A 56239-nucleotide genomic window follows, 5' to 3' on the forward strand; every position below is an offset into this window, starting at 1 on the left:
CTCGGCCATGAGCACGGCCGAGTTGTGACCGAGGCTGGCGTTGGGTCCGTTCAGCACGAAGAGGTTCGGGAACCCCGCGACCACCGTGGAGCCGAACGACGTCATGCCTCCCGACCAGTGCGCGGCGAGGGTCCCCGTCTCACCGCGGACCAGGTCGGCGTACGGCTGCTGTGTCGAGGCGAAGCCGGTCGCCAGCGCGAGCACGTCGGCGTGATGGCTCCGCCCGCTCGCGGCCGTCAGCGTCGACCCGTCGACAGCGGCGAGCGCCGTGGGTTCGAGGGTCACGGCATCCGAGGCCACGGCGGGGTAGAACGTGTCCGACAGCAGCACGCGCTTGCATCCGAAGGCGTAGTCGGGGGTGAGGGCGGCGCGCAGCGCCGGGTCGGCGACCTGGGCGTGCAGGTGGTCGAGGGCTGCGGAGCGGGCGGCGGCGGATGCCGCGGCGTCGCCCGAGCGCGAGGCGTAGCGCTGCTCGCCTTCGGCGTAGAGGTCGGCCCGCAGACGCGCGAGGTCGCCGGGGTGCGCCGCGAGGTGCGCGCGGTCGGCCTCGGCGATGTCGTCGCCGCCGCGGGGGACGATCCACGCGGGCGTTCGCTGGAACAGCGTCACCTGGCCGGCACGCCGCGCGAGCTCGGGGACGAGTTGCACGGCGCTCGCACCGGTTCCGACGACGGCGACGCGCTTACCGGTCAGGTCGATGCCGTGGTCCCACCGCGCGGTGTGGAAGATCGGGCCGCCGAACGATTCGAGCCCCGGGATGGCGGGGACGTACGGCTCGGTCAGGCGTCCGCAGGCGAGCACGAGCGAACGGGCGAGCAGGGGTTCGTCGGCTGCCGTGTCGAGGCTCCACAGGGAGCCGTCGGCATCCCACCGCGCCCCGAGGAGCGGCGTGCGAAGCCGCAGCCGGTCGCCGAGACCTTCGCGCGCGGCGACGTCGCGGAGATACGCCTGGATCTCTCCGCCGGGGGCGAATGTGCGCGACCACCGGGCGTTCGGATGGGCGGCGAGGCTGTAGAGGTGCGCCGGCACGTCGCAGGCGACGCCGGGGTAGGTGTTCTCGCGCCACGTGCCGCCCACGTCGTCGGCGCGTTCGAGCACGACGATGTCGTCGCGTCCGGCGCGTCGCAGGGCGCCCGCCATCGCGAGACCGGCGAAGCCGGCCCCGACGATCGCGACGTCGATGACCCTCACCCGCGCGGTCCGTCGGCCGGGAGCGAGTGGCGGGTGCCGGCGCTCGTCTCGAGGTACGGGGCATGGGGGTCGGGCAGGGGCGACGCGACTTGATAGTCGGTGGTGCGCAGGCGGAACGGTCGCATGAGGCTGCGCGCGAGGCGCTCGGCGGCGGCGACGGGGAGCTGCAGCCCCTGCTCGATACCGGTGTCGGGCAGGACGCGCCCGTCGTAGAGGGTGCCGCCGAGGTCGTCGCCACCGGAGCGCAGCAGCACGGCCGCGGTCTCGCGTCCGACGCGGGTCCACGGGATCTGCACGTGCGGAATGCTGCCTGACAGCAACAGCCGCGATACCGCGACCATCGCGCGGTGCTCGTCGAGCGGGGCACGGCCGGGCACCAGCGGCACGTCGCCGCCGGGCAGCGGGATCGGCACGAACTCGGCGAAGCCGCGCGTCTCGGTCTGGATCTCGCGCAGGCGCCGCAGGTGCGCGATGCGCTCGCCGGCGGTCTCGACGTGGCCGTAGAACAGCACCGAGGTCGAACGGAAACCGGCGTGGTGGGCGGCCGTGATGCCCTCGATCCAGCGGTCGATCTCGAGATCGCCCGGCGCGACGAGCGCGCGCACCCGCTCGCTGAGGACCTTTACGCCCGTCCCCGGGACCGTGTCGACGCCCGCCGCCCGCATCGCGGCGAGAGCTCCGTCGAGCCCGAGACCGCCGCGATCGGCGAGGTCGCGCACGTCGAGCGGGCGATACGCGTGCACATGGATGCCGGGCGCCCCACGTTTCACGGCCCGCACGAGATCGAGGTAGCCGGCGGGATCTTCGTCGGCGCGGAGGGCGCCCTGGATGCAGATCTCGGTGGCGCCGAGGTCGGCGGCATCCGTGGCGATGGCGGCCGCATCGTCGAGGTCGAATTCACCCGGAGCGGTGCGGCCGGAGCGGCGCAGGCCGGTCGAGGTGAGGTTGCGGTTCTGCACGAGCGTGATCGGCTCGCCGACGGTATAGCGACGCGCGTCGTCGGCGACGACGGTGAGGTCGTCGAGCTCGCGGCCGGTGGCGCGCAGCAGGCGCGTCCAGTCGGCGTCATCGAGGGAGAGGGGGGTGGATGCCGCCCGCTCGGCGAGTCGACGCACGCCGGGGTCGGTGCGTGCTGCCTGGCGGGGGGTGTCCGTCGGCACGGGGCGGCGCGGGGCGTCCGTGTGCGTGGGACGAGCGGAGGGTGTGGGACCGGCGGAGGGCGGGATCTCTCGGGTCGGTCCTCCCTCCGTCCCCGGTCCTCCGCTCGTCACGCCCGGCGACTCCACGCCCGGCGACTCCACGCCCGGCGACGTCACGCCCGGCGACTCCACGCCCGGCGACTCCGCGCCCGGCGACTCCACGTCAGACGACTCCACGCCCGGCGTCATCGCGAACGCATCCGCCGGGCCGAGCGTGGCATCCACGCCCACCGCCCCGGCCGCCAGCCCCGCGGCATCCGCCAACGCCTGCACGGGCGCGTGCAGGCTCGGGTCGATCCAGCGCTCGGCGTCGCGCACGTACTCGGGGTGGGCCGTGAGGCGCTCGCGCAGCAGGAAGCCTCGCGCGGCGGTGTGCCCGGCGAGATCGTCGATCTGCGGCCACGGGCGCTCGGGGTTGATGTGGTCGGCGGTGAGGGGCGACACCCCTCCCCAGTCGTCGGCCCCCGCTTCGATCAGCAGGCCGAGCTCGCGCGGGTCTGTCAGGTTCGGCGGCACCTGGACGCGCATGTCGGGGCCGAACACCAGGCGCGCGACGGCGACGGCGGCCAGATACTCGTGCATGTCGGCATCGGGTGCGCCCTGCATGGCGGTGCGGGGTTTCGCGCGGAAGTTCTGCACGATGACCTCTTGCACGTGCCCGTGGCGGTCGTCGAGCTCGCGCAGGGCGACGAGCGACTCGGCACGATCGCGCACGGTCTCGCCGATACCGACGAGGATGCCGGTGGTGAACGGGATGCCGGCGGCTCCGGCGTCGTCGATCACTCGCAGCCGGAGCGCCGGGTCTTTGTCGGGGGAGCCGAAATGCACCCGACCGGGCTCTTCGTAGAGCCTCCGCGAGGTGGTCTCGAGCATCATGCCCATCGACGGAGAGACCGGGCGCAGCGTCGCGAGCTCGTCGGGATGCATGACGCCGGGGTTGGCGTGCACGAGCATGCCCGTCTCGGCGGTGATGAGCCGGGCGATGTGGGCGACGTAATCGATGGTGGAGGCGAAGCCGTGCGCGTCGAGCCATTCGCGGGCCTCGGGCCACCGCTCCTCGGGGCGGTCGCCGAGGGTGAGCAGCGCCTCTTTGCAGCCGAGCGCCTGGCCCTGGCGCACCACCGAGAGAACCTGCTCGGGGCTCATGTAGGCGGACTTGCGCAGCAGGGCGAGCTGGCCGGGGGTGTCGACGAACACGCAGTAATGGCAGCGGTCGCGGCACAGCGTCGTGAGCGGCACGAAGACCTTGCGCGAGTAGGTGAGAACGTGGGGGCGGCCGGCGCGGGCGAGCCCGTCGTCACGCAGGGCGGATGCCACGCGGAACAGCGCGGGCAAGGGGGCGCCGAGCAAGGCCTCGGTCTCGTCGACATCGGGACGGTGGCCTGCCGCGATACGCGCCAAGAGGTCGTCGATCGAGGTGCCTCGGGCCGGTGCGACTCGCGGCGCAGCGCTGCCCGTACTCATCGCTCCAGGCTAACCCCCGACTCCGACATCGGGGCCGAGGGGTACGCGTGCGTGCACGGGATGATTGTTGCGCTCTCGTGAGGTGCCACGCCGATGCGCGCTCTCGGGCGCTGGCAGGATGGATGCCATGGTGACCCTGCTGCTCGATTCGACGCAGCTCGAGGTGGTTCTCTCGCCGACCGAGCGTGCGATGTCGTTCCGGAGATCGAACATCGTCGTGCCCCGCGAGCACATCGAACGCGTGCAGCTCACCGACGACGCGTGGACGTGGCTGCGCGGCGTGCCCAACCCCGGCATCAACCTGCCCGTCGCCGTCGGCGCGGGCACCTGGAAGTCCGCGGGCGGCAACGACTTCGTCATCATCCGAGGGCGCAAGCCCAGCGTGGTGGTGGACCTCGCCGGTCACGACGAGTTCGAGCGGCTCGTGCTCACCACCAAGCACGGCGTGGCCTTGCTCAAGGCGCTGCGGCTCGACGTGGCATCCGAGCCCGAGAACGTCGCCGACATCGTCGCCTGACCCGCGTCCCTCCCCTCCGCCGGGCGGTGACTTGCGGCATGTGTTCGCGAGATCGCGCTCCGGGCGTGCATACGGCGCAAGTCAGCGAGGAAGGGAGGGGAGGGGGCGGCAGGCGCGCGCGGTTCAGGCCGTGAACTGCACCACCGTGTCCCACGCGAGCTTCACGATGAGGATCGACAGCGTCACGAGGAACACGACCCGCACGAATCCGCTGCCGCGGCGCGTGGCCATGTGCGCGCCGATGAAGCCGCCGGTGATGTTCATCACGGCCATGGCGACGCCGAGCGCGAGGATGATCTCGCCGTGCACGCCGTACACCGCCAGCGCCGCGAGGTTCGTGGTGAGGTTGGCGATCTTGGCGTTCGCGCTGGCCTGCAGGAAGCCGTAGCCCAGCACGCTCACGATCAGGATGACGAAGAACGACCCGGTCCCCGGGCCCAGGATGCCGTCGTAGAACCCGACCAGCAGCCCGATTGCCGCAGCCCGCCAGACGATCGCCGCCCGGCCGTCGTGGCGCGGAGCGTGCTCGAGCCCCATTTTCGGCTTGAACAGGGTGTACATCGCGACGGCGATCACGGCGACGAGCACGATGGGGGTGAGCACCTCGCGCGGCACGTAGCGCGACAGGGCGGCGCCGACCGTCGACCCGGCGTACGCCCCGGCGACGAGGGGGATCAGCAGCACCAGCTGCACCCGGATCTTGCGCAGGTACACCCAGCTCGCCGAGAGCGTGCCGAAGAACGACGACAGCTTGTTCGTGCCGAGGATGAACGGCGTCGCCACGTCTTTCGGCACCGCGATGACGAGGGCCGGCAACTGGATGAGCCCACCGCCGCCGACGACCGCGTCGACCCAGCCGGCCACTCCCGCCGCCACCAGCAACAGGATCAGGGATGCCACCGACACCGGCAGCCATTCCGCGATCACCGGTCCATCGAGCACGGTTGATTCTCGCCGCTGGCTCGGCCCCCGCCAAATGCACGGCGGACGGTGGCCCGGTCTGTGCGCATCCCGGCGCGAGGGCGGTGCGGCGGGTCAGGCGCCGCCTTCCGGCGGGTCGGGATGCCGCGGCGGCGGGCCCTGCTCGAGGACGACCGACGGCTCGACGCCGAAATGCCGATGGTAGGCGCGCGCGAAACCTTCGGGTGTGAAGCCCCAGCGCAGGGCGACCGCGCGAACGGTGTTCCGCGGGCCGGCAGCCACGAGGTCGCGATGAGCGGCGGCCAGACGCACCTCGCGCACCACGTCGCTCGTCGCCCCACCCGACGGCGAGTGCCATCGGAAAGCGGCGTCGAGGTGCGCGGAGGGCAGCCCCGCGGCCTCGGCGATGTCTTCCACGGTGATGGGCAGCGAGGCGTAGTCGTCGATGTATCGCATGGCTCGGCGGTATCCGGTGAGCAGCGCCCGCGCGGTGACCGGGCGGTCGACGGGATCGTGGCGTAACGGGAACAGCTCGACGATGCGTGCCGCGACGTGGCGAGCCATCGACGCGGCGACGAGGTCGCTCTCCCACGCCGCCTCGCGTTCCGCGACGACGAACTGCACCATCTCGCGCAGCGATCGACCGGTGTCGGGGGACCGTGGGTGACTGCTTGCGAATCGCAGCGTGAGACGGTCGTCGGCGTACATCCGGCGAACGGTGCGCTGCAGCGCTTCGGGGGCGAAACTGACGCCGGCTCCGACGCTGTCGGTGATCCGCACGGTGGTCCTGACCCCGGGGAGCACGAGGTAGGCCGACACCGCGGCATCCCCCTGTTCGTCCGGCGTCGACCACCGGCAGATCCCGGTCGCCCCTCCGAGCGAGACGAACGATCCGGAGCCGAGGGTCATCTCCACCGTGCCGCCGAATGTCGCCCGATTGAGCAGGAAGCCGGGCCGGCGGACGATGTCATCGCTCATCGTCGCCGCCGGGTCGAGCACGCGGTAGTCGCCGTACTGCTCGCGCAGTCGCGCCTCGACCTCCTCGCCGGTGCGCGCGAACGCGGTGGAACGCTCGGCCGTCATGGACGCCGCCCCATGGGTGCGGGCGGCGCCCCTCGAGGCCCCACCTGAGAAGGTTTCGAAAATCGCAACCCCCCTTGGCGGGAGGATGGGGCAGGGTGACACTGTGCGCACCGGAGGAGGCATCGTTCATGCGTCGGATCTTGGTCAGCGGGGGCTCGGTGCTCACCACCAACGCCATCGCCCGTCAGCTTTTCCTCTACGCGTCGCTCCTCGCCGACCAGCAGCGCACCGACGTCGTGGACTTCCCGGTGAGCTTCGAAGGGGAGGCGACGAACTGCACGCTTCTCGTGGGGGCCCACCTGACGCTCACGGCGGTGACCGTGCCCCGATCCGAAGCCGGCACGCTCCCGGGTGAAGACAGCGCGCTGTTCGAGTTGCAGCGTCGATGCGACGACGCGCGCACGCTGACGCTCCCGGCATCGTCGCCTCGTTCGATGGAGCGCTGAGGGGCTCGCACGCCCCCGCAGGTCTCGTCGATCACCCATCGCACTCCCCGGTTCCCCTCGACGTTCCCCGACCGGGCGTCGCCGCGCATCCCGCTTGCCCGTGCCGCGCGTCGATGGGATAGTTCGCCGTCTGCTGCGCGTGCCGCCGCCATCAGCGTCGTCCGGGAGGCGACGCCGCTGACGAACCTCGCTCGCTTGTGGGAGGCCGATCACGAAAGAACGGCGAGTGCAAGGGCATTGGCGCGCACGAACCGACGCTCTGACGCTGACGGTAGGCGCTCGCCGGGCGACACTCGCCCCCTCGCAACGTCGGGTGCCGAGGAGGAATCATGGGCAAGTTCGTCTACGACTCGAACGTGAAGGTGGAGTTCGAGGATCGACTTCTCGCGCATCTGCAGGCGGTGATCATGGCCAAGGTGCGGCGCGGTGAGACCTTCACCTTCACCTGGAAGGACGACATCAGCACGGGAGGCGGGCGCACCTGCGTCTACATCCACTCCGGGGTGTCGCTCGTCTTCAAGTTCCACGGCGGACGCATGCCGCAGCTGAACCCGGCCTGGCTGCACGCGCTGACCTTCAATGCCAACACCAGTCGCGGCCTGTACATCGTCCCCGAACCGGAGGGCACGTTTCGTCCGCCGGAGCCGATGAAGGAGATGGTCTTCGTGGAGGTCCCCCGGTACGCGCCACCCGGGTCGTGACGGGTGCCGCTCAGTCGATGTCGCGGCGCCAGGTCGTCAGCAGCCCGATGACGACCAGAACCACCGCGTAACCGAGCAGCACGAGGCCTCCGGCCCACCACTCGAGGGAGTCGTCGGCGGCGGTGCCCATGGCGCCGAAGATCGTCTGCCCGACGAGCGCGTCGCTCGCGGCGCTGGGGAACCACTTGACGACCCCTGCGAAGCCCTCGACGAGTCCCCCGGCGGTGCGGACGATCGGCTCGACGAAGAGCGTGATGGCCAGCACGATGACGATCGCGGCGACCTGATTGCGCACGACCGTGCCGACGCCGATGCCGACGAGGGCCCACAGGGCGAAGGCGAGCAGCATCCGGCCCACGAGCTCCCAGGTGTCGCCGGCGCCCAGCGCGGTGTCGATGCCGAAGACGCTCAGCACGCCCGCTCCCGCGCCGACCGCGGCGAGCGAGCCCAGGATGCCGTAGAGCAGTCCCACCACGATGCCGACGACGAACTTGCCCACGAGCACGACGCCGCGGCGCGGGGTGGCGAGGAACGTCGGCGTGAGCGTCTTGTGACGGAACTCGGTCGTGACCATCAGGGTGCCCACCAGCAGAGGGAAGACGTACCCGACCGCCGTGGCGGAGCTGTACACGAGCGCGGGGATGCCGTCAGCCGACAGCGCGGGGCCGGTCGCCCCCGTCAGCCGACCGGATGCCACCCCGCCGAACACGAGGGCGAGCACGCCGGCCGTGAAGGCGACGTAGGCGACGAGCACGATGCCCAGCACCCACCACCCGGCGGTGCTGAACTGCTTGGTGTACTCGGAGCGGGTTGCGGCGACCAGGCTCATCGCGGTGCCTCCGTCTCGTCGGGTCCGGCGGTGGGGACGATGTCGATGACCCCGGTCGAGGCGACGGAGTAGGAGGGGCGCGGGCCGACCTGCGTCGGAGAGGGCGCGGCGCGCGCCGCGCGAGGCGGTGGCATCACCGCCACCAGGGCGGTCGAGGGGCGCGGGTCGTCGGCGTCGGGATCGACGGATGCCACGGTGTCGGGCGTCGCGGCAGGGGTGGGCGTGGCGGCCGGTGGGGCGGCACCCGGGACTTGCCCGGCGTCTGCAATCTGCCCGGCACTCGGAGCCCTCCCCGTATCCGGGGCGGCGTCCGCGACGGGGACGGGCGTCGCGCCCGCGCTGGCGTGCACCCGCACGCCGCTGACGAGTTCGAGGAAGATGTCCTCCAGGCTCGCGCCCTTGCTCTGCAGGTTCGACAGGGCGATGCCGGCGCCCGCGGCGAGGGCGCCGATCTCGACCGGTTCGTGGTGGCGGATCGTGAAGCCGTTGCGCAGCAGCTGGTGCGCGATGCCGCGGTCATCGAGCAACCGCCCCAGGGCGGCGCGGTCGGGGGAGTCCACGACGGTGGCGAACTCGTCGGGGTCGGCGAGGTCTTCGATGCCGCCCTGGAACACCAGACGCCCGCGCGAGATGATCAGCAGCGCGTCGACGGTCTGCTGCACCTCGGCGAGCAGGTGCGACGAGATGAGCACCGTGCGTCCTTCCGCGGCGAGGTGTCGCAGCAGCGAGCGCATCCAGCGGATGCCCTCGGGGTCGAGGCCGTTCGACGGCTCGTCGAGCACGAGCACGCCGGGGTCTCCCAGCAGGGCGGTCGCCAGGCCCAGGCGCTGACGCATGCCGAGCGAGAACCCGCCGACGCGACGACCGGCGACGTCGGCGAGCCCGACGAGGCCGAGCACCTCGTCGATGCGGGTGGTGGGCAGGCTCGCCGCCCGCGCGTAGACCTTGAGGTGGTTCGCGGCCGAGCGACCGGGGTGGAAGCTGGATGCCTCGAGGGCGGCGCCGACGGTCTGCAGCGGTGCGGTCAGGTCGGTGTAGCGCTTGCCGCCGATCGTGGCCGTGCCGGAGGTGGGCCGCACCAAGCCCAGCAACATGCGCAAAGAGGTGGTCTTGCCGGCCCCGTTCGGGCCGAGGAAGCCGGTCACCTGTCCGGGTTCGACACGGGCGGTCAGGCCGTCGACGGCCGAGATCGCCCCGAACCGCTTTGTGAGGCCGACCAGCTCGAGCACCTGTCCGTCGGGCATGCGACCCCTCTCCTTCGGCAGACGTTCTGCCCATCTTCCCCGATCCGGGGCCGAAAACGCATCCTCCGCAGGGGGGAGGCGCGCCGGGCGGCGTGTGTAACGTGGCACCGTGCACGCAGAGCGATCCGAGAACGACAGCGTCCTGGTCGGGGGGCCGCGGGGGCCTCGGCCACCTCACGCTCAACCGGCCGAAGGCGATCAACGCGCTCGACCTCGACATGATCCGCGCGCTGCACCTGACCCTCGATCGGTGGGAGAGCGACACCGACGTCGATGTCGTGCTGCTCGACGGTGCCGGCGAGCGCGGCTTCTGCGCCGGCGGCGACGTGCGGGCCCTGCACGAGATGGTGACCGGCGGCCGGGCCGACGAGGTGCACGCGTTCTTCCGCGAGGAGTACGCCCTCGACCACCGCATCGCGACGTCGAGGAAGCCGGTCGTCGCGATCGCCGACGGCGTGTGCATGGGCGGGGGGATCGGTCTGGCCGGTCACGCCGCGATCCGCATCGTCACCGAGCGCTCGCGCCTGGCGATGCCCGAGACGCGCATCGGCTTCACCCCCGACGTCGGCGGCTCGTGGTTGCTCGGCCGCGCCCCCGGTCGCATCGGCGAGTACCTCGCACTCACCGGCGGGACGATGGATGCCAGTGACGCGCTGTACGCCGGCTTCGCCGACCACATGGTGCCGGTGGCCCACCTCGAGGCGCTGTACGAAGCGCTCGAGAACCGCGCGGATCCGTCGAGCCCGACCGAGCTCGTGCTGCTGTTCGACGAGACGCCCGAGCCGTCGCGGCTCGAGACGGCGCGGGAGTGGATCGACGACGCGTTCTCGGCCGCCGATGTGCCCGGCATCCTGGACCGCCTGCGCGCGCGTCCCGAGGCGGAGGCGCGCGAGACGGCCGAGCTGTTGGCGGCATCCGCCCCGACGGCGCTCGCCGTGACGCTCGAGGCCGTGCGGCGGGCGCGCGAGCTGCCGTCGCTACGGGCGGCGCTCGCGCAGGAGTACGGCCTCGTGCTGTGGTTCGCCTTCACGCAACCCGACCTCGTCGAGGGCATTCGCGCGCAGGTCGTGGACAAGGACCGGACCCCGTCGTGGTCGCCGGCGCGGCTCGACGACCTCCCCGTCGACCGGGTCGCCGAGGCGTTCGCCTATCAACCCGAACCCGCGCTGTGGTGACGAGCCCATGACCTCGCCGCGGCGTCGCTGGTCGATCGGTCGAGCCCTCGACGGGTTCTTCTTCGTCTTCGGCGGCGTCGCCGCGATCTGGCTCGCCTACCTCAGCTTCACCGAGTCGTTCTCGCTCGGCTGGGGCGGGGTTCTGATGGCCATCGCCTTCTGGGTGCTGCTCGCGTATCTCGCGTTGCCGCGCCTGCATCGCATCCTCACGGCGATCTATGTGCCCGACTACTTCATGGGACGCACGCGCACCTCCGACGGCCTGCTCGGCGACCCGGTGAACCTCGCGCTGCTCGGCTCACGCGAGAACATCGAAGCAGTGATGACGGAGGCGGGCTGGATCGCCGCCGACCCGGTGAGCCTGCGCTCGTCGTGGGGCATCGTCGCGTCGACGCTGCGGCGGCGGAGCTACCCGCGGGCGCCGGTGAGTCCGCTCTATCTCTTCGGACGGATGCAAGACCTGGCGTATCAGCAAGAAGTGGCGGGCTCGCCCGCGAAGAGGCACCACGTGCGGCTGTGGCGGTGCCCCGACGGGTGGCTGCTGCCCGGCGGGCGCCGGGTCGACTGGCTCGCCGCCGGCACCTTCGATCGCGCGGTGGGTCTGTCGCTGTTCACGCTGCAGGTGACCCACCGCATCGACGCCGACACCGACATCGAGCGCGACCACATCGTCGCGACGGTGCGGAACCTGCCGGGGGTCGAGGTCGACGTCATCCGCGACTTCGCCACGGGGTACCACTCGCGCAACGGCGGCGGAGACACCATCACCACCGACGGCGACCTGCCGATCATCGACGTGCGCGCGGTCAGAGCCGGGGTGTCGTCGTGAGGGAGGAGCGGCATCCCGAGAAGCGCCCGGCGTTCGAGCCGCCGCTCGATCCCCCCACGGCCGACCCCGCGATGCGCCGGCCGGTCTCCACGGTCGCGGGCAGCGTGCTCGTGCTGCTGCGCGCGGTCGCGGGGGCGTTGTGGGCGGTGAGTGTGGCGTTCTCGCTGCCGCCGTGGCTGCGGGCCGTCGCGGGCGCGGCGAGCGGGAACGCCGACGAGCCGCTCGACCTCACCGTCAGCGACATGGGCGTGGGGACGACGGTGTTCCTCGCCGTGCTCGGTGGTGTCTTCGTGGTGCAGGTGGTGTTCGGCATCCTGATCCTGTTCGGTGGCAACCTCGCGCGCGTGTTGGTGATGCTGCTGTCGGTCGCGTCGATCAGCGCGAGCTTCGTGGGGTGGTGGGCGTACGGGCAGCAGATCACGGTCGGCACGACCCTGCTGACGTTGAGCCTCGACATCCTGGTGCTGCTGGCGCTGTCGAGTCGGGATGCCGCGGCCTACGCCCGGCGCAATGAGGGGCGCGGGCGGCGGGGCGTCATACGAGCGCGTGACGGTGCGACCAGAACAGGCGATGCGACGAGAACAGGGTGATCCGGCGCGGAACGGCCTGTCCTGGTGGCACCCCCCTGTTCTCGTGTCGTCATGTCGTGGCGGGTCGGGTCGCTTCCCTTCGCCTCGGGTCGCGCACAGCCACGGCGGGTTAGCCTGAGAGGCGCCGCGCGCCCGGGCGGCAGAACGGATGACGCACGTGTTCGACAGCCCCATGTCGTCTTCGGCATACGAGGTGCTCCGTGTCGCGGCCGACATCGACGACGAGGGCCTGCGCCGCGCCTACCGCGTGCGTCTGCGCGAGACGCACCCCGACACCGGCGGCGACGCCGCGCTGTTCGTGCAGGTGCAGCGCGCGTGGGAGCTCGTCGGAACGCCGGAGGCGCGCAGCGCCTACGACCGCGGTCGCGGCACGGCGCCGGGCGAGTGGGGCGGTGGGGCCCCGGCATCCGCTCCCTCACGTCCCACCGACACGCGTCCGCGCGCCCGATCGTACGGTCAGCCCGGCGGATGGCGCAGGGAGCGCTACCTCGGGCTCATCCGCGAGTGGGTGGGGCGCGGTGTCGACATCGCCGATCCGTACGACCCGGCGCTCGTGCGGTCGGCGCCGCCCGAGATCCGGCACATCCTCGCCGACGCGCTCGCCGAGGAGGAGACCGCCCGGCTCGTGTCCGAACTGGGGATGGGCTACACCGTGTGGCACGACGTCTTCGCCGACCGCGACGGGCGCGACCCCGAGCAGAAGCTCGACCACCTGGTGCTCGGGCCCAGCGGGTTGTATGCGCTGCTGAGCGAGGACTTCGGCGGGCCCGTGGGGGTGCGCCGCGGTGAGATCACCGGGCCGAACATCATCGGCGCGCCGGTGACCGAGCTGGTGTCGCGCGCTCGTGTGATCGCCCGGGCGGCCGGGGTGCGCTTCAGCGGAGCCATGGTGGTGCTGCCCGACGACGCGATCCTGGATGCCGTCACCGAGCTCGGCAAAGTGCGTGGCACCCCCGTCGCCCTCGTCACTCGCAGCGCCCTGACGACCCTGTTGCGACGCGGCATCACGGGTGCGCGTGAGGTCGGCGGAACCGAGCTGTTCGACATCCGCACGCGGCTGCAGCAGCGGGTGCGCCACGTCTAGATCGATCCGCTCGGGCGTGTCTAGGGTGGGGGCATGAGTACCGACGAGACCGCGGGTGCCTCGGCATCCGACGAGATGAAGCGCAAGTTCAAGGAAGCGCTCGCGAAGAAGAACGGCCAGCAGCGTTCCGGTGAGGCGCACCTCGACGGCCACTCCGCCGTGCAGGGCACCCACGGAGCGGTCACCAAGCGCGAGTTCCGCCGCAAGAGCGGCTGAGCAGCCGCGACCCGCACGCGTCGCCACGACCGGGCGACGCGCGCGGCTGTCAGATCCGGCGTAGAGGCGCCTCGAAGAACGCCAGCTCCAGAACCATCGAGCGGTCGTAGGCGGCGGCCATCGCGGCGCGGGTGGATGCGGATGCCGTGCGGGCGGCGGCATCCACGATCGTCGTCGCCTCGGCCGATGACGCCGCGAACGCCTCGTCGCCGTAGGCGGTGAGCCAGTCGGCGTACGGATGATCGGGGGCGAAGGTGCCGCGCCAGCGGGCGCCGATGTCGGTGTAGAGCACGAAGCAGGGCAGGATCGCGGCGACCAGCACGGCGTACGACCCCGCGGTCGATGCCGCGTGCAGGTGGTCGGTGTAGTCCAGGGTCGATGACGCGGGTTCGAGCTGCGCCGGGTCGACGTGCGACTGGTGCAGGGCGGCCTCCTCGACCAGGCACGACACCGACGCCGCCGCCCAGAACCGTTGCTCGTCGACGTTCGGAGCCAGTGCCGCGGCGCGGGCCAGCACGCGGGCGTACTCGCGCAGGTACAGCAGGTCCTGACCGAGATACCAGTGGAAGGCGTCGCGGTCGAGGTCTCCGGATGCGAGTCCCCGCACGAACGCGCACGCGTCGACCTCGGCGCGGGTCGAGGTCGTGGCATCCCACCGTCCGGCGCTCCAGGAGCGACCCAGGTCGATGTGGGGGCGGAGTTCGTGCAGATGGTCGATCGGGCCGTTGCCGCGGCCGACGTGCAGGGCTTCGGCGTTCTCGAGGGCGCCGGTGAGCCAGCGCTTCGCGCGTTCCAGCGCCGCGGGCCAGGGGAGGCCGTGGGCGGCGAGGGTCGCCATCGCCGACGACAGCGAGCAGCCCGTGCCGTGGGTGTGCCGGGTGGCGACGCGCCGGCCCGGCACCGGGTGGGCGCCGGTCGTGTCGACGATGGCATCCGGGCTCTGGTCGCCGTCGAGGTGTCCGCCCTTCAGCAGCACGGAGGTGTCGGCCGTCTCGGCCAGGGTGCGCGCCTGGGCGAGCGCATCGTCCCAGGTGCGCGCGACGGGTCGGTCGGTGAGGACGGCGAGTTCGGGCAGGTTGGGGGTGACGAGGTCGGCGCGGTGGCAGAGCGCGCGCACCGCCTGCTCGGCGTCGGCGTCGAGCAGGCGGTCGCCGCTGGTCGCGATCATCACCGGGTCGAGCACGACGATCCGCGGCTGCGTCTCGGCGAGCCAGGCGTCGACGGTGGCGACGACGTCGGCCGAACCGAGCATGCCGATCTTGACCGCGTCGATCTCGACGTCGTCGCTCACCGCGCGCAGTTGCGCGTCGAGGAACGCCGTGGGCGGCACGTGCACCTCGCGGACGCCGAGGGTGTTCTGCGCGACGAGCGCGGTCACCGCCGCCATGCCGTACCCGCCGAAGGCGGCGATGGATTTGAGGTCGGCCTGCACGCCGGCGCCCCCGGTGGGGTCGGTGCCGGCGATGCTGAGCACGCGCGGGCTCGCTTCGCGCGTCTGTGCGGCGCTCACGCGGCGCTCGCCCACGCCGCGCGGAGGTCGCGCACGACCGCGCCCGGGTCGTCGGCCGCGCACACCGCCGAGACGACCGCGACGCCGGCGGCCCCCGCGTCGCGGAGGGCGGCGACGTCGCCGACGTCGATTCCGCCGATCGCCACGCAGGGCAGGGCGGTGGATGCCGCGAGCTCGGCGAACCCGTCGACGCCGAGCGGTCGCGGATGGTCGGGCTTGGTGTCGGTCGCGCGGATCACGCCGACGCCGAGGTAGTCGAGGGTCCCCGGGGAGAACGCGTCGGCGGCGGCGAGGTGTTCCGGGGTGTTGGCCGTCCAGCCTACGAGGGCGGTGGGGCCGAGGAGCGCGCGTGCGGCGTCGACGGGGAGATCGCTCTGACCGAGGTGGATGCCGTCAACGCGCGCGCCGCGGTCGCGCGCGGCGAGCACGACGTCGAGGCGGTCGTCGACGACGAAGGCGCAGCGACCCGCGACGACGTCGGCGAGGTCGAGTGTGCGGGCGTAGAGCTCGCCGCCGGTGGCGAGCTTGTCGCGCAGCTGGACGACCGTGACGCCGGCGTTCACCGCTTCGTCGACGATGTCGCGGAGGCGGGCGAAGGGGACGCGGTGGTCGGTGACGAGGTGCAGGGCGAGGTCGGTCATGCGAGTTCCACGCGGCCGTCGAGGTCGCTCGGCTGGAGGGCGGCGAGTTCGTCGAGGAACGCGACGGCGAACGACCCCGGGCCCCGGGAGCCGGATGCCGCCCGTTCCGACGCGACGGCCCAGACGGCGCTGGCGGCGAGAGCGGCGTCGAAGGGTTCCGCGATCGCCGCGAAGGCCGCCATTGCGGCGCCGAGGGCGCAGCCGCCGCCGGTGACCTTCGTCAGCAGAGCGCTGCCCCCGGGCACGCGCGCCGTGCGTGCGGCATCCACGATCAGGTCGGTCTCGCCCGAGACGGCGACCGTGCCGCCCGTGCGCGTCGCGAGGGCGCGGGCGGCGTCGAGGGCGTCTTCGGCCGTGTCGGTGGCGTCGACGCCGCGACCGCCGGCGCCGAGGCCTGCCAGGGCGAGGATCTCGGAGGCGTTGCCGCGGATGATCGCCGGACGCGCCTCGAGCAGCTCGTGCGCGAGGGCCGTGCGGACCGGGAGGGCGCCCACCGCGACGGGGTCGAGCACCCAGGGGGTGCCCGCGGCGACGGCCTCGCGGGCGGCGTCGCGCTGCTCGGCGGTGGGGGTGCCGAGGTTCACCAGCACACCGCCGGCGATGCCGGCGAACATGCCGGCCTCGTCGGGGATGTCGCACATCGCGGGGGCGGCGCCCAGGGCCAGCAGGGCGTTGGCGGTGAAGTTCGTCACCACCGCGTTGGTGATGCATTGCGTGAGCGGTGATGCCTCGCGGAGGCGCTCGAGCGCTCGGGCCGGTGCGACTTCGGGCGCGGAGGCGGGGGTGGACGGAGACGACGACGTGCGAACGACCATTCGCGACATCCCTTCGCTAGTACGAGCTAGATCAGGTTCAACGGGTGTGTTCTCAGCCCCTTGCGGGCACCCCGTGTCACTGCCGGCGACGTTAGCACGGCGAGCGGGCCTCGTCGGGCGCTCAGAACCGCGCGGTGAACCCGCCGTCGGTGTGGAGGAGCTGTCCGCTGACCCAGCGGCCCGCGTCGGACAGCAGGAAGGCTGTGATGCCGGCGATGTCGCGGGGCGTACCGAAGCGGCCGAGCGGGTGGTAGCCGGCGAGGGCGTCGCGGGTTTCGGCATCCATCCATCCGGTGTCGATCGGGCCGGGATTGACGACGTTGGCGGAGATGCCCCGCGGGCCGAGTTCTCGTGCGGCGGAGATGACGATGCGGTCGAGCGCACCCTTCGATGCGCCGTAGGGGAGGTTGCCCGTGGTGTGGTCGCTCGTGAAGGCGATGATCGCGCCACCGGTTTCGTCGACCTGTCGCGCGAAGGCGGCGATCATGAGCAGGGTCGCGCGGGCGTTCACCGCGACGTGGCGGTCGAAGCTCGCGGCGGTGGTGTCGAGGATGCCGGACTCGACACCGTGGGCGTGGCTCAGCACGAGGGCGTGGATAGGTCCGCGCTCGCGGGAGACGCGTTCGATGAGCTCGGTGGGCGCTGTGGGGCTGGCGAGGTCGCACGGGTAGTCGCCGGTGTCGAGTTCGCTGGTCACGACGGTCCAGCCGTCGGCTTCAAGGCGGGGGATGATGCCCGCGGCGATGCTGTTCGCGCGGGCGCCGCCGGTGACGAGGACGAGGGGCATGGGGTCGAGGGTACGCGGCTGATGGCGGCGGTGGTCGGAGGCGGGGTAGTAGTCGGAACGGGGGCGTCGGTCGGCCGTCACGGTGGGTGCCGTCGAGAAGGGCGAGGCGGTCGTCGGTGAGACTCGCGCGGTGTTGACATCGGAGGCCTGCGCGTCCGATCCGTATGCGGCCGGCGGTCCCCTTGCCGAAGCGTCGACCGCGCGGCTGCACCTGCGATTCGAGGGTGAGGTGCTGCGGACCCTGACGCCGCTCGCCCGCGTCGTGCCCGTCGAGGGGTGACGTCGTGGGCGGGACGAGCTGAGTTCGAGGCCGAGGAATATCGGGTGCAGCGAATGGAGGGCGCGCAGCGGTTGCCCGTTGAGAGGTGACGTCGTGAGCGGGCCGAGTTGAGTCAGAGGCCCGAGGTCGAGGTCGAGGCCGAGGACGAGCAGGCGCGGCGAACGGCAGGCGCAGTGGGCGGCTGCGTGTTCCCCGGGTCAGAAGGGCGGTGTGCCTTGTTCGGGGTCGGGTGGGGGTGGGTCGTCGGGGAGGAAGCGGGTGGCGGGGGAGTAGGGGAGGGGTTCGTCGGTGTAGGTGCGGCCGGTGGGGCTGGTCCACTTGAGGACTTCGTCGGGGAGTTGCTTCACCTGCCAGCGGGTGAGGTGTTTCTGGGTGTGGTGGCGTTGGCAGAGGTGCGCGAGGTTGGTGTGGGTGGTTTTGCCGCCGTGGGCGTGGTCGTGGGTGTGGTCGACGTCGCAGCGGGTGGCGGGGGTGGTGCAGCCGGGGAAACGGCAGGTGCGGTCGCGGGCGCGGAGGTGGCGGTCGATGGCGGTGGTGCGGTGGTAGGTGTCGGTGTGCAGGACGGCGCCGGTGAGGGGGTGGGTGATGACGCGGTCCCAGGGGAGTGTGGTGGCTTCGGCGAGGGTGCGGGCGGTGGTGGCGTCGAGGGGGCCGTGGCCGACGAGTTCGGCGGGGTCGGTGTTCTCGGCGCCGGGCTTCAGCATGGTCAACGCCGGGACGATGACTTGGATGCGGGCGCGGATGGTGCCGAGGGTGCCGGGGCCGTCGTCGGTGCGGGTGGGGTCGGCTGTGGGGGCGGCGGTGAGGAGCAGGTCGGTGAGGATGTCGGCGCGGAGGTGCGCGGTGGTGCGCTCGTCGGTGAGGGTCGCGGCGGTGGTGGTGGACTGCGCATTTCGTCGGACTGTCTCGGTGCCGGCCGTGGGGTGTGCTGAGCCCGCGCCGTCGTCGGGCGCGTCGGTGAGGGCTGCGGTGATGCCGGTGCGGGTGTCGATGATGGCGCGGCTTTGTTGGGTGAGGCGGTCGTAGATGCCGACGGCGAGGACGGTGGGGAGGGTGGCGATGAGGTCGGACATGCCGTCGTGGCCGGTGACGATGCGCACGCAGCGGGTGTCGCGGCCGCGGTGGTGGCGTTCGGTGATGGTGGTGGGGTGCAGGCGTTCGGCGAGCATGGCGAGGCGTGCGCGCAGGCGACCGGGACTGAGCGTTTGGGCGGTGGCCACGGCGAGCAGGTCGAACTCGGTGCGCGCCTCGGCCGGGAGCGGGGTGCCGATGTCGACGATGGCGTGTACGTGGGGGCGGGTGATCGCCCCGGCTTCCCACGCGGCGAGGGTGTGCGGGTAGTGGTCGACGAGGGTCATCGCCCGCCCGATCTGGGTCTGGACGGTGCGGTCGGAGAGGTTTTCGGCGGCGGCGATTTCGGAGGCGACTTCGCGGAGGGCGAGGTCGGCGGCGCGGGCGGTGGCGCGTTGGTCGGCCATGACGTCGAGGGCGAGGTGCCCGGCGGCGGCGAGGGCGCGGGTGCGGGCGACGTCGGCGGCGGCGAGGGCGGCGCCGGTGCGCAGGACGTCGTCGAGCACCGCGGTCAGGGCCGCGGGCCCGCCTTTCGGGGCTGTCGGGACGATGCGATCAGGCATGTGTGCATGCTAGCGACGACCTCCGACATTGCCCCGGGCTCCCGAGCTGGATCGGGGATGGATGAGCGAACCAGTGCACGGGGGAGGAGGGGCGTCGCCCCCGCCCGGCCGGCCCCGCGGCTCCGACAGGCTCAGCCACCTCGCGTCAGCCCGGCCCTGCGGCGTTGGTAGCCTCAGCCACCCCACGCGTCAGCCCGGCCCGGTGGCTTCGACAGGCTCAGCCACCTCGAACGCCGCGCGGGGTCCTGCGGCTTCGACAGGCTCCGCCACCTCGCGCGTCGACCGGTCCCGGTGGCTTCGCCCGCCTCAGCCACCTCGACGCATCAGGACGCCGCGCAGCCACCTCGTGCGACGCCGCGTCAGGCTCGGCCGAGGGGCATGTTCTCGATGTGCTCGCCGGTGTCGTCGTACCAGACGACATCCACGGATGAGACGGTCTCGAAGGGCTTCGGCTCCACCTCGTGCGCGCTCGCCTGCAGTGCCCGAGCCCACCCCTGCTCGTCGAGCGTGTTCGTATATGCGAGCGACAGGTGGAACACCCACTCGTCGAGCGGCAGCTCGCCGATGCGCACGAAGTCCGTCGAATCGAGCAGCTCGGTCAAGCCCGCGTAGGCGTCGAGCAGCGAATGGGTCCGCTCGAGGCGCGCGATGAGCACGCTGAACGGCGGCGGGAACCCGTCGATCGCTTCGACGCGCAGATCGATCGGCGCCAGGGAGCGCGCCCAGCCGACGATCGCCTCGCGGAGCGACGCGACACGCTCCGGCTCGAAGAAGCCGCGCAGCGTCACGTGGCCCGTGTGCGGATGGGGGACGCCACCCGGCAACCGCCCGAGAACGGCGGACTGCTCGCGGCGGTAGAACTGGGCCACGGCGGCACCGGGTCGCAGGACGACGTACTGCTGCCCCTTCAGGGACTTCAGCAGGGCCGGGTCCGTCATGTAGGGCGTGGGCATGCGGCATCCTCCCGTCGTCGGCCGTGCGAAGACGTTACCCGTCCCCCCAGGCTCAGCCAACCCGGCCAGCGACGCCGACAGCACCTCAGCGAGCGCGAAGCGCCGCCTTCACCAATGCGACCGCATCCTCGGCGGAGACGCCCAGCCGACGCACCGTCTCCACGTACGTCTCGGCCGCCTGCGCGGCTCGCGTGGACGCCGCATCGCCACCGCGCACGATCGTGCCGGCGCGGCCGCGGGTCTCGACGTAGCCGGCCTCCTCGAGTTCCTTGTAGGCCCGGGCCACCGTGTTCGCAGCGAGATCCAGCTCGGATGCGAGGGTGCGCACGGGAGGCAGTCGGGTCCCGGCGACGAGCGACCCGTCGTCGATCGCGGCGATCACCTGCGCCCGCACCTGCTCGTACGGTGGCGTGGGGGACGCGGCATCCAGCGAGAAGTCCATGACTCAGTCGTTCACCCCGAACAGGTCGAGGGGATGCGTCAGACGCCACCACGGGCTCGGCGGCTCGATCTCGGCGGCGAGCTGCGCGTCGACGGTTTCGGCATCGACCGGACCGGTCGCGGTGAAGGTGCCGACCGTCGCGCCGGGCTGGGTCGCGTCACCCAGATCGAAGTCCGCGGAGGTCTTGGCGGCGCCGCCGTTCCACAGCACGACCGTGGCATCGGCCGCGGTGACGATGTCGATGTCGTCGCTCCAGAGCGTCTCGACCTTGCCGATGACGGTGCCGGCGGTCACCGAAGGACGCGGTTGCAGCTCCTGCTCGATGCGCGCGAACAGGTCGCGGGTGGCCTGATTGCGGGTGTCGGGTCCGGGCTGGCCGAGCACTGCGGCGTACGCGCGGATCGTCGCGTCTCCGACCGTGATGTCTTTCGCGGTCAGCAGGTTCCACGCGTCGAGTGTGCCGGTCTTCACGCCGACCACTCCCGGGTCGGCGAGCAGGGCGTTGCCGTTCTTGAACGTGCCGGCACCGGGAAGCGTGAGCTCGGGCGTGCGCACGATCTCGGCGATCACGGGATTGGCGAGCGCCCGCTCGGCCAGGGAGATCAGGGCGGCCGGGGTGGCGGTGTTGCCCGCCTCGATCCCCGTGGGATTGACGATCGTGATGCCCCCGATGCCCCGCTCCGCGAGGTACTGGTTCGCGGCGGCCGAGAACTCGGCATCCGTTCCGAAGAGGTCGGATGCCAGACGCTGGGCGTAGTTGTTCGCGGAGGCGATCAGCATGCCCTGCAGCATCTGCAGCTCGGTGAGGCTGCCGTCGATCGGCACGTCGAGCGACGACTCTCCGCGCGCGCGGTACTGCCAATAATCGGCGCTGTCGGCCTGCGTGAACGCGTACGACGGGCCCTGTTCGCCCGGCGCGAGTGGCAGCCGGTCGAGCACGACGAGCGCCGTGACGACCTTGGTGATGCTCGCGATCGATTCGGGGGCGGTAGCCGCGGTCGACAGTGTCCCGGGCATCCCGTCGATCGCGATGGCGGCCTCGCCCTCGGCGGGCCACGCGGGTTCGGCGGCGGGAGCGGCGACGGGCTGCACGCCGACCGCGCGCGTGGTCGGTGCGACCGCGTTCAACGGCCACAGCAGGGTCGCGGCCGCGTAGACCGCGAGGATGAGCACGAGAAGAACCGGCGGAATCACCGTCGCGGGGCGGAAGACCCGTCGGCGCCGACCGGCCAGCAGGTCGGCGCTTCGCGATCCGGTGCCCGGGCCCCCGGCGGGCGCCGCACGCAGGTCGGCCGCGTCGTTCGGATCGACCCAGGTCAGGGCCCCGATCAGAACGGGCGCGCCGGATGCCGCGGGCGCCTGCGCGGCCGGCGCCGCGGCGACGGGCGAGGCCGCCGCCGGCTCGACGGCAGCTCCGGATGCCGCGGCGACCGGTGCCGAGGAAGCGGCCTGCGCCGCGGGGACGGCAGCGGCGTGCTCGGAGCCGACGGTGGTCGCGGATGCCGCGGAGACTGGTGTCTCGACACGGGGAGTGGTCGCGGGAGAGTCGCCCCCGCGCTCGGTCGCCGCATCGCCGGGTACGAACGCTTCGGTATCCGCATCGCCGGGTACGAACGCTTCGGTATCCGCATCGCCGGGTACGAACGCTCCGGCATCCGCCGCGACGGGCACGAACGCTCCGGCATCCGCCGCGACGGGCGCGAACGCTCCGGCATCCGCCGCGACGGTCTCGGTCGCCGAAGGCTCCGCGGCATCCCCCGAACGGCGCAGGTCGCGCCTGGTGGCCGGGGTCTGCTCGTGCACCCGCCCACGCTACCCCGGGCGCACCCCTATACTCGTCACGTCAACCACGGGAGTCCGGTGAGCCGGGCTGAGAGGAAGCGACCCACGCTTCGACCGTCGAACCTGATCCGGATCATGCCGGCGCAGGGAGGAGAAAGAAATGCATACGTCCACGTCTGCCCGCACGGCCCCCGCCGTGGCATCCACGAACCGCTTCTCGTGGCGGGTCGTCGACATCGTCGTCGCCGCCGTGCTCGGCGTCGCCATCGGCCTGGTCTTCTGGGGCTGGAACACCGTCGGCGGCCTGTGGTTCGTCGCGATGGACGGCCTCACCCCCGGCCTCGGCGGCATCGCGGTCGGCATCTGGCTGATCGGCGGAGTCATCGGCGGCCTGATCATCCGCAAGCCCGGCGCGGCCCTGCTGGTCGAGGTGATCGCCGCGATCGTGTCGGCGCTCATCGGCAACATCTGGGGTGTCACCACGATCTTCTCCGGCCTCGCACAGGGGCTGGGCGCCGAACTGATCTTCCTCGCCTTCCTGTACCTGCGCTTCACCCTTCCCGTGGCGATGCTCTCGGGCGCCGCGGCCGGCGTGGGCGCATGGGTGCTGGAGCTGTTCATGTCGGCGAACATCGAGAAGTCGGTCGCGTTCAACCTCCTCTACCTCGGCACCCTGATCGTTTCGGGTGCCCTTCTGGCCGGTCTTGTCGGGTGGCTGCTGGTGCGCGCCCTCGCCGCGACGGGCGCGCTCAGCCGCTTCGCCGTGGGTCGGGAAGCACGCCGCGACGTCTGATGACGGGCCCTGCGCGCGTCGACGTCGAGGGGTGGGGCTGGCGCTACGCCGGCAGGAAGCTTCCCGCCACGCGTGACGTCGAGCTGACGATCGAGCCCGGCGAGCGCGTCCTGCTGCTCGGAGCCTCGGGGGCGGGCAAGTCGACGCTCCTCGCCGGACTGGCCGGCCTCCTCGGCGGCAGCGACGAGGGCGAGCGCACCGGCCGCATCCTCGTCGACGGGCAGGCGCCCGAGGCGCAGCGCGGTCGGATCGGCCTCGTGCTGCAAGACCCGGAGTCGGGCATCGTGCTGTCGAAGGTCGGCGACGACGTCGCGTTCGGCTGCGAGAACCTCGGTGTGCCCGCGGACGAGATCCCTTCACGGGTGGCCGAGGCCGTGGCATCCGTGGGTCTGACCGTGCCCCTAGATCGCCCCACGAAGGCGCTCTCGGGGGGCCAGAAGCAGCGCCTCGCCCTCGCCGGAGTGCTGGCGATGCGCCCGGGGCTGCTGCTGCTCGACGAGCCCACCGCGAACCTCGACCCCGAGGGTGTCACCGAGGTGCGCGCGGCCGTCGAGCACGTCGTGCGCACCGACGGCACCACCCTCGTACTCATCGAGCACCGCACCGACGTCTGGGCCGACCTCATGACGCGCGTCGTCGTGCTCGCCCCGGGCGGCGGGGTGCTGGCCGATGGCGCACCGGCCCGCGTCTTCGCCGAGCACGGTGAGACGCTCGCGGCGGCGGGCGTATGGGTGCCGGGGCATCCGGTCGAGCTGCCGATCCCCGCTCCGCCGGCGGCACCGGATGCCGTGCTCTCGGCGCGGGCGCTGTCGATCGGGCGCGAGCGGCGTGCTGTCGTGGCATCCGGGCTCGACGTCGTCGTTCCTCGCGCGGCCGGAACCGTCATCACGGGCCCGAACGGCGTCGGCAAGTCGACGCTCGCGCTGACTCTGGCGGGGCTTCTGCCCGAGCTGGCGGGCGAGGTGGTCGCGGCCGAGGCCCTCGCCGCGCGCGGCATCCGTCGTCCCTCCCGCTGGCGGTCGACCGAGCTGCTGACCCGGATCGGCACGGTGTTCCAGGAGCCCGAGCACCAGTTCCTCGCTTCGACTCTGCGCGACGAGCTCGCCGTCGGCCCACGGGCATTGCGGATGCCGGTTGCCCGGATCGACGCGATCGTCGACGAGCTGCTCGAGCGGTTGGATCTGGCATCCCTCGCCCTCGCCAACCCGTTCACGCTGTCGGGCGGTCAGAAGCGCAGACTGTCGGTGGCGACGGTGCTCGCCGCCTCACCCGAGGTGATCGTGCTCGACGAGCCCACCTTCGGGCAGGACCGCCGCGGATGGAGCGAGCTCGTGGCGCTGCTGCAGCGCGAGATCGCGCGCGGTCGCACGGTCGTCGCCGTCACGCACGACGCCGACGTGGTGCGCCACCTCGGCCAGCATCGGATCGCGCTCGGCGGTGCCGCATGAGCGCCGCGGCGCTCCCGCGGGCGCGGCCGGTCTGGCTCGACGGCGTGAACCCCGTGGCGAAGGTCGCGATGGTCATCGTGCTCGCGGTGCCGCTGCTGGTGTCGATCGACGCCGTGAGCGCCGCCACGGCCATCGTGCTCGAGCTGTCGTGCGTTCCGCTCACCGGGGTCGCCTTCGGCACGGTGCTGAAGCGGCTGGTGCCGGTGATGCTGTTCGCGCCCGTCGCCGGCCTCAGCATGCTGCTCTACGCCCGTCCGGGCGGCACGGTCTACGGCAGCTTCCTGTTCGCCACGGTCAGCGACAACTCGATCCAGCTCTCCGTGGCGGTGCTGCTGCGCGTGGTGGCCCTGGCGCTGCCGATGATCCTGCTGTTCGCCCGTACGGATCCCACGGAGCTCGCCGACGCGCTCGCGCAGGTGGCGAAGCTGCCGAGCCGCTTCGTGCTCGGCGTGCTCGCCGGTGCCCGCACGGTCGGGCTGTTCGTCGACGACTGGCGCACGATGACACTCGCGCGCCGTGCGCGCGGGCTCGGCGATCGGGGAGCGGTGCGGCGGTTCTTCTCGATGGCGTTCGTGCTGCTCGTCTTCGCGGTGCGCCGCGGCACGAAGCTCGCCACCGCGATGGAGGCCCGCGGCTTCGGCTCCGGGATCGAGCGCACGTGGGCGCGTCCCTCGACGCTGTCGGCGCGGGATGCCACGGCCGTCGGCGGCGCGATCCTGCTCATGGTCGTGGCGCTCGGCGCGGCGGTGGTGACGGGGGCGTTCCGCGTCGTCGGGTCGTGAGGCAGCGGGCGCGGCTCCGCACGCCGTCGAACGCTCAGCGCGGGCCCGTCAGAGCACGTACTCGAAGCACAGCGAGCGCGGCATCGTCTCGATGTACGGCTCGTAGACGTCGATCGGCGTGAACCCCGCGGCCGCATAGAGGCGCAGCGACTCGGGCTGCATCCTTCCGCTCTGCAGGATCACGCGACGTGCGCCACCGTCGCGGGCCCTATCGACGACCTGCGCGGTGAGGGCGCGGCCGACGCCGCGCCGGCGGGCCGCGGCGATCACGACGAGCCGTTTGAGCTCCCACTCGTCGCCGAGTCGGCGGAGCATGACGTGTCCGAGCGGGGTGCCGTCGGCATCCACCGCCAAGAAGGTGGCCACCACCTGATCGGGATGCACGGCGAGGGCGGCGTCGCGCTTCGCGGCGATCTCGGGGGTGTCATCGGCATCGGCGTCGCGGTAGCGCTCGTCGAGGTCGGCGTCCAGGATGCCGCGCAGCGCGACCGTGCGCGGATCGTCGATGTCGACGCGTTCGATGCGGAAGGGCCGTTCGTTCACCCGTCGAGCCTAGGTCGGGTGGATCGCGCGGAGCGTCCGGTCTTGGGCCGCGGCGCCCTTCTCGCGGGTGCGGAGCATTGTTGATCGGGGTGCACAATGAACGGGGGGAGTGTCATGGGTCTGTCGCTGGTTCTACTGAGTGTGTGCATCGCGGTCGCCGCGGCGATGCTGTTCCTGGCGATGCCGCGCGTCGGCACGCCGGGACCACTGACCCTCTTCTTGCGTTTCGCCGCGGTGTCAGGTGTCGCCGCGGTCGGATCCAGCGCGATGTACTTCATCCACGGCGCCGGCGGCGGCCGGCTGACCCTCGCGTTCGGAGACGTCGCGATGGTGTCGGCGCCGGCGTTGCTCGCAGTGGCGCTGTGCGTGCTGGCGGGCCGCGGCGTGCGGCGTGCGGCGGTCGCGGCGCTGACGCTCGCGACTACCGTGGGTGTCGTCAGCCTCATGATCCCGCTGCCCGCCTCGCTCGCGGTGAAGGCGCTCGGCCTCACCGTCGCGTGCGCGGCGTGCACCGCGGTGGTCTTGCTCGGCCGCCCGCAGCCGGCGGGTCCGCTGCGGCTCATCGCCACCGTGACCGGCGCGTACGCCGTGTTCAGCGCCGCGCGCGTGGTCGTGGCCGGGGTGGCGGGCTGGGACTCGCCGCTGTACGCCGCGGCGTTCTCGTTCGGGCCGACGACGGTGGTGGGCGCCCTGGCGGTGCTGCTGATCGGGGCGGCGGTCGTCAGGGTGCGGTTCGGTCCGCGCGCCGACGCACCCCGCACGGAGAGGAGCGGGGGTTCGGTGGTCGTCGTCGGGGACTGGGAACTGGCGTCCGCCGCCTTCGGCCCGCGTCGCCTGCGCCAGCTGGTCGAGGACCTGCGCCTGGCGGCGCGTGACCTCGATCCGACGGCAGCCGACGTGCCGCGCGGTGTCGAGATCGGCGTGCCCGACCCCGTCGCCGTCCTCGCCGCCCGGCTGCAGGAGGCGTACGGCTGGACCGCCGAAGACACCATCCTGCTCGATGGCGACGCCCTCGCGCCGCCCGCGCCGACGACGCATCGGGCGCGTCGACGAACGCCGGCCACGCGGGACTGATCGCGGACGGGGGCCCTGCTCGAAGCTCAACCCCACTCCTGTCGCGATCCCCAGTCTCGACTAGGGTGGGACTCGGTCTCAGCTTCGAAGGAGAACGCATGGACATCTCAGGAGCCTCCGCCCTCGTCACCGGCGGTGCCTCGGGCCTCGGCCTCGCCACGGCCCGCCGCCTCGCCGCGGCCGGCGCGCACGTCACCGTCATCGATCTCCCCTCGTCGTCGGGTGCCGACATCGCCGACCAGCTCGGCGGCTCGTTCGCCGCCGCCGACGTGACGGATGCCGAACAGGTCGCGGCCGCCGCCGCTCGCGCCGCCGAGGCCGGCCCACTCCGCGTCGTCGTGAACTGCGCGGGGATCGCCCCACCGGCGAAGGTGCTCGACCGCGACGGCACGCCCTCGCCCTTGGCTGACTTCGAACGCGTCATCCGGGTCAACCTCATCGGCACGTACAACGTGATCGCCCAGACCTCGGCCGTCATGGCGAAGGCCGATCCGACCGACGGCGGTGATCGCGGCGTCATCGTCAACACCGCCAGCGTCGCGGCCTTCGACGGGCAGATCGGCCAGCCCGCCTACTCCGCGAGCAAGGGCGGCGTGCACGCGATGACGCTCCCCATCGCCCGCGAACTCGCCCGTCACGGCATCCGGGTCGTCACGATCGCCCCGGGCATCATGGAGACGCCGATGCTCAAGGGCCTTCCGCAGGCGGCGCAGGACTCGCTCGGCAGGCAGGTGCCCTACCCCTCGCGCCTCGGCGCCCCCGACGAATACGCGCGGCTCGTGCTCGCCATCGTCGACAACGGCTACCTCAACGGCGAGACGATCCGCCTCGACGGCGCGATCCGGATGGCGCCGAAATGACCGACGGCATCCTGCTCCACACCTCGGGCGGCCTGGCGCGTGTCACGTTCGACCGGCCCGCGTCGCTCAACGCGATGGACTTCCCCATGGCCGCGCGCTGGCGCGAGGTCGCCCACCAGGTCACCTCCGACGCCTCGGTGGGAGCGGTGATCCTGGATGCCACCGGCCCCGCATTCTGCGCGGGTGGCGACGTCGTGGCGATGGCGACCAGCGGCTCCTCGGGTGCCGACGTCACCGCGACGGCCGAGGCGATCCACGACGGCATCCGTACCTTCGTCGAAGCGCCGCTGCCGATGGTCGCCGCCGTGCAGGGCGCCGTGGCGGGCGGGGGCCTCGGGCTCATGCTGACCGCCGACTATGTCGTCGCCAGCGAGAACGCCCGTTTCGTCAGCCGCTACGCCAACATCGGGCTGACGCCCGACCTCGGCGTCTCGACCCTCCTTCCCGCGGCGATCGGGCAGCGGCGGGCGCTGCAGCTCCTGCTGCAGGATCGGATGCTGGATGCCGCGGAGGCCCGGGACTGGGGGCTCGTCGCCGAGGTCGTGGCATCCGATGCTCTTGCTTCTCGCGTCGACGAGATCGCGCGCTCCTGGCTCGAGGGGGCGACCGCGGCGTTCGGGCAGGCGACGCGTCTGGTTCGCGTCGGCGCGGGGCGCACCTTCGCCGAGAACCTCGCCGACGAGGCCGCCACGATCGGCGCCGCGTTCGACACCCCCGAGGCGAAGGCGCGGGTCGCCGCGTTCGCCGCCGCCTCCGTGAAAGGACGCTCGTGACCACCTCGCCTTCTTCTGACGCTCCGCTGGCTGGAAAGATCATCCTCATGTCGGGCGGGAGCCGCGGCATCGGCCTGGCGATCGCGCTGCGCGCCGCGCGCGACGGCGCGAACATCGCGCTGCTGGCCAAGACCGACACCCCGCATCCGAAGCTCGAGGGCACGGTGCACACGGCCGCCGAGGCGATCCGGGCGGCGGGCGGCCAGGCGCTGCCGATCGTCGGCGACGTGCGCGACGAGGCGTCGATCACCGAAGCCGTGATGCGGACGGTGGGCGAGTTCGGCGGCATCGACATCGTCGTCAACAACGCCAGCGTCATCGACCTGTCGGGTTCGCTCGAGCTCGCGACGAAGAAGTACGACCTGATGCAAGACGTGAACGTGCGAGGCACGTTCCTCCTCTCGCGCGCCGCGGTGCCGCAGCTGCGGGATGCTGCGAACCCGCACATCCTGTCGCTGTCGCCCCCGCTGAACGTCACCCCGAAGTGGCTCGGCGCCCACACGGGCTACAGCCTCGCGAAGTTCGGCATGACGATGGCGACCCTCGGCGTCGCGGCGGAGTTCGCCGACGCCGGCATCGCGGCGAACACCCTATGGCCGCGCACGACGATCGCGACCGCCGCGGTTCAGAACGTCATCGGCGGTGATCGGCTCATGCGCGTGTCGCGCACGCCCGAGATCTATGCGGATGCCGCCTACGAGGTGCTGACCACCCCGTCGCGCGAGCGCACCGGGCAGACGCTGATCGTCGAGGACGTGCTTCTCGCTGCCGGGGTGACCGACTTCTCGGGCTACGCCGCTGTGCCGGGGACGCCGGACGAGGCGATGTACCCGGACATCTTCCTGGACTGACGCGGGTCGCTGCCGCGCGGCGCCGCGGGTCGGGCGTGGCATCCGTTCCGGCATAAACGCGATCGGCGGGAGGAAACGCCTCGCCGCCGTGTTTCTTCGTGCGGATGGCGCTTCTGGGCGGGGCGGGGGTGGCTGCGGGGCGGGATGCCGCGGGGGTGGGCCGTGTGCGCGGGCGTGGTCGGGGTGGCATTCGTTCCGGCATAAACGCGATCGGCGGGAGGAAACGCCTCGTCGGCGTGTTTCTTCGTGCGGATGGCGTTTCTGGGCGGGGCGGGGGTGGCTGCGGGGGCGGGATGCCGCGGGGGTGGGCCGTGTGCTCGGGCGTGGTGGGCGTGGCATCCGTTCCGGCATAAACGCGATCCGCGCGGAGAAACGCCTCGTCGGCGTGTTTCTTCGTGCGGATGGCGTTTCTGGGCGGGGGTGCGGTGCCCCCGCGGGTCCTAGATCAGGCCCAGCTCCGCGAACGCGTTGCGAACGCCGTCCTCGAGCACCGGGGTGGTCACCCGGCCCGCCAAGCGCTGCAGCTCGGGCTCGGCGTTGCCCATCGCGACGGGGGTTCCGACGACCTCGAACATCTCGACGTCGTTCCAGCTGTCGCCGATGCCGATGGCATCCGTCGCCGACAACCCGAGCACGCCCAGCACCTCCGTGATGGCCGAGCCCTTCGTCACGCCGGCCCGCCCGATCTCGCCGTTCGAGCCCCCGGGCAGGGGCATCGAACCCGGGATGACGTGGAAGCCCTCGCCGAGCTCGGCCGCGGCGTGCGCGACGGTGTCGGGGGAGGGGCTGACGAACACGGCCTTCGCGACGCGATCGCGGTCGACGTCGGCGACGGGACGCAGGTCGCGCTGGCGGTGGTCGATGTCGGAGGGCAGCCCCAGCGCCGCCAGCTCGTCGGCGCGCTGCGCATGACGGGCTCGCAAGAACTCCTCCATCGTGTCGGCCATGCCCGGCGAGGCGTAGACGGCGTCGTGCGTCTGCAGGAAGTAGTGGATGCCATGGCTCTGGAAGTACTCCTCGAGGGCCGCCACGTCGCCCTCCGGCAGCGTCCGCTCCAGGAGCAGCTCGCCGTCGCGGGTGGCGTACGCGCCGCCGTTGGAGATCGCCCCGTCGAAGCCGATGGCCACCACGTCGGGGTGGATGTCGGCTTCGGCGCGGCCAGTGCACAGCCACACGAGGTGGCCGTTCGCGCGGGCCTGTGTGATGGCATCCACCGTCGAAGGCGCGATCACCGAGCCGTGCTCGAGGATGGTGCCGTCGACGTCGAGGAAGGCGATGCGGGTCATGTGCACTCCAAAAGGGTCGGCCCCGGGCCACGAGGACCCGGGGCCGACCCGGACGGGGATCAGCGGGTGAGGGATGCGCCGTTGGATCGGATGACGTCGGCGTACCAGCCGAACGACTTCTTCCGGTAGCGCTCCAGCGTCCCGGTTCCGTCGTCGTTTCGGTCGACGTAGATGAAACCGTATCGCTTGCTCAGCTGCGCGGTGCTGGCGCTGACGATGTCGATGCAGCCCCACGAGGTGTACCCGAGCACGTCGACGCCGTCCTCGATCGCCTCGCCGACCTGCACGAGGTGGTCGTTGAGGTACGCGATGCGGTAGTCGTCGACGACGGTCTTCTCGCCGTCGACCTCGACGAGCTGGTCGCGCGCGCCCAGGCCGTTTTCGACGATGAACAGGGGCTTCTGCCACCGGTCCCAGAACTGGTTGAGCACGAGGCGCAGGCCGACGGGGTCGATCTGCCAGCCCCACTCGCTCGCCTCCAGCGTCGGGTTCGACACGCCGCCCATGATGTTCCCCTCGCCCGTGACGCGCTTTGAGGGGTCGGCGGTCTCGGCGATCGACATGTAGTAGCTGAACGAGACGAAGTCGACGGTGTTCGTCAGGTCGTCGCGGTCCTCGTCGGTGATGTCGAGCTCGATGCCCTTCTCGCGAAGCGTCCGCAGGAAGTAGCCGGGGTAGGCGCCGCGGGTGTGCACGTCGCCGTAGACGAGATTGCCGTGGTCGGCATCCATCACCGCGAGGGCATCGTCGGGCGACGGCGTCAGCGGGTATACGGGCATCGACAGCACCATGCACCCGACCTTCGCCGCGGGAGCGACCTCTCGTGCGATGCGCGTGGCACGGGCGGATGCCACGAGCTCGTGGTGCATCGCCTGGTACAGCTGCTGCTCGGGAACGCCGCCCTCGGGGATTGGGATGCCGCCGCTCATGAAGGGCGCGTGCAGGAGCGAATTGATCTCGTTGAACGTCAGCCAGTACGTCACGCGGCTGCCGAAGCGCTCGAAGAGCGTACGGGCATAGCGCTCGTAGAACCCGATGAGCGCGCGATTCGTCCAGCCGCCGTACTGCTCGGCGAGGTGCAGCGGCGTCTCGTAGTGCGAGATCGTCACGAGCGGTTCGATGCCGTGCTTCTCGAGCTCGTCGAGGATGCGGTCGTAGAACGCCAGTCCCGCCTCGTTCGGTTCGGTCTCGTCGCCCTTCGGGAAGATCCGGCTCCACGCGATCGAGAAGCGGTACACGCCGAAGCCCATCTCGGCGAAGAGCGCGATGTCCTCCGCGTAGCGGTGGTAGTGGTCGATCGCGACGTGCTTGAGGTTGTCGGGCGTGGGCTGAGCGCTCCGCGGGCCCGAGATGCCCTTCGGCATCACGTCCTGCACCGAGAGGCCCTTGCCGTCTACGTCGTACGCGCCCTCGATCTGGTTCGCGGCGGTGGCGCCGCCCCAGAGGAAGCCGTCGGGGAAGGGAGTGGTCGTCATGTGCTGCGCCTCCGTGGGATCAGTGGGCGGTGGACAGGGAGTCGACCGAGACGGCGCGGAACAGCGTCTCGCCGTGCGAGAGGGGTCCGGATGCCGCGTCGGCGATGTCGGGATACAGGTCGCCGTTGGTGACGATGACCGGGGTGATGAGGTCGTAGCCCGCCTTCTCGATGGCGTCGCCGTCGAACTCGAGCAGCAGGTCGCCGGCCTTTACCTCGGCGCCGGACTGCACCTTCAGGGTGAAGTGCTGACCGCCGAGCTTGACGGTGTCCAGGCCCACGTGGATCAGCAGCTCCACGCCGTCGACCCCGCGCAGGCCGATCGCGTGGCCGGTGGGGAAGGCCGCGACGACGGTGCCGTCGAAGGCGGCGTAGACCGCGCCCGACGTCGGGCGGATCGCGACGCCCTTGCCGAGCGAGGCGTCGGCGAAGGCGGCATCCGGAACCTCGGCGAGGGGCACGACCGTGCCGTCGACCGGGTTCGACACCACGGTGTCGGTGGCGGCGGTCGGGCTGGCCGCGACCGAGTCGTCCCCCGGGTCGGCGAAGCCGAACAGCACGACCAGGACGAAGGGCACCACGACGGCGGCGCCGAGACCGATCGCGAGGAGGACCATGTCGCCGTTTCCGAGCAGCGCGGGCAGCGCGAGTCCCGAGGGAACGACGAACGCCCGTGTGAAGACCCCGCCGGTGGCCACGATCGCGCCGCCGATCACACCGCCGACGATGCCGAAGGCGAAGGGACGCTTGAGCGGCAGGGTGATGCCGTAGATGGCCGGTTCGGTGATGCCGGCGAGCAGGGCCGAGAGGGTGGCGGGAGCCGCGAGGGAGCGCAGGTTCCTGTTGCGCGTGCGGGCGAGCACACCCGCTACCGCGCCGCCCTGGGCGAGCACCGCGGCGAACACCGGGCCGAAGAGCAGGAAGGAGCCGGTCGTCTGGTACTCGAGCTGGAACAGCGGCACGAAACCCCAGTGCAGACCGAAGATCACGAACACCTGCCACAGACCGCCGAGGATCGCACCGCCGAGCCACGGCACCGTCTGGAAGATCCAGCCGATGCCCGAGGCGAGCGTCGTGCCGAGGAGGTTCGAGAGCGGACCGATCACGACGAACACCAGCGGCACCGCGATCAGCACCACGATCATCGGCGTCAGGAACCGTCGAACGGCGCCGGGCAGCACCTTCAGGAGGAAGCGCTCCGCGTACGCCTGCAGCCACACGATCACGATGATCGGGATGACGCTCGAGACGTAGCTGACCATCGTCACCGGGATGCCGAAGAAGGTGATGTCGGGCTGACCGTTGAGGGCCACGATCGACGGGTACACCAGCGCGCCGGCGATGGCGAGAGAGGTGAACTCCGCGGCGCGGAAGTACCGCGCGGCGGTGATGGCCAGCGCGAGGGGAAGGAACGTGAGGAACGCGTCGGAGAGCGCGTTGAGGATCGTATACGTCGTGGTGGACGTGTCCATCCACCCGAAGGTGACCGCGGCGGCGAGGAAGGCCTTCAGCAAGCCGGTTCCGGCCAGCGCCCAGAGGATCGGCGTGAAGATCGCGGCGATCATCCGAATGAACCGATTGAACGGGTTGCCCTTGGGGGCCTCGCCCGCTCGGGTGTCGCTACCACCGCCCTTGGTGGCGGCCTGGATCGCCGCGAACACCTCGGGGACCTCGTTGCCGATCACGACCTGGTACTGACCGCCCGCCTGCGCCGTGGTGATGACGCCCGGGGTGGCGCGCAGCGCCGCGGCATCCGCCTTGCCCTCGTCTTTGAGCACGAACCGGAGTCTCGTCGCGCAGTGCACCATCGAGGTGATGTTGCTCTCTCCGCCGACGCCGGTGAGCACCGCCGCTGCTGTCTTCGCGTGATCCGTCATCGGAATCCGCCTGCCTTTCGCCGCTTCGGTGCGGCCCGTTCGAATGTTCTGTGGCGACGCCTCGGGACTGTTTCGGGCAATAAAAAAGACCCGAACCCGTTCATCGCTCGTCAGCGATGTGGATTCAGGTCTTGCCCGCTCGCGCGGTAACAATCCGGAAAAACGTCGGCAGGTGTGACGCCTGCGACGGTGACTATAGCACCGGTGCGTGAGGTGCGCCACTGTCATCGGCGCGCCCCATGCTCGTCGCCAGGCGCTCGACGTGGACGATCAGGTACAGCACTTCTTCGTCGGTGAGGGTGGAGCCCGTGGCGGCGAGCACGTACGCCTTCACCGCCTCGGCGATCCCGAACGCCCGGGGGTAGCGGTGCTTCGCGAACTCGAAGAACGACGAGTCCCCGCTGGCGAGCATCGTGCGATCCACCAGGCGCTGCAGCAGGAACCGCACGTGCAGGATGAAGCGCGCGTAGTCGGGGCTCGTCGTGTCGAGATCGACGCCGAGTCCGGTCTCGACGGTGCGCACCACGTGCTGCACGCGGCGGAAGAGCAACGCCGCCGTGCCGTTCGGTTCGTCGCGCGTGGCGTTGAGCAGGTGCATCGTCAGGAACACCCCCTCCTCCGGCGGGAGCTCGCGATCGAGGGATGCCGCGATCGAGGCGGCCATGTGCTCGGCGGCGCGGGACTCGTCGGGGTGCAGGATGCGAAGCTCGGGCATCGACGTGCCCGGGATGCGGATGCCCTGATCGAGGCGTTCCACGACGTAGTTCACGTGGTCGATCACGGCGAGGGGCAGGCGACGACCGAGGTCGCGGCCCAGCTCCCGTTCGGCCTCGTCGACCGCGCGCAGCACCGCCTGCACGAGCGCGTACGGGGCGTCGGTGAGGAGCTTCTGCGCGTGGGCGGTGTCGCTGCCCTGGTCGAGCACGAACGTCTTCTCGACCTTCGACGGATCGACGCGGCCGTCGTGCTTGAGCTGGAAGCCGATGCCCCGGCCCATGAGCACCCGCTCGCGGCCGTCGGCGTCGATCGCCACGACGACGTTGTTGTTCAGCAGCTTCTGCACGCCGCCGGGCGGGATGGGGGCTCCACCGGCACCGGGCACGTGAGCATCCTAGGGCGCTGCGCCCGCGCGTGAGGGGTCAGGAACCGTCGCCGGGGGCCGCTCCCGGCGACAGAAATTGACTCCTCACGCGGGTGAGACGGTGCCCAGCCGCGGTGCAGGCGCGCCCCGGTACCCTGGAAACCATGACTGACCAGCCCCCCGTGCGCTCCACCACGCCCCGGCAGGCGCGCCCCGCGGGGGCGCCGGCCGACACCGGCATCCGCGAGACGACGCCGAAGAGCACCGGCATCCGCGAGACGCGTCCGCGGACCGCGCCCGCCCGTCAGGTCCGGCCGAAGACCGAGGGCTGGCAGCAGGCCAAGGACGAGACCGGTCGCCCGCTGCTGCAGTTCGCCAGCCCCAAGCGCGGCAAGCCGCCCGTGCACCTCGCCGACATGACCGCCGCCGAGCGCGTCGAGAAGGTCAAGGAGCTGGGCCTGCCCGGCTTCCGCGCGAAGCAGCTCGAGAAGCACTACTTCACGCACTACACCTCGGATGCCGCCGACATGACCGACCTGCCGGCATCCGGCCGTGAAGAACTCGTCGCAGGCATGCTGCCGCCGCTGCTCACCGAGGTGCGCCGCCTCGAGACCGACCGCGGCGACACCATCAAGTTCCTCTGGAAGCTGCACGACGGCGCGCTCGTCGAGTCGGTGCTCATGCGCTACCCCGGTCGCATCACGCTGTGCGTGTCGTCGCAGGCCGGGTGCGGCATGAACTGCCCGTTTTGCGCGACCGGACAGGCGGGCCTGACCCGCAACATGTCGGCGGCCGAGATCATCGAGCAGATCGTGCGGGCCAACGCCCTCATCGCCGCCGGCGGTCTCGGCGGCAAGACCCTTCGACAGGCTCAGGGACCGGGTCAGGCGCCCGAGCGCGTGAGCAACATCGTCTTCATGGGCATGGGTGAGCCGCTCGCCAACTACGCGCGCGTCATGCAGGCCGTGCGGGTCATGGTCGACAAGGAGCACGGCCTCGGCATGAGCGCCCGCGGCATCACGGTCTCGACCGTCGGCCTGGTGCCCGCGATCAAGAAGCTCGCCGACGAGGACATCCCGGTGACCTTCGCGCTGTCGCTGCACGCCCCCGACGACGGCCTGCGCGACGAGCTGATCCCGGTCAACTCACGCTGGAAGGTCGACGAGGCGCTGGATGCCGCGCGCGCCTACTTCGACAAGACCGGGCGCCGCGTGTCGATCGAATACGCCCTGATCAAAGACATGAACGACCACGCCTGGCGCGCCGACCTGCTGGCCGACAAGCTGAACGCCCGCGGGCGCGGCTGGGTGCACGTGAACCCCATTCCGCTGAACCCGACGCCCGGCTCGATCTGGACGGCATCCGAGGTGCCGGTGCAGAACGAGTTCGTGCGGCGCCTCAACGACGCCGGCATCCCGACGACCCTCCGCGACACCCGCGGCAAGGAGATCGACGGCGCGTGCGGCCAGCTCGTCGCGACCGAAGAGGACGAGGTCGCCGCTGCGGCGACGCCGGTCGGCTGATCGTCGCCGAGACGGTCACGCCGCGACGGCGGTGACCACCAGGTTGTCGACGTAGTGCCCGGTCGCCGGGTCCCACGCTCCGGCACACGTGACGATGCGCAGTTCGGGGGTGGGCACGGGGGCGTAAATCGACGCGGTCGGGAAAGTGTCCTTCTCGACCGTCTGCAGGTTGGTCACGACGAATTCCGCCGTCGTCCCGTCGCTGCGGGCGATCGACACGGTGTCGCCCGCCACCAGTTTGGGAAGATCGATGAAGACGGCGGGCCCGGTGGGGGAGTCGACGTGAGCGGCGATGACCGCCGGCCCCACTGCGCCGGGGAGCACGCCCTTCTCGTACCAGCCGACGGCGTCGTAATCGGTCGGGGCCTCGATCCAGCCGTCCGCGCCGCGGTCGAGACCGATCAGGTCGGAATCGACCCCAATGGCGGGGATGGAGATGTGCGCGGGCGTCGCGGTCGACGATGCGGTCGGTGCGACCGGATCCTGCAGGCCCGGGGCCGCTCCCGTCGACGCGCTGCCGGCGTCTGACGCCGAGCCTGCTGCCGCGAGCGCGGCGTCGGTCAACGGGGGACACCCCGCGAGCACGTCGTCGGTCAGCATGGCCGTCGTGAGTGCGTTCCACGCGTCGCCGTAATAGGTCGGTGTGGTCGAGGAGACCTCTGACATGGTGCCGAGATCGGATGCCGCGGCGTCGCTCCGTCCGGCACCCGCGTAGGCCGCTGCGCGGGCGGCGTAGGCGATGGCGTGCTGATCCATGGTCACCGCGCCCCCACCGGAATCGAGCTCGGCGACCAGAGCCTGGTCGGAGGGGAGCGCGTCCGCCATCCGTCCCGCGAGCGCGCGGTCGGCGGGGTCGCACGACTCGGCGAAGCGAATCGGCGCGCGGACGGCATCGTATCCGTACCGCGGTTCGCCCTCGCCGCTCGCGGATCCGGCGATCGCCACCGTGCCGTCGTCCGCGACGGTGGCCCAGTTGGTGGGCAGAGGGTTGGCGTCGAGGAGGGCGGCGGTCGCGGCGCGGCTGCCCTCGGCCAGCTCGTCCCAGCGCGCATCGCCCGACGCCTCCCCGAGAACCCTGTACGCCGCGGGCGAGGCGTAGGAGGGGTTGTACGCGTGAGGAGATGACGTCGCCCACGGACCGGGGAGGAGAATTCGGCCCAGAGCGGTGGGGGCCGTCATCTCGTCGAGCAGTGCCTCGCCCAGCGCCACGCCCTGCTCGCGCAGGTCGTCACGGTCGAAGGCGTCGGCGGCGAGCACCAGCGCGCGTGCCGCATCAAGGTCGGCGTCGGAGGCGGGCTGATCATCGACCACCGCTCCGTCCTTCCACTGCCACGACAGCAGGCCGTCGTCGCGCTGGAGGTTCTTGGTGGTCCAAGACCAGATGCGGTCGAAGCGCTCCTCGTCGCCGGCGGCCACCGCGAGGAGCAGACCGTAAGCCTGCCCCTCGCTGACGGTGTCGCCGCCCTGGTCGGTGCGCACGACCCGACCGTCGTCGACGTAGGCATCGAGGAACGCGGATGCCGTCGCGACCGTCCGCTCGCGCACTCCGGGTGTCATCGGTCGGTGCCGCGCAAGCGGTGAGGACCATCCCGACGGCCGCGGAGAGCGCGCCGACGCCGAGGAGCCCCCGCGTGCCGCTCACACGGTTCCCTTCGCCGCCCGGCGGCGCCGCACGACGACCGCTGAGATGAGGGCGATGAGCAGCGCACCGGCGCCGGCCAGCAGCCCCGCCGCGGGGACGGGCTGCGCGGCCGTGCCCCCTCCGCCGGTGTGGATGCCGCCGATGGGCATGTCGGCGAGGGTGGCGGAGTCGGTGACCGCCCGCGCGGTCAGGGTGCCGGCGGCATCGTCGAGGACGAAGAGGGTCGAAACGCTCCCCGCGGGGAGGTCGACGGCCGAGGATGCCGTCTCGTCGGCACCCGACAGTTCGAGGTCCCACGATCCGGCGGAGACCTCGGCGTAGTCCGTCGCCGACCCGGTGGGAACGGATCGGGCGATCGCGCGCCCCTGCGCGGTGTCGACGTCGACCACGGGTTCGATGGTGGAGGCCTGGACCACCCGCACGCGCGCATCGCCTGCCGCGGGCGCGGAGAGGTCGTCGGTGAAGACGGCGGTCTTCAGGTCGGCGTTGCGTCCGTAGGCGGCGACGGTGACGGGCACCCCCTGCGACACGTCGACGGATTGCCGCACGACGGGTTCGGCGTCGTCGGCGGCATCGGAGGGCACCATGGCGACGACGTAGGTCCCCTCCGCGAGCGGGATGTACGGGCTGACCGCTCCGTAGGCGACGTCGTCGAGCTCGTAGACCACGGCACCGCCGGCCAGGGCCGTGAGCTGCACGTCGACCGACTTGGTGTCGGGCGAAAGGTGGGCCACGCGCGCCCACCCGCTGGGGGCGGGAGAAGCCGCCATCGCGGCGGGTGCGGTGGCGACCCCGAGGGCCAGGGGCAGTGCGGCGGCCGCGGCCAACGCGAGGGCGCGCAGGCCGCGCCGGGGCGTGCGGCTCGAGGAACGGGAGGTGTCGATGGTGCGGGTCATGGCGGATCCTTTCATCGGGGGGTCAGGGGGATGGTGCGGTGAGGGAGCGGTGTCACGTGGTCGGACGGGGAAGCAGGCCGGTCGGTTCGTCGGGGGAGTAGGTCACGACCACCCCGGCGTCACTGCGCTCGACCGAGACCGGGCGTAGCTGGCCCGCGAGAGACTCGTAGAACCGCACCACCGCGTCGGAACCGGGTGCCGTGCCGCGCGCATCCTGGCCGGCGAACGAGCTGACGACGAACTGGCGGTGCACTCCGGAGGGATCCCCCTCCAGCTGCGCGATGTCGGCGAGGTCGATGCGGCCGGTCGAGGAGAGCTGGCCCAGCGTGAGCAGGATGCGTCCATCGACGACTCCGGAGGTGAGCAGGTCCTGCGCCGCACCGGGAACGCCGACGTCGGGGTTGCGCAGCAGCTGCTGCCCGGCGATGGAGCGTGCGGCATACAGTCCGTCGTCGGCAGCCTGCGCGAGGGCGGCCTGATCGCGGTCAACGAGGCGCACGTCGACCTGCTGCGCAGCCTGGCCGAACGAGGCGACGACGACGCTGTTCTCGATGGCCTGACGGACGGTCGGGGACTCGGTGGGGAAGGTCCGCATCGAGTCCGTGGTGATCACGTAGTCGTAATCTCGCCAGCCGTCGGGTGCGAGATCCTGCACATCGGTGTCGGTGTCGGCCTTGTAGTACCAGACGACGTCCTCGCGAGCGAAGCCCGCCTCGACGAGGTCGACCCACATCGCGTCGTCGACGAGCATGCGGGCGTCGCCGGGGGCGTTCTGCGACATCCAAGCCTCCGCATCGCGCAGCGGCCGGTCGAGATCGGCGAGGAGGAACCCCCGCAACTGTGTGGCCCACAGCGGACCTGCCGACACCAGGGCGACGAGGAGTCCGGATGCCAGGGCGACCCCGCCGAAGCGGCGCAGCGTCGCGCGCGAGCGCAGCGACGCGACGGCCACCTGCCCCACGCCGGCCACGACGATCGAGGCGAAGGGGAGCATCATGATGACGTACGGCACCGGAAGGTAGCCGCCGCGGAACATGAACGCGGTCAGCGCGAGGAGGGTGATCGCCCAAGGGCGCAGGCGGCGGACGAACAGCGCCGCCACGGCCGCCGCCAGCGCGGTGACGATGAGGACCGCGTCGAGCTGCCACCAGAGACCCGCTGTGCGCGAGAACAGGCTCTCGGGGTCGAACAGCGAGCCGCTGCCGTCGCGGGAGGCCAACTGGAAGGCCAGGCCGTCCCACAGGCTGACGCGACCGTCGGCGGGCATGACCTCGCCCTTGACTACCGCGAAAGCCACGTAGGTCAGGCCGATCAGGCCGAGGACGGCTGCGGCGACGGACAGGGTGTAGCGGCGTGTCGTGCGGTCGGCCCCGCGCCACATGAACCAGGCGATCAGAGGCAGGGCGAGGAGGTAAGTCTCCTTCGTCAGTACGGCGACGCCGAACGCCGCGGCCGCCCCGACATAGCCGATCAGCTGCGCGCGTCGACTGAGAGCGAGCAGCAGCGCCGCGAGGAGCCAGGCGGTCGCGATGTTGTCGAGGTACACCTGCCGGTGGAACTGCACCGCGAGCGGGGACAGCAGGAAGACCGCCACCGCGACGGAGGCGGTCGGGCGCGCGAACCCGATGCGGCGCACGAGTGCCCACAGCAGGATGGCGGCAATCCCTGTGGCCACGAGCATGGCCTCGCGGGCGGCGACCACGGCGATGTCGTACCGGGCCCACGCGTCGGTCAGGCCGGCGTAGGCGGCGATCTGCATCCACCCGAGCGGCGGGTGGTCGTACCAGTAGGTGTAGTGCGTCAGCTCGCCGAGGTTGCCGATGCTCCAGGCCTGGGCGGTATATGTGCCCTCGTCGTCGATGCGCTGGGGCGAGCCACCGAGGTTGAGCGCGTTGACGAGGAGTCCGATGAGCAGGGGCGGAAGCAGCCACGCGAGGTCCGTGATCCGGCCACGCCGGCGAAGCGAGCGCGCGCGGAACAGACGGTCGGGCGACGGGGCGTCCGCCGCCGACGGGCGATCAAGCAGAGAGGTCATCGTGCTCCCTCCGTCGCTGCGTCGACCAATTCACGGGACGGCGCCGCCGGGGTCGTGGCATCCCGATGCGCGCCCGTGTGCTCGGTCTTCTCCCAACTCCCGTCGCCGCGCAGCTGCCGGACAACGGAGCGCACAGCGGCGGCGGCGAGGAACACCTGATACGGAACGAGGCCCAGAACGAGTCGCACGTAGTCGCGTATCGACACCTTTTTGTCGTAGACGCGCCCGAACTCCGTCAGCCCCGCGGCCTCGACCACGAGCGTGATCACCGTGGGAATGAGAGGCAGAAAGGTGATGAGCGCGACCGGCGTGGGCACCTTGACCAGCAGGATGAACGCCACCGAGACGGGGATGAGCAGGCCGGTCGCCGCCTGAAGGAACGGCATGTTCAGCAGGTACCGGGCGTACATGCGCTGGCGGAGGGTCGGCAGTGCCTTCCACTCGCCCTTGCCGAGTACCTGCAGGAATCCCTGGTTCCAGCGGGTGCGCTGCTTGTAAAGGGACTTCAGGGTGGGCGGGGTCTCCTCCCGCGTGACGTACTCGGGGTTGTAGGCGACGACGACCTTGGCGCCGTCGCTCGACAGCCGCACGCCCAGCTCGCAGTCCTCGGCGAGGCACTGGTCGTCCCAGCCGCGGGACCAGGTGAGACGCTTGCGGGTGACGAACACGGTGTTGCCGCCGAGCGGGATGAACTTCGAGCGCGCGTGGAAGTGCAGTCGCGAGCGGAACCAGAAGTAGTACTCGAGCACGTTGCGCAGCGACCACCAGCTGGTTTCGAAGTTCATGAGCTGGACGCCGCCCTGGACGACGTCGGCTCCGGTCTCCTGGAACTTCGAGTCGACGACGGTGAGGAGCCCCGGGTGCACCTCGTCCTCGGCATCGAAGACGCCGACCACGTCGCCCGTGGCGATCTGCAGGGCCTTGTTCAGCGCCTTCGGCTTGTTCTTGGGCACGCTGTCGTCGACGACGACCGTGATGAGGTCGGGATGCCGAGCGGCGGCCTGTCGCACGACGAGTTCGGTGCCGGGATCGTCATGGCCGACGATCGCGATGATCTCGAAGTCCGGATGATCCTGCTGCGCGAGACGGTCGAGCGTCTGCCCCATCACTTCCTCCTCGTGTCTCCCGGGAACGAGCAGGGTGAAGCGGTGGCGCGCGGGGTGGGGCGTGGCGCTGAACTGTGTGGCACGAAGGTCGGCGGCGGAGCGCCAGGCGTGCAGCATCCACCACAGCGTCGTCGTCGCGACCACGGTGAGCAGAAGGGCGAGAACGATGACGCCGCTGTAGCCGAACCACTCGCCGATCGACCAGTCGGGGAGAAACCCTCCGGTCACCGAGGAACCCGGCTGTGCCGGGACGGGGACCGTCACGACGTCGTCGGGAAGGCCGGGGGCGGGGGCGACGGGCGTGAGCAGCGGACCGGGCGTGGGGTCCGGTGCCGTTTCGACCCGGATGGCGGTGAGCAATGACATGGAAGGACGACCTCCAGCGTCGACGGGGACGCTTCGAGTGCGGTAAGGGGGACGCACGACGACCGGGGGGAGCAACACCGTGCAAAGGTCATCCGGGGTCGGGTGGGGGGATGGTTTGGCTTGTCCAGACGATTGCCAGGGTCTTCGCCGGGTCACGGGGAACGGCGTCCAGGGCGCCCGGTGCATGACCAGGGGGAATCGAGGCGGGTTGACGTCGGTGTCTCGTTGATCCGGAGCCGCCTCCGTGGCGCGAAGAAGGACGCAGATCGAACAATGCACGATCGCCGCTGCGGCGCCGTGGTCAGGCGTGCAGCACGTGCTCGCGCAGATCCTCGAGGGTCTGTCGCATGTGGGAGTCCATGGCGCGGCGGGCGTCTTCGGGGTCGCCGTCGCGGAGGGCGTCGAGCACGTGTTCGTGCTCGACGATGGCGTGCTCCTGGATGAGCCGCACCCGTGATGTCTGCGCGCGGCGCTCCGAGAGCACCTCGGTCAAGGGCGCGAACATCACGGTGAGGAACGGGTTGCGCGAGGCCGCGATGATGCGATCGTGGAACGACAGATCGGCGGCGACGAAGGATGCCAGATCGTCGGTGCGATGGGCATCGCGCATGGCGTCGAGGTCGGCGGCGATGGCATCCACTTCGTCGGGCGTCGCCCGAGACGCGGCCAGAGCCGCGGCCCCCGTCTCGAAGATGCGCCGCAGCTCGATGAGCTGCTCGGCGGCCTCCGCGTCGCCGGTCGCCGAGGTGGCGGCGAGGACCGCACTCAGCGACGTCCAGCGTGAGACCGGCTGGACGAAAGACCCGCGCCCGCTCTCGACCCGCACGACTCCACGCGCCTGGAGCGTCTTGACCGCCTCGCGCACGGTGACCCGGCTGACGTCGAAGCGCTCGCCGAGCTCCGGTTCACTGGGGAGAGCCTGGTCGGCGAGGAGACGGCGCGCGACGATGTCGTCGAACAGCCCGTCGACGACCTCGTCGACACGTGAGCGTCGTGCCATGGCATCCCCTTTCCGCTCCAACCTAATCGCCGGGCCGGGGAACATCCGTCCCCGACCCGGCGTGCGTGCAGAACCGGTCAGCCCGCCAGGGCGAACACCGCCCACGTCAGCAGGAAGCCCGCGACGCCGAGGATGGTCGTGAGCACCGTCCAGGTGCGCAGGCCGTCGGCGACCGTGAGGCCCAGATAGCGCGTGACGATCCAGAATCCGGCGTCGGTGACCATCGACAGGCCGAGCGAGCCGAAGCCCACGGCCACCGCGACCGCGGCGATCTGCAGCGGCGTATACCCGGCCTCGGCGACGCCCGCCGACAGCAGGCTCGCCGTGGTGACGATGGCGACCGTCGCCGAGCCCTGGGCGGCGCGCAGAGCGAGCGTGATGAGGAACGCCGCGCCCAGCAGGGGAACGCCGAGGTGCTCGAGGGTGACCGACAGGGCGGTGCCGATTCCGGATGCCTGCAGCACGGCGCCGAACACACCGCCGCCGGCCACGACGAGCAGGATCGATGCGATCGGGGGCATGGAGCTCTCGAACACCTCGTTCGTGCGGGCGAGGCCCCAGCGGCGGCGCACCGGCAGCACGAAGAAGGCCACGATGACTGCCACGAGCAGTGCGAACGCCGGGGTGCCGATGAAGGTCGCGACGCCGCGGCCGGTCGACCCCGCCGGCAGGCTCAGCGAGAGCATCGTGCCGATGAGGATCTGCACGATGGGCAGAGCGATCAGCGCGACGACGGTTCCGGTGCTCGGCGGCGCCACGACGGTGCCGTCGGCGCGGCGGGACTCGATGACCGTCGAGGTCTGACCGAACTCGGCCATCTGGGTCGCGACCCGCGGGGCCAGGGCGTACTCGGTGCGGTTCATGATGCGCGCGACCCAGAAGCACAGGAACCCGAGCACGGCGCAGATGGGCAGGGCGATCGCGGTGACCAGGCCCAGGTCGGCGCCGAAGACGCCCGCGCCCGCGACGATGCCGGGGTGCGGCGGAACGGCCACGTGCACGGCGAGCATGAGGCCGAACATCGGCAGGCCGAACACGATCGGCTTGACGCCGGCGATTCTGCTGAAGGCGTAGAGGATCGGCACGAGCACGATGACGCCGACTTCGAAGAACACCGGGATCGCCACGACGAAGGCGACGATGGTCAGGGCGATCGCCACGCGGCGAGGCCCGAGGCGGTCGGTGAAGCTCTCGGCGAGCTGCTGGACACCGCCCGACACCTCGATGAGGCGTCCGAGGATCGCGCCCAGCGCGATGATGATGAGCACCTTGCCCATGGTCGATCCGACGCCGTTCGCGACGATGGTGAACACGTCGCCCGCGGGGATCTGCGCGGAGATCGCGACGGCGACGCTCGTGATGAGCAGCGCGACGAACGCGTGCACCTTGAACAGGATGATGAGCACGAGCAGCAGGGCGATACCGGCTGCCGCGATGGCGAGCAGGGCGCCGGTGCCGAACTCCACCGCGGGGGCGATGGGCGGCGTGTCGGCCGTGAGGATGAGGGGCATGGCGGGATCTCCTTCGATTCCGTGTTCGGGTGGGGGTCAGTCGTTGCGACGCTCGGGGGCGACCGCGCGGATGACGGCGGAGTCGTCGTTCGAGCCGAGGCCCTGCGAGCGACCGGTGAGGTAGAGCTGCTCGGCGGCGGCCGCGATGGGGGTGGGCAGACCCACGCGGCGCGCGGCGTCTCCGACGATCCCCATGTCCTTCACGAAGATGTCGAGCGCGCTCAGCACCTCGGCGCCCTCTTCGTCGTAGGCCTGCAGCATGCGGGGCCCGCGGTTGCCGAGCATGAACGACGCGGCGGCGCCGCCCATGAGCGCCTCGAGGGTCTTCTCGGGGTCGAGCCCGAGGGCGTCGGCCAGGGCGAGGGCCTCCCCGGCCGCGGCGATGTGCACGCCGCAGAGCAGCTGATTGACCGTCTTGAGCGCCTGACCGTCTCCGGGGTTGTCGCCCACCACGGTCAGGGTGGATGCCAGCAGCTCCAGCACCGGCGCCGCCTTCGCGCGCGCGGCGGGGGACGCGCCCACGACGATCAGCAGGTCGCCCTGACCCGCGCGGACGGGGCCGCCCGACAGCGGCGCGTCGACGAGGTCGACGCCGAGCTCGGCGAGGCGGTCGGCGACGGGGCGGATGCCGGAGGTGCCGACGGTGCTGGTGAGGATGACGACCGAGCCCGGACGCAGGGCGGTGGCGATCCCGTTCTCGCCGAAGAGCACGTCGTCGAGCTGGTACTGGTCGCGCACGGCCAGCAGCACGGCGTCGGCTTCGGCCACCGCGTCAGCGGCAGAGGGGAAGGCGATGACGCCGTGCTCCTCGGCGAGCGAGAGGCGGGCGGGGGCGATGTCGAAGCCGTGGACGCGGAGTCCGGTGGCCAGGCGCGTGGCCATGGGAAGACCCATGGCGCCCAGGCCCAGGACGGCGACGGTGGAGGTGGTGGTCATGGCGTAGCTCCTTTGCGATGCGGGACGGATGTCAGCGGTCGGCGGTGGCCGCGGGGGTTCGGGTGAGGGTGGAGACGACGTGGGCGAGCGCGTCGTCGTCGCCGACGTTGCCCGCGAAGACGACGTACGGAACGCCCACGGCGGGGCCGTCGACGGGCTCCCAGAGCGAGATGATGCCGGGCAGCATCGGCCCGAGCACCGTCGCGCGGCGCATCGAGAGGCCGCGGGCGGCCACGTCGCTCGAGGTGATCCCGCCCTTGGCGACGACGAAACGCGGGCGGGTCTGCGCCACGACGTCTTGCACGATCTGCACGACGGCCGACGAGACGGTGCGCGCGATCTCGAGGCTGGCGTCGGCGTCGGCCGCGACGGTGACGGTGCGGGAGGTGCTGACCACGACGTCGCCGTCGTCGAGGGCGGCGGCCACGTCGGCTGCGGTCTGCCGCAGGTAGGCGGGGGCGCCCGTCGGGTCGAGCACTCGCGCGACGTCGATCTCGATGTCGGTGATGTCGGAGTGCACCGCCCGCAGCCGCGTGAGCTGGCGGGTGGTGACGGCGACGTGCGAACCGACGACGATCAGACCGCCACGCTGGGCACCGCCGTCGGGAAAGGCCTCCGCGGTGGTGAGCGGGGCGCGTTGCTCCGCACCGATGCGCGCGCGCACGAACGGCGGTCCCACGCGTGACAGCAGGTTCTTCCCCCGTCGACGCGCCTCGATCAGTCCCAATGACAGCAGGCGCAGATCGTCTTCTGTCACGACGTCGCACACGATGGGCGTGCGGTCTTCGGCATCCTGGATCGCGTCGGCGACCGCTTCGGCCCCCGCTCGCACGATCGACAGGTCGATCACGATGACGGATGCCGCGGGGTGACGGCCGTCGGACTTCTCGGCGACCCATTCGGCGAGGTCGGAGCTGGAGTAGCCGAAGGTGGCGTCGCGGGCGAACTCGGTCTCGCCGATGGGGCGGAGCTCGTCGCCTTCGCGCATGTAGTGGACGCCGCCGATGGTGACACGGCCGGCGTCGGGGAACGCGGGGACGATCAGCACGCCGTCGATGGGGGCGCCGCCGGCGGCGACGATGGTCTCGGCGAGCGTGTCGGTCTCGAGCGGGAAGTGCCCGCGCAGGGTCGAGTCTCCGCGGCTGACGAACTCGACGTCGACGCCCGCCTCGCGCGCGGCGGCGAGGGCGTTCGCCGCGACCTCGCGGTTGCGGGTGCGGGCGTCGGCCTCGCCCAGGCTGCGGGCGTTGGTCAGCACGTAGACGGCCGGAGCGTCGGTCGCGAAGACCGCGGCGAAGTCGGTGGCATCCCAGGCGGTGAGGACGGGGAGGTCTGCGACCGACTGGGTTCCCGTCGGGTCGTCATCGAGCACCACCAGGCGCGAACCGAGGGCGGCGGACGCCGAGCGGACCTCGTCGGCTGCGACGGCCAGTGGCGCGGGAAAACCCCGCAGAGCGTGCGCTTCGATCATCGTCTCACTCCTTCGTGCGGACATAAGCTGTTAGCCGTCAGCCATCATATGGCTTTGGTTTCGCCATGCCAAGAGTTTTCGCAGGACCGACTGTTCCTGAACGACGAGCGTGGCCGCCAGACTGAGCCCCATGAGCGAACACGTCGTGCGGGTCCAGGATCTTCGCAAGACCTACCGCGGGGGCCTCGAGGCCCTGCGCGGGGTGAGCTTCGACATCGGCCGGGGCGAGACGTTCGCGCTGCTCGGGCCCAACGGCGCCGGCAAGAGCACCGTCATCGAGATCCTCGAGGGCTACCGCGACCGCACGAGCGGCGAGGTGAGCGTGCTCGGGGTCGACCCGCACCGCGGGGGCCTCGACTGGAAGGCGCGCCTGGGCATCGTGCTGCAGAACACCGGCGAGGCGCCGACGGCGTCCGTGCGAGAGCTGCTCGCGCACTTCGCTTCGTTCTACCCGCGTTCGCGCGACGTCGACGAGGTGATCGCCGCGGTGGGGTTGAGCGAGAAGGCGAAGGTGTCCGTGCGGAAGCTCTCGGGCGGACAGCGCCGCCGGGTCGACGTCGCACTGGGGATCATCGGCCGGCCCGAACTGCTGTTCCTCGACGAGCCCACGACCGGTTTCGACCCGGAGGTGAGGCGGCATTTCTGGGACCTGATCCGGCAGCTCCAGGCCGAAGGGACGACGATCCTGCTGACCACCCACTATCTCGACGAGGCCGCCGAGCTCGCGGAGCGCGCCGCGATCATCGTCGCCGGCGAGGTGGCATCCGTGGGACCCATCGACGACCTGGGCGGCCCCGCCGCGCGCGTGCCGATCGTGCGGTGGCGCGAGGGAGACGCGATGCACGAGGAGCGCACCGACGACCCCGGCGCTCTCGTCGCCGGCCTCTACGCCCGCGGTGGCGAACCCGACCGCCTCGAAGTGGTGCGCCCGAGCCTCGAAGACGTGTACCTGTCGTTCCTCGGCGACGAAGCGCGGCGCGTGACCGAGGCCGGGAACGCCGCGTGAGCCGCGTGCTGCGGCTCGGCGCCGCGCGCATCGCGTTCGAGGTGCGCTCGTACTTCCGTCAGGGCGACTCGGTGTTCTTCACGTTTCTGTTCCCCGTGATGATCCTGCTGATCTTCGCCGTCGCCTTCGACGCGCAGACGTTCGGCCCTCCCGGGGAAGAAGTGGATGCCGCGCAGTTCTACCTCCCCGCGATGCTCGCCGCCGGCGTGCTGCTGTCGGGCCTGCAGAACATGTCGATCGACATCGCAATGGAGCGCAGTGACGGCACGCTCAAGCGCCTCGGCGGCACGCCCCTGAGCCCCGTGTCGTACTTCATCGGCAAGCTCGGACAGGTGCTCATCACCGGGTTTCTGCAGTCGGTGCTGCTCATCGTCGTCGCCGCGGTGTTCTTCGGGGTGCCGCTGCCGACCGAGCCCGAGCGTTGGCTCACCTTCGCGTGGGTGTTCGTGCTCGGCGTCACCACCTGCGCGATCCTCGGCATCGGTCTGTCGGCGCTGCCGCGCACCGGTCGCAGCGCCACCGGTGTCGTCATCCCGATCGTGCTGCTGCTGCAGTTCATCTCGGGCGTCTATATCAACTTCGCGGCCCTCCCCGACTGGTTGCAGGACTTCGCGAGCATCTTCCCGCTGAAGTGGCTGGCGCAGGGTTTCCGATCGGTGTTCCTGCCCGAGAGCTTCGCGGATGCCGAGCCCTCGGGGTCGTGGGACCACCCCCTCATCCTGCTCGTGACGGCGCTGTGGCTGGTGGTGGGTCTCGCGCTGGTGCGCGTGACGTTCCGCTGGATCCGCAAGGACGCGTGAGCGGGCCTCTCCCCGCCGCGTGAGGGGTCTTCGCGCGCATGGGGGGTCTTCGCGCGCGTGAGGGGTCTTCGAGCGCGTGAGGGGTCAAGAAGTGTCGCTTGAGGCGCTTCTGGGCGACACATTCTGACTCCTCACGCGGGGAGGGGGGATGCCGGCTTCGGCGCGTGCCCCCGTCTGCGCGCGCGGGTCTTCGAGCGCGTGAGGGGTCGAGAAGTGTCGCTTCAGGCGCTTGGGGGCGACACATTCTGACCCCTCGCGCGGGGCGCGGGATGCCGCGGCGTTCGAGCGCGTGCCGCGCTTCCGGCACGTGAGGGGTCAAGGAGTGTCGCTTCGTGCGCTTCTGGGCGACAGAAACTGACCCCTCGCGCGGAGAGGAGGGGGAGCGGATGCCACGGCCCCGGTGTCGGTGGCCAGGGTTAGCGTGGAGGGATGGTCGGTTATCGCTACCTCGGAAACAGTGGATTCAAGATCTCGGAGATCAGCCTCGGCAACTGGGTGACCCACGGCTCGCAGGTCGGTGACGACGCCGCGATCGCGACGGTGCACGCCGCGCTCGATGCGGGCATCACGACGTTCGACACCGCCGACACCTACGCCAACACGGCGGCGGAGACCGTACTCGGAAAGGCCCTCGAGGGGCAGCGGCGGGAGTCGCTCGAGATCTTCACGAAGGTGTATTTCCCCACCGGTCCCAAGGGTCCGAACGACACCGGGCTCAGCCGCAAGCACATCATGGACTCCATCAACGGCTCGCTGAAGCGCCTCGGCACCGACTACGTCGACCTCTACCAGGCCCACCGGTTCGACTACGAGACGCCCCTCGAAGAGACGTTCCAGGCGTTCGCCGATGTCGTGCGGCAGGGTAAGGCTCTCTACATCGGCGTGTCGGAATGGACGGCCGAGCAGCTGCGAGACGGACATGCGCTGGCGAAGCAGCTCGGCATCCAGCTCATCTCGAACCAGCCGCAGTACTCGATGCTGTGGCGCGTGATCGAGGGCAAGGTCGTGCCGACCAGCGAAGAGCTCGGCATCTCGCAGATCGTCTGGTCGCCGATGGCGCAGGGCGTGCTCAGCGGCAAGTACCTGCCCGGTCAGCCGGTGCCCGAGGGATCGCGCGCGACTGACGAGAAGAGCGGCGCCACCTTCATCAAGCGGTTCCTCAACGACGACACCCTCGAGGCCGTGCAGCGGCTCAAGCCCATCGCCGACGAGGCGGGGCTCGGCATGCCGCAGCTCGCGATCGCGTGGGTCCTGCAGAACCCCAACATCGCCGCCGCCCTCGTGGGCGCCTCGCGCCCCGAGCAGCTGGCCGACACCGTGAAGGCCTCGGGTGTGACCCTCGACGCCGACACCCTCGCCGCCATCGACGACGCCCTCGGCGACGCGGTCTTCTCCGACCCCGACAACACGTACGAGGTGTCGCCGAAGCAGCGCCTGGTCTGACGCGGACGGCTGAGCGGGTCGGACGTTCGCGTCTGGCTCGCTTTCGCGTGCGGGGCGCTGCGGGGCGCGGCGCTGCGTCCGGCGCTCGGCGCCCGGCCCCGGCCCGTTCGGGCCGCGAGATGACTCGATGTGCGCGAGATCACACGCTATTCGCCGCAATCGTGTGTGATCTCGGGTGGAACGTGTGATCTCGCCGGGCGATCCGGGCGGGCGGCGGTCCCGGCGGCGGTGCGCTGGTGCGGGGCGTGCGCGATCCGGGCGGGCGGCGGCCCGGGCGGTGATGCGCGGGTGCGGCGGCGCGGAGCGCGGCCGCCAGAGCCCGGGCGGGCGCTGGGCCGTGCCTCAGGCCCCGCTCAGGTGCGGGCAGGGAGCGGGTCGTACCCTGTGCGAATGTCCTTTTCCGCTCACCGGCCCGGCCGCTTCGGTTCCGACGGCCGCATCGAGTTCACGACGGACGAGGAACGCGAGCAGTATCTCGACGACATCCTCGCCGCGCAGAACGCGGCGAAACCCGAGACCGCCGCTCACGATCACACCGCCGAGCCCTGGCGTGCCCCCTCCACTGGCGACGAGCCGCGCGACCCGTTCCTGGACGACGACCCCCTCTCGTCCGACCGCGATGAGACCGCGGTGCTCGACCGCGACGAGACCGCCGTGCTCGACCGCGAAACCGAGGCCCCGGCTCCCGAGGCCGAGAGCGACGTCGAACCCGAGAAGGTTCCGCCCGCAACGCCCGCCCCCGCGGCATCCGAGCCCCGTCCGACGCGGCTCCGCCGGCACGACCCCCGTCGCCCGAGCCTCTCGCTCGTCCGTCGCATGGCCGTGCTCGGCGGTGCCGACAATGACGTGCTCGACGAGGTGCCTGAAGAGGTGCCGCGCTTCGTGCAGATGTTCCTCGTGCTGGCGGGTACGGCGCTCGTCTCGGCGCTGTCGATGATGTTCGCGCTGCTGACCGGCGTGCGCGTCAGTATCTTCTTGGCGATTCCGCTCGCGCTCGTGTGGGGTCTGATCATCTTCAACCTCGACCGCTTCCTCACCTCGACGATGCGCTCGACCAAGAACCTCTTCCGGCTGCTCGGCCTCGCCCTGCCGCGCGTGATCATGGCCGCGCTGATCGGCGTCGTGGTGGCCGAGCCGCTCGTGCTGCAGATCTTCCAGAACGACATCGTGCGCGAGGTCAACTCCACCAACGTCACCCAGGCGCTGAGCGATCAGGATGCCGTCACCAGCGGCCCCGAGAAGCAGGCGCTCGACGCGGCGACGGCGCAGGTCTCGGCGCTCGAGAACCAGGCGGCGACCGGCATCGTGACCGGAACGTCGTCGACCTCGGCGGAGTCCGCCGCCGCCCAGCAGACCGTGGATCAGCTCACGCAGCAGCTCGCCGCGCAGCAGACCGTGATCGACCAGGCGCGGGCGGTGTACCAGTGCGAGCTCACGGGTCAGGGCGCGGGAACCGTCCCGGGCTGCACCGGTCTCGCCGGCAGCGGCGCGAGCTCCGACGCCGCGCAGGCGCAGCTGCAGCAGGCGCAGTCGGCGTACGACTCGCTGTCGACGCAGCTGCAGCAGGCGCAGTCGACCCTCGCGGCCGCGAACACCGCGGGCGCGGCGGCGGCGGCATCCACCGCCGACGCCAACAAGCAGCAGGCGCAGGATCAGCTTCCCGCAGCGCGCGCGCAGTACGAGTCGGCGCTCGCGGCATACAACGCGCGCGCGGAGTCCGTCGCCGACGGCAACGCGGGAGCCGTGGGCCTGCTGAGTCAGATCACGGCGCTCGAACGATTGTCGGATCGCGAGCCGGTGCTGCGGTGGGCGCACTACTTGATCGCCGCGTTGTTCTTCATGATCGAGCTGCTGCCCGTGCTCGTGAAGGTGCTGACCGGGTTCGGCGGCCCGTCGCTGTACGAGAAGGCCGAGAAGATGCGCGGCCAGATCGCCCTCGACCGGGTCACGGCCCGCACGTACCGCAAGCGCGCCGACATCATCGCCGACGAGGCGAACAAGGTCCCCGCCGCGGTGACCTGATGGTCGTGTGGAGCGCGGGACTCCTGCTGTACCGGCTGGCGCCGGAACCGCAGGTGTTCCTCGCGCACATGGGCGGGCCGTTCTGGGCCGCGAAGGACGCCGGCGCGTGGTCGATCCCGAAGGGCGAGTACGACCCCGACGGCGAGGGGGCGCTGGATGCCGCCCGCCGCGAGTTCCGCGAGGAACTCGGCGTCGAGCCGCCCGAGGTCGAATGGGCGGAGCTCGGCACCTTCGCGTACTTGTCGGGCAAGAAGGTGGTCGTGTTCGCGGGCGACGGCGCCGCGTTCACGGCATCCGGGTTCGTGTTCGGGGAGTTCGAGATGCAGTGGCCGCCGCGTTCGGGTCGCATGGCGTCGTTTCCCGAGGTTGACCGCGCCGAGTGGATGAGCTTGGATGCCGCTCGCGACGCGCTCGTGAAGGGCCAGCGTCCCGCGATCGATGCGCTGGCTGTCGCGCTGGAGGCTCTCCCCGGCTGATCCGCCCCCGGCTCTGCGGCGCGTGCCGGTGCGGGCGCGGCGCCGCGCGGCGCGGGTCGCCGGGTGCGTGCACAACGCAGGAGAATCGGCGGCGGTGCGGGGGGCGATGCCGCGTGTTTCCGGGGGTGGGCGGTGCCGCGGGTGCGATTGTTCCTGCGTTGTGCACGGGCGCGGGGGTCGGGCTGCACGCACGGTGTCGGCGCGGGCGCGGCGCGGCCCGAGGCGCATGCACGACTCAGGAGTATCCGGGGCGGTGCCTCGTGTTTCCGGGGGTGGGCGGTGCCGCCGGTGTGATCGTTCCTGCGCTGTGCACGGGCGCGGGGGTCGGGCTGCACGCGCGGTGCACGCGACAGCCCGCGCCCGGGCCGCGCTCACGGGCGCGACAGCGGGCTGCACAGGCCGGTGCGCGCGACAGCCCGCGCCCGGGCCGCGCTCACGGACGCAGCAGTACCTTGCCGACGCGGGGCGAGTCGCTGGCCGTGACCGCGTCGACGATGTCGTCGAGACCGAAGGTCGCCGCAACGGGCAGCGTCACGGTGCCGTCGGCGAGGTAACGGGACAGCTCTCCGAACAGGGCGCCGCGGGTGTCGGCATCCATCGTCTTGCTGACGACGCTGCCCCAGAAACCCTTCACGGTGGCCTGACGGAAGATGATGTCGCCGGCCGACAGCTCGAGCTTTCCCGCGCCCATCGACCCGAAGATCACGAGGGTGCCGTTCTCGCTGAGGAGCGACAGCACCTGGCCCGCGGCGGGCCCTCCGACCGAGTCGACCCCCGCGACGATCTTCGCGCCGTCGGCGAGGGCGAGTGCCGTGTCGCGCCAGTCGTCGGCATCCGTCGAGACGATGTTGTCGATGCCCTGCTCGGCGAGTTCGGCGACGGCGCTCTGCCGGCGCACGAGGCCGATGACGTGGATGCCGCGGGCCTTCGCGATCTGCGCGACCATGCGGCCGACGGCTCCGTTGGCAGTGTTCTGCACGATCCAGTCGCCGGCCTTCAGATCGAGCGAGTGCAGCAGGCTGATGGCGCTGAACGGCATGGCGACGAGCTGCGCGGCGACCTCGTCGGAAAGTGCGTCGGAGACGGGGATCAGGCCGGCGGCGGGGGCGATGACGTACTCCGCCCACACGCCGAAGGTGCCGCCGGTGGCCACCCGCTGGCCGATCTCGAGCGAGACGCCGTCGCCGACGGCATCCACGATTCCGACGGCCTCGGTGCCGGCGCGGGCGGGGAGCTCGGGCTTGAAGCCGTAGGTGCCGCGGACGGTCCAGAGATCGTGGTTGTGGATGGGCGAGAGGGTGACGCGCAGGCGCACCTCGCCGGGACCGGGGGTCGGGGTCTCGACCTCTTCGATGCCGAGGACGTCGGCGGGTTCGCCGAACTGGTGGTGGATGACTGCGCGCATGGATTCCTCCTGTGGTTATTTTGTAACGACCGGTCTAATATAGACCTCGTGCTCGGCAACGCAACAGCGCGGTCCGGTGGCTTCGGCGGGCTCGATCACCTCCGTTCCGCAGCCCCGTCGGTAGCGTGGCGGGAGGGCCCTGAGCTTGTCGAAGGGTCCGGAACTCACGGGACTCCCGGGGCCCGGTGGCTTCGACAGGCTCAGCCACCCTCGAGAACGGAGAGAGAACATGGGCAGGATGCCGAGCTTCGAACGCTCCGCCGTAATCGACGCCGCGCGCGACGTGTTCTGGCGCCGCGGCTACGCCGAGGCGGGTATCACGGAGCTCGAAGAGGCCACCGGCCTCACCCGCTCCAGCATCTACAACGCCTTCGGCAGCAAGCGCGGACTCTTCGACGCGGTGCTCGCCGCCTATCTCGACGACGTGGTGCGCACGCGCCTGCGCCCGCTGGGCGGGGGAGATCCCGGCGCGCTCGAGTCATACGTCGCCGAGATGCGCGACGCGATCGCCGCCGACACCCCCCGCGCCCGGCTCGGCTGCCTGCTGCTCAACGCGGGCTCCTCGTCGCTGGCGAGCGACGACGCCGAGGTGCGCGCGCTGGTCTCGGGGTACGCCGCCGAGATGCGGGCCGCGATCCGCGCCGCCGTCGCCGATCGACGTCCTGATCTGACCCCGGATGCCGTGGATGCCCTCGCCGCGGTCTGCGCCTCGCTGGTGGTGGCCGGCCTCACTCTCGCCCGCGCCGACCGCGATGCGGCGCTGGTGACGTTGGCATCCATCCCGACGACCCTGCACTCCTGGGGCTCCGCCCCCGCCTGAGCTCCGTGCTCTGCCCTGCGCGCTCCGCGCGCTGCGCCCGCTGCGCTCTGCCGTGCCCCAGCCGCGTGAGGGGTCACTTTTCGTCGCCGAGGAGACTCGGCAGCGACAAATTCTGACCCCTCACGCGCGCGGAGCGCGGGCGGAGCGTGCGCGGGGATCGCGGAGCGCGGGCGGAGCGCGGGCGGAGTACGCGCGGGGCGCGGGCCCGGGGCGCGAGCGGGGGTGGGCTTGTGTATACGCAGAACGCGTCGGGAACACCTGACCCCCCCAGACCAACGCGACAATGCATACACTGGAGGTATGACGTCGAGGGTGTCTCATGCGGGCGAGTGACCGCGCGTATGCGACGCTCCTCGACGAGATCCAGTCCGGTGCGCTGCCGCCGGGGACCGTGCTGGGCGAGGTCGAACAGTCCACCCGCCTCGGGGTGAGCCGCACGCCTCTGCGCGAGGCGCTGCGTCGTCTGGCATCCGATGGCCTCGTCGCCCAGGCCTCTCCCCGCGTGACCGTCGTGGCGGGGATCGATGCCGACGACATCCGGGCGCTGTTCGAGCTGCGTCGGGCGCTCGAGACCGAGGCCGCCCGACTCGCCGCGCACCGCGGCGA

General features: G+C 71.5%; 52 protein-coding genes and 2 riboswitches (2 of these 54 running past the window's edge). Of the genes, 24 read left to right on the forward strand and 28 right to left on the reverse strand.

The window, feature by feature from the left end; translation table 11 throughout:
- Together QE410_RS01265 and cofG are read right to left on the reverse strand one after the other, a co-directional pair.
- On the reverse strand, positions 1 to 1191 hold the 5' portion of the coding sequence (locus tag QE410_RS01265; RefSeq protein ID WP_307326928.1) for an NAD(P)/FAD-dependent oxidoreductase. Its footprint begins 333 nt before the window's first position; 1191 of the gene's 1524 nt are visible here — the first part of the coding sequence; it begins with the start codon at positions 1189 to 1191; its stop codon lies off the left edge, out of view.
- On the reverse strand, positions 1188 to 3854 hold the full coding sequence (cofG, locus tag QE410_RS01270) for a 7,8-didemethyl-8-hydroxy-5-deazariboflavin synthase CofG (RefSeq protein ID WP_307326930.1): 2667 nt from the start codon (positions 3852 to 3854) through the stop codon (positions 1188 to 1190). The genes QE410_RS01265 and cofG overlap by 4 nt, the downstream gene beginning before the upstream one ends.
- A 127-nt stretch (positions 3855 to 3981) precedes the next feature.
- On the opposite strand from cofG, the gene QE410_RS01275 reads away from it, so the two are divergent.
- A complete protein-coding gene (locus tag QE410_RS01275) occupies positions 3982 to 4371 on the forward strand; it encodes a hypothetical protein (RefSeq protein ID WP_307326932.1) in 390 nt (129 codons plus the stop codon).
- 123 nt (positions 4372 to 4494) lie between these two features.
- On the opposite strand, the gene QE410_RS01280 is transcribed toward QE410_RS01275, so the two are convergent.
- Positions 4495 to 5313, reverse strand: coding sequence for a TSUP family transporter (locus QE410_RS01280; protein ID WP_307326934.1), 819 nt, complete (start codon positions 5311 to 5313; stop codon positions 4495 to 4497).
- Between the two features lie 93 nt (positions 5314 to 5406).
- Complete coding sequence (locus tag QE410_RS01285) at positions 5407 to 6375, reverse strand: AraC family transcriptional regulator (RefSeq protein WP_307326937.1); 969 nt, start codon at positions 6373 to 6375, stop codon at positions 5407 to 5409.
- Between the two features lie 128 nt (positions 6376 to 6503).
- Here QE410_RS01285 and QE410_RS01290 point away from each other — a divergent pair, with 128 nt between their 5' ends.
- Both QE410_RS01290 and QE410_RS01295 read left to right on the forward strand, forming a co-directional pair.
- Complete coding sequence (locus QE410_RS01290) at positions 6504 to 6821, forward strand: hypothetical protein (RefSeq protein ID WP_307326939.1); 318 nt, start codon at positions 6504 to 6506, stop codon at positions 6819 to 6821.
- 329 nt (positions 6822 to 7150) lie between these two features.
- Positions 7151 to 7522, forward strand: a complete 372-nt coding sequence (locus QE410_RS01295; RefSeq protein ID WP_307326941.1) for an ATP-dependent DNA ligase — start codon at positions 7151 to 7153, stop codon at positions 7520 to 7522.
- A 10-nt stretch (positions 7523 to 7532) separates the two neighbouring features.
- Here the strand turns inward: QE410_RS01295 and QE410_RS01300 are convergent, their stop codons facing one another.
- Entirely contained in the window at positions 7533 to 8351 is an 819-nt protein-coding gene (locus QE410_RS01300; protein WP_307326942.1) for an ABC transporter permease, read from the reverse strand.
- Positions 8348 to 9595 carry an ABC transporter ATP-binding protein gene (locus tag QE410_RS01305; protein WP_307326945.1) on the reverse strand — a complete coding sequence of 416 codons (1248 nt, stop codon included), beginning with the start codon at positions 9593 to 9595 and terminating at the stop codon, positions 8348 to 8350. The genes QE410_RS01300 and QE410_RS01305 overlap by 4 nt, the downstream gene beginning before the upstream one ends.
- A gap of 101 nt (positions 9596 to 9696) precedes the next feature.
- On the opposite strand from QE410_RS01305, the gene QE410_RS01310 reads away from it, so the two are divergent.
- From QE410_RS01310 to QE410_RS01330, 5 genes are all read left to right on the forward strand, one after another.
- The gene (locus QE410_RS01310; RefSeq protein WP_307326947.1) at positions 9697 to 10770 is read left to right on the forward strand and encodes an enoyl-CoA hydratase/isomerase family protein; all 1074 of its coding nucleotides are present in this window, start codon (positions 9697 to 9699) and stop codon (positions 10768 to 10770) included.
- 7 nt (positions 10771 to 10777) lie between these two features.
- Entirely contained in the window at positions 10778 to 11599 is an 822-nt protein-coding gene (locus QE410_RS01315; protein WP_307326949.1) for an LssY C-terminal domain-containing protein, read from the forward strand.
- Positions 11596 to 12189: a hypothetical protein gene (locus tag QE410_RS01320; protein ID WP_307326951.1), complete on the forward strand. Its 594-nt coding sequence runs from the start codon at positions 11596 to 11598 to the stop codon at positions 12187 to 12189. The genes QE410_RS01315 and QE410_RS01320 overlap by 4 nt, the downstream gene beginning before the upstream one ends.
- A gap of 157 nt (positions 12190 to 12346) precedes the next feature.
- Positions 12347 to 13273, forward strand: coding sequence for a DnaJ domain-containing protein (locus QE410_RS01325; RefSeq protein WP_307326953.1), 927 nt, complete (start codon positions 12347 to 12349; stop codon positions 13271 to 13273).
- A 33-nt stretch (positions 13274 to 13306) separates the two neighbouring features.
- Positions 13307 to 13489: a DUF5302 domain-containing protein gene (locus QE410_RS01330; protein WP_307326955.1), complete on the forward strand. Its 183-nt coding sequence runs from the start codon at positions 13307 to 13309 to the stop codon at positions 13487 to 13489.
- 49 nt (positions 13490 to 13538) lie between these two features.
- Here the strand turns inward: QE410_RS01330 and thiD are convergent, their stop codons facing one another.
- The 4 genes from thiD to QE410_RS01350 all read right to left on the reverse strand — a co-directional run bounded on the left by thiD (position 13539) and on the right by QE410_RS01350 (position 17242).
- Positions 13539 to 14999 carry a bifunctional hydroxymethylpyrimidine kinase/phosphomethylpyrimidine kinase gene (gene thiD / locus QE410_RS01335; RefSeq protein ID WP_307326956.1) on the reverse strand — a complete coding sequence of 487 codons (1461 nt, stop codon included), beginning with the start codon at positions 14997 to 14999 and terminating at the stop codon, positions 13539 to 13541.
- Complete coding sequence (gene thiE, locus QE410_RS01340) at positions 14996 to 15640, reverse strand: thiamine phosphate synthase (RefSeq protein ID WP_307326958.1); 645 nt, start codon at positions 15638 to 15640, stop codon at positions 14996 to 14998. The genes thiD and thiE overlap by 4 nt, the downstream gene beginning before the upstream one ends.
- Positions 15637 to 16455 (reverse strand): hydroxyethylthiazole kinase, encoded by an 819-nt coding sequence (gene thiM, locus QE410_RS01345; protein ID WP_307326960.1) that lies wholly within the window; start codon positions 16453 to 16455, stop codon positions 15637 to 15639. Before thiM ends, thiE begins: the two co-directional genes overlap by 4 nt.
- A riboswitch (TPP riboswitch) is annotated at positions 16447 to 16539 on the reverse strand. (Overlaps the previous gene by 9 nt.)
- A 37-nt stretch (positions 16540 to 16576) precedes the next feature.
- Complete coding sequence (locus QE410_RS01350) at positions 16577 to 17242, reverse strand: SDR family oxidoreductase (RefSeq protein ID WP_307326961.1); 666 nt, start codon at positions 17240 to 17242, stop codon at positions 16577 to 16579.
- An 82-nt stretch (positions 17243 to 17324) separates the two neighbouring features.
- Here QE410_RS01350 and QE410_RS01355 point away from each other — a divergent pair, with 82 nt between their 5' ends.
- The gene (locus QE410_RS01355) at positions 17325 to 17522 is read left to right on the forward strand and encodes a hypothetical protein (RefSeq protein ID WP_307326964.1); all 198 of its coding nucleotides are present in this window, start codon (positions 17325 to 17327) and stop codon (positions 17520 to 17522) included.
- Between the two features lie 197 nt (positions 17523 to 17719).
- Here the strand turns inward: QE410_RS01355 and QE410_RS01360 are convergent, their stop codons facing one another.
- From QE410_RS01360 to QE410_RS01375, 4 genes are all read right to left on the reverse strand, one after another.
- The gene (locus tag QE410_RS01360) at positions 17720 to 19156 is read right to left on the reverse strand and encodes an HNH endonuclease signature motif containing protein (RefSeq protein ID WP_307326966.1); all 1437 of its coding nucleotides are present in this window, start codon (positions 19154 to 19156) and stop codon (positions 17720 to 17722) included.
- Between the two features lie 359 nt (positions 19157 to 19515).
- Positions 19516 to 20109: a 2'-5' RNA ligase family protein gene (locus tag QE410_RS01365; RefSeq protein WP_307326967.1), complete on the reverse strand. Its 594-nt coding sequence runs from the start codon at positions 20107 to 20109 to the stop codon at positions 19516 to 19518.
- 85 nt (positions 20110 to 20194) lie between these two features.
- Entirely contained in the window at positions 20195 to 20551 is a 357-nt protein-coding gene (locus tag QE410_RS01370; protein WP_307326969.1) for a GntR family transcriptional regulator, read from the reverse strand.
- A gap of 3 nt (positions 20552 to 20554) precedes the next feature.
- Entirely contained in the window at positions 20555 to 22354 is a 1800-nt protein-coding gene (locus QE410_RS01375; RefSeq protein WP_307326971.1) for a D-alanyl-D-alanine carboxypeptidase family protein, read from the reverse strand.
- Between the two features lie 36 nt (positions 22355 to 22390).
- Positions 22391 to 22500: riboswitch (TPP riboswitch) on the forward strand.
- Here QE410_RS01375 and QE410_RS01380 point away from each other — a divergent pair.
- The 3 genes from QE410_RS01380 to QE410_RS01390 all read left to right on the forward strand — a co-directional run bounded on the left by QE410_RS01380 (position 22494) and on the right by QE410_RS01390 (position 25356).
- Positions 22494 to 23126 (forward strand): ECF transporter S component, encoded by a 633-nt coding sequence (locus QE410_RS01380; protein WP_307326973.1) that lies wholly within the window; start codon positions 22494 to 22496, stop codon positions 23124 to 23126. Its footprint overlaps the riboswitch before it by 7 nt.
- On the forward strand, positions 23126 to 24574 hold the full coding sequence (locus QE410_RS01385) for an ABC transporter ATP-binding protein (protein ID WP_307326976.1): 1449 nt from the start codon (positions 23126 to 23128) through the stop codon (positions 24572 to 24574). Before QE410_RS01380 ends, QE410_RS01385 begins: the two co-directional genes overlap by 1 nt.
- Complete coding sequence (locus QE410_RS01390; RefSeq protein ID WP_307326978.1) at positions 24571 to 25356, forward strand: energy-coupling factor transporter transmembrane protein EcfT; 786 nt, start codon at positions 24571 to 24573, stop codon at positions 25354 to 25356. Before QE410_RS01385 ends, QE410_RS01390 begins: the two co-directional genes overlap by 4 nt.
- A gap of 48 nt (positions 25357 to 25404) precedes the next feature.
- Here QE410_RS01390 and QE410_RS01395 read toward each other — a convergent pair whose 3' ends face one another.
- Positions 25405 to 25899: a GNAT family N-acetyltransferase gene (locus QE410_RS01395; RefSeq protein ID WP_307326980.1), complete on the reverse strand. Its 495-nt coding sequence runs from the start codon at positions 25897 to 25899 to the stop codon at positions 25405 to 25407.
- Positions 25900 to 26013: 114 nt separating this feature from the next.
- On the opposite strand from QE410_RS01395, the gene QE410_RS01400 reads away from it, so the two are divergent.
- From QE410_RS01400 to QE410_RS01415, 4 genes are all read left to right on the forward strand, one after another.
- A complete protein-coding gene (locus QE410_RS01400; RefSeq protein WP_307326982.1) occupies positions 26014 to 26973 on the forward strand; it encodes a hypothetical protein in 960 nt (319 codons plus the stop codon).
- Between the two features lie 98 nt (positions 26974 to 27071).
- Positions 27072 to 27833, forward strand: a complete 762-nt coding sequence (locus tag QE410_RS01405; protein WP_307326985.1) for an SDR family NAD(P)-dependent oxidoreductase — start codon at positions 27072 to 27074, stop codon at positions 27831 to 27833.
- Positions 27830 to 28606 (forward strand): enoyl-CoA hydratase/isomerase family protein, encoded by a 777-nt coding sequence (locus QE410_RS01410; RefSeq protein ID WP_307326987.1) that lies wholly within the window; start codon positions 27830 to 27832, stop codon positions 28604 to 28606. Before QE410_RS01405 ends, QE410_RS01410 begins: the two co-directional genes overlap by 4 nt.
- The gene (locus QE410_RS01415; RefSeq protein WP_307326989.1) at positions 28603 to 29457 is read left to right on the forward strand and encodes an NAD(P)-dependent oxidoreductase; all 855 of its coding nucleotides are present in this window, start codon (positions 28603 to 28605) and stop codon (positions 29455 to 29457) included. The genes QE410_RS01410 and QE410_RS01415 overlap by 4 nt, the downstream gene beginning before the upstream one ends.
- 440 nt (positions 29458 to 29897) lie before the next feature.
- On the opposite strand, the gene QE410_RS01420 is transcribed toward QE410_RS01415, so the two are convergent.
- The 4 genes from QE410_RS01420 to QE410_RS01435 all read right to left on the reverse strand — a co-directional run bounded on the left by QE410_RS01420 (position 29898) and on the right by QE410_RS01435 (position 35196).
- The gene (locus QE410_RS01420; RefSeq protein ID WP_307326991.1) at positions 29898 to 30743 is read right to left on the reverse strand and encodes a Cof-type HAD-IIB family hydrolase; all 846 of its coding nucleotides are present in this window, start codon (positions 30741 to 30743) and stop codon (positions 29898 to 29900) included.
- A gap of 59 nt (positions 30744 to 30802) precedes the next feature.
- The gene (locus QE410_RS01425) at positions 30803 to 32218 is read right to left on the reverse strand and encodes a glycoside hydrolase family 1 protein (RefSeq protein ID WP_307326994.1); all 1416 of its coding nucleotides are present in this window, start codon (positions 32216 to 32218) and stop codon (positions 30803 to 30805) included.
- Between the two features lie 19 nt (positions 32219 to 32237).
- Positions 32238 to 34094, reverse strand: a complete 1857-nt coding sequence (locus tag QE410_RS01430) for a beta-glucoside-specific PTS transporter subunit IIABC (protein WP_307326996.1) — start codon at positions 34092 to 34094, stop codon at positions 32238 to 32240.
- A 193-nt stretch (positions 34095 to 34287) separates the two neighbouring features.
- Complete coding sequence (locus tag QE410_RS01435) at positions 34288 to 35196, reverse strand: PRD domain-containing protein (protein ID WP_307326998.1); 909 nt, start codon at positions 35194 to 35196, stop codon at positions 34288 to 34290.
- Between the two features lie 143 nt (positions 35197 to 35339).
- Here QE410_RS01435 and rlmN point away from each other — a divergent pair, with 143 nt between their 5' ends.
- A complete protein-coding gene (gene rlmN / locus QE410_RS01440) occupies positions 35340 to 36698 on the forward strand; it encodes a 23S rRNA (adenine(2503)-C(2))-methyltransferase RlmN (protein ID WP_307327000.1) in 1359 nt (452 codons plus the stop codon).
- Positions 36699 to 36713: 15 nt separating this feature from the next.
- Here rlmN and QE410_RS01445 read toward each other — a convergent pair whose 3' ends face one another.
- The 8 genes from QE410_RS01445 to QE410_RS01480 form a co-directional block, all read right to left on the reverse strand.
- A complete protein-coding gene (locus QE410_RS01445; protein WP_307327002.1) occupies positions 36714 to 38243 on the reverse strand; it encodes a class F sortase in 1530 nt (509 codons plus the stop codon).
- A 93-nt stretch (positions 38244 to 38336) separates the two neighbouring features.
- Positions 38337 to 39236 (reverse strand): DUF4397 domain-containing protein, encoded by a 900-nt coding sequence (locus QE410_RS01450; protein ID WP_307327004.1) that lies wholly within the window; start codon positions 39234 to 39236, stop codon positions 38337 to 38339.
- A 52-nt stretch (positions 39237 to 39288) separates the two neighbouring features.
- Entirely contained in the window at positions 39289 to 41271 is a 1983-nt protein-coding gene (locus QE410_RS01455) for a hypothetical protein (protein ID WP_307327006.1), read from the reverse strand.
- Positions 41268 to 42743 (reverse strand): glycosyltransferase family 2 protein, encoded by a 1476-nt coding sequence (locus QE410_RS01460; protein ID WP_307327008.1) that lies wholly within the window; start codon positions 42741 to 42743, stop codon positions 41268 to 41270. The genes QE410_RS01455 and QE410_RS01460 overlap by 4 nt, the downstream gene beginning before the upstream one ends.
- Before the next feature lie 301 nt (positions 42744 to 43044).
- Positions 43045 to 43743 (reverse strand): FadR/GntR family transcriptional regulator, encoded by a 699-nt coding sequence (locus QE410_RS01465; RefSeq protein ID WP_307327010.1) that lies wholly within the window; start codon positions 43741 to 43743, stop codon positions 43045 to 43047.
- Between the two features lie 77 nt (positions 43744 to 43820).
- Positions 43821 to 45254: a GntP family transporter gene (locus QE410_RS01470; RefSeq protein WP_307327013.1), complete on the reverse strand. Its 1434-nt coding sequence runs from the start codon at positions 45252 to 45254 to the stop codon at positions 43821 to 43823.
- A 36-nt stretch (positions 45255 to 45290) separates the two neighbouring features.
- The gene (locus QE410_RS01475) at positions 45291 to 46190 is read right to left on the reverse strand and encodes an NAD(P)-dependent oxidoreductase (protein ID WP_307327014.1); all 900 of its coding nucleotides are present in this window, start codon (positions 46188 to 46190) and stop codon (positions 45291 to 45293) included.
- A 31-nt stretch (positions 46191 to 46221) separates the two neighbouring features.
- A complete protein-coding gene (locus tag QE410_RS01480) occupies positions 46222 to 47661 on the reverse strand; it encodes a four-carbon acid sugar kinase family protein (RefSeq protein WP_307327016.1) in 1440 nt (479 codons plus the stop codon).
- Positions 47662 to 47791: 130 nt separating this feature from the next.
- Between QE410_RS01480 and QE410_RS01485 the strand changes: the two genes are divergently transcribed.
- From QE410_RS01485 to QE410_RS01505, 5 genes are all read left to right on the forward strand, one after another.
- Positions 47792 to 48667 carry an ABC transporter ATP-binding protein gene (locus tag QE410_RS01485; RefSeq protein WP_307327018.1) on the forward strand — a complete coding sequence of 292 codons (876 nt, stop codon included), beginning with the start codon at positions 47792 to 47794 and terminating at the stop codon, positions 48665 to 48667.
- A complete protein-coding gene (locus QE410_RS01490) occupies positions 48664 to 49467 on the forward strand; it encodes an ABC transporter permease (protein WP_307327020.1) in 804 nt (267 codons plus the stop codon). Before QE410_RS01485 ends, QE410_RS01490 begins: the two co-directional genes overlap by 4 nt.
- A gap of 429 nt (positions 49468 to 49896) precedes the next feature.
- A complete protein-coding gene (locus tag QE410_RS01495; protein ID WP_307327022.1) occupies positions 49897 to 50910 on the forward strand; it encodes an aldo/keto reductase family protein in 1014 nt (337 codons plus the stop codon).
- 390 nt (positions 50911 to 51300) lie between these two features.
- Entirely contained in the window at positions 51301 to 52932 is a 1632-nt protein-coding gene (locus QE410_RS01500; RefSeq protein WP_307327024.1) for a DUF4407 domain-containing protein, read from the forward strand.
- Positions 52932 to 53408, forward strand: a complete 477-nt coding sequence (locus QE410_RS01505) for an NUDIX domain-containing protein (RefSeq protein ID WP_307327026.1) — start codon at positions 52932 to 52934, stop codon at positions 53406 to 53408. Before QE410_RS01500 ends, QE410_RS01505 begins: the two co-directional genes overlap by 1 nt.
- 433 nt (positions 53409 to 53841) lie before the next feature.
- On the opposite strand, the gene QE410_RS01510 is transcribed toward QE410_RS01505, so the two are convergent.
- Positions 53842 to 54813 (reverse strand): zinc-binding dehydrogenase, encoded by a 972-nt coding sequence (locus tag QE410_RS01510; protein WP_307327028.1) that lies wholly within the window; start codon positions 54811 to 54813, stop codon positions 53842 to 53844.
- Positions 54814 to 55051: 238 nt separating this feature from the next.
- Between QE410_RS01510 and QE410_RS01515 the strand changes: the two genes are divergently transcribed.
- Both QE410_RS01515 and QE410_RS01520 read left to right on the forward strand, forming a co-directional pair.
- Positions 55052 to 55633, forward strand: a complete 582-nt coding sequence (locus QE410_RS01515; protein WP_307327029.1) for a TetR/AcrR family transcriptional regulator — start codon at positions 55052 to 55054, stop codon at positions 55631 to 55633.
- Positions 55634 to 55952: 319 nt separating this feature from the next.
- Positions 55953 to 56239, forward strand: the 5' end (the start) of a protein-coding gene (locus tag QE410_RS01520) for a GntR family transcriptional regulator (RefSeq protein ID WP_307327031.1). Its footprint extends 343 nt past the window's final position; the window shows 287 of its 630 coding nt (coding positions 1-287); the start codon lies at positions 55953 to 55955; its stop codon lies beyond the right edge, outside the window.

It is taken from the genome of Microbacterium sp. SORGH_AS_1204, assembly GCF_030818935.1.
GTDB lineage: Bacteria > Actinomycetota > Actinomycetes > Actinomycetales > Microbacteriaceae > Microbacterium.

Excerpts from the sequence above, each read along its gene's own strand:
- cofG (WP_307326930.1), bottom strand. The coding sequence starts at position 3,854 with ATGAGTACGGGCAGCGCTGCGCCGCGAGTCGCACCGGCCCGAGGCACC.
- QE410_RS01475 (WP_307327014.1), bottom strand. The coding sequence starts at position 46,190 with ATGACCACCACCTCCACCGTCGCCGTCCTGGGCCTGGGCGCCATGGGT.
- thiM (WP_307326960.1), bottom strand. The coding sequence starts at position 16,455 with ATGGTCGTTCGCACGTCGTCGTCTCCGTCCACCCCCGCCTCCGCGCCC.
- QE410_RS01290 (WP_307326939.1), top strand. The coding sequence starts at position 6,504 with ATGCGTCGGATCTTGGTCAGCGGGGGCTCGGTGCTCACCACCAACGCC.
- QE410_RS01405 (WP_307326985.1), top strand. The coding sequence starts at position 27,072 with ATGGACATCTCAGGAGCCTCCGCCCTCGTCACCGGCGGTGCCTCGGGC.
- QE410_RS01500 (WP_307327024.1), top strand. The coding sequence starts at position 51,301 with ATGTCCTTTTCCGCTCACCGGCCCGGCCGCTTCGGTTCCGACGGCCGC.
- QE410_RS01390 (WP_307326978.1), top strand. The coding sequence starts at position 24,571 with ATGAGCGCCGCGGCGCTCCCGCGGGCGCGGCCGGTCTGGCTCGACGGC.
- QE410_RS01385 (WP_307326976.1), top strand. The coding sequence starts at position 23,126 with ATGACGGGCCCTGCGCGCGTCGACGTCGAGGGGTGGGGCTGGCGCTAC.
- QE410_RS01455 (WP_307327006.1), bottom strand. The coding sequence starts at position 41,271 with ATGACCTCTCTGCTTGATCGCCCGTCGGCGGCGGACGCCCCGTCGCCC.
- QE410_RS01380 (WP_307326973.1), top strand. The coding sequence starts at position 22,494 with ATGCATACGTCCACGTCTGCCCGCACGGCCCCCGCCGTGGCATCCACG.
- QE410_RS01410 (WP_307326987.1), top strand. The coding sequence starts at position 27,830 with ATGACCGACGGCATCCTGCTCCACACCTCGGGCGGCCTGGCGCGTGTC.
- QE410_RS01480 (WP_307327016.1), bottom strand. The coding sequence starts at position 47,661 with ATGATCGAAGCGCACGCTCTGCGGGGTTTTCCCGCGCCACTGGCCGTC.
- QE410_RS01365 (WP_307326967.1), bottom strand. The coding sequence starts at position 20,109 with ATGCCCACGCCCTACATGACGGACCCGGCCCTGCTGAAGTCCCTGAAG.
- QE410_RS01305 (WP_307326945.1), bottom strand. The coding sequence starts at position 9,595 with ATGCCCGACGGACAGGTGCTCGAGCTGGTCGGCCTCACAAAGCGGTTC.
- QE410_RS01450 (WP_307327004.1), bottom strand. The coding sequence starts at position 39,236 with ATGACCCGCACCATCGACACCTCCCGTTCCTCGAGCCGCACGCCCCGG.
- QE410_RS01370 (WP_307326969.1), bottom strand. The coding sequence starts at position 20,551 with ATGGACTTCTCGCTGGATGCCGCGTCCCCCACGCCACCGTACGAGCAG.
- QE410_RS01300 (WP_307326942.1), bottom strand. The coding sequence starts at position 8,351 with ATGAGCCTGGTCGCCGCAACCCGCTCCGAGTACACCAAGCAGTTCAGC.
- QE410_RS01330 (WP_307326955.1), top strand. The coding sequence starts at position 13,307 with ATGAGTACCGACGAGACCGCGGGTGCCTCGGCATCCGACGAGATGAAG.
- QE410_RS01495 (WP_307327022.1), top strand. The coding sequence starts at position 49,897 with ATGGTCGGTTATCGCTACCTCGGAAACAGTGGATTCAAGATCTCGGAG.
- QE410_RS01460 (WP_307327008.1), bottom strand. The coding sequence starts at position 42,743 with ATGTCATTGCTCACCGCCATCCGGGTCGAAACGGCACCGGACCCCACG.
- QE410_RS01485 (WP_307327018.1), top strand. The coding sequence starts at position 47,792 with ATGAGCGAACACGTCGTGCGGGTCCAGGATCTTCGCAAGACCTACCGC.
- QE410_RS01420 (WP_307326991.1), bottom strand. The coding sequence starts at position 30,743 with ATGACCCGCATCGCCTTCCTCGACGTCGACGGCACCATCCTCGAGCAC.
- QE410_RS01285 (WP_307326937.1), bottom strand. The coding sequence starts at position 6,375 with ATGACGGCCGAGCGTTCCACCGCGTTCGCGCGCACCGGCGAGGAGGTC.
- QE410_RS01465 (WP_307327010.1), bottom strand. The coding sequence starts at position 43,743 with ATGGCACGACGCTCACGTGTCGACGAGGTCGTCGACGGGCTGTTCGAC.
- QE410_RS01515 (WP_307327029.1), top strand. The coding sequence starts at position 55,052 with ATGCCGAGCTTCGAACGCTCCGCCGTAATCGACGCCGCGCGCGACGTG.
- QE410_RS01315 (WP_307326949.1), top strand. The coding sequence starts at position 10,778 with ATGACCTCGCCGCGGCGTCGCTGGTCGATCGGTCGAGCCCTCGACGGG.
- QE410_RS01425 (WP_307326994.1), bottom strand. The coding sequence starts at position 32,218 with ATGACGACCACTCCCTTCCCCGACGGCTTCCTCTGGGGCGGCGCCACC.
- QE410_RS01470 (WP_307327013.1), bottom strand. The coding sequence starts at position 45,254 with ATGCCCCTCATCCTCACGGCCGACACGCCGCCCATCGCCCCCGCGGTG.
- QE410_RS01510 (WP_307327028.1), bottom strand. The coding sequence starts at position 54,813 with ATGCGCGCAGTCATCCACCACCAGTTCGGCGAACCCGCCGACGTCCTC.
- QE410_RS01350 (WP_307326961.1), bottom strand. The coding sequence starts at position 17,242 with ATGCCCCTCGTCCTCGTCACCGGCGGCGCCCGCGCGAACAGCATCGCC.
- thiE (WP_307326958.1), bottom strand. The coding sequence starts at position 15,640 with ATGACCGACCTCGCCCTGCACCTCGTCACCGACCACCGCGTCCCCTTC.
- QE410_RS01430 (WP_307326996.1), bottom strand. The coding sequence starts at position 34,094 with ATGACGGATCACGCGAAGACAGCAGCGGCGGTGCTCACCGGCGTCGGC.
- QE410_RS01360 (WP_307326966.1), bottom strand. The coding sequence starts at position 19,156 with ATGCCTGATCGCATCGTCCCGACAGCCCCGAAAGGCGGGCCCGCGGCC.
- QE410_RS01400 (WP_307326982.1), top strand. The coding sequence starts at position 26,014 with ATGGGTCTGTCGCTGGTTCTACTGAGTGTGTGCATCGCGGTCGCCGCG.
- QE410_RS01275 (WP_307326932.1), top strand. The coding sequence starts at position 3,982 with ATGGTGACCCTGCTGCTCGATTCGACGCAGCTCGAGGTGGTTCTCTCG.
- rlmN (WP_307327000.1), top strand. The coding sequence starts at position 35,340 with ATGACTGACCAGCCCCCCGTGCGCTCCACCACGCCCCGGCAGGCGCGC.
- QE410_RS01295 (WP_307326941.1), top strand. The coding sequence starts at position 7,151 with ATGGGCAAGTTCGTCTACGACTCGAACGTGAAGGTGGAGTTCGAGGAT.
- QE410_RS01505 (WP_307327026.1), top strand. The coding sequence starts at position 52,932 with ATGGTCGTGTGGAGCGCGGGACTCCTGCTGTACCGGCTGGCGCCGGAA.